This window comes from uncultured Ralstonia sp., assembly GCA_913056305.1.
Taxonomy (GTDB): domain Bacteria; phylum Pseudomonadota; class Gammaproteobacteria; order Burkholderiales; family Burkholderiaceae; genus Ralstonia.
The window spans coordinates 1-50,880 of record CAJXMR010000015.1 but is presented as its reverse complement, the minus strand read 5'-3'; the positions used below and the strand labels follow the sequence as shown (position 1 = coordinate 50,880).

The following is a 50,880-nucleotide window of genomic DNA, read 5'->3' as shown; positions in this document are numbered from 1 at the left end:
ATTCAGGACGCCGTGGTCGCCGGCCACGATCGCGACGAAGTCGGGCTTCTGGTATTTCCCAGCCCGGCCGGCGCCGCCGCGTAGAGCGCAGGGGCACGCAGCCCCTGCCGCAAGGCGCGCACCGCGGCATCGTGGCGCGCCGCCGCTTGCGCACAGGCAGCGCACGTCGCCAGGTGCGATTCGACGCGCAGGCTGTCGGCCGCGCCCAGTTCGCCATCGGCGCGCGCGGCCAGCAGGGCGCGGATGTCGTCACAGTTCATCGTGGTGCTCCTTGTGCGCGGTGTTGCCCGCATTGCCTGCATTGCCCGAGGCGCGGATTGGCGTGACCTTGGTCCGCGCGGGCGCCGCCTCGTCTTCCATCAGCAGGCGCGCGAGCTGCTGCCGCCCCCGCGCCAGCCGCGACATCACGGTGCCGACCGGCACGTCGACGATGGCGGCAATGTCCCGATACGGCAGGTCTTCCAGCTCGCGCAGCACGACCACCTCGCGGTACGCCAGCGGCAGCCGCGCCAGGGCAGCCTGCATGCGGCGCACGTCATCGGCGCGGGCGAGCAGCGCGGCGGGGTCGGCGCCGTAGGCGATGGCCTCGTCGTCCGGGGGCAGTTCGGCCTGCGGGTCGGTGCCGTCGTCCTGCCACGGCTGCGTGCGCGCCTGCTTGCGGCGCGCGCATTCCGAGAACCACGTGTTGCGCACGATCGCCAGCAGCCAGGGCCGGCCATCGCCGCCACGAAAGCCGCCAAACAGCCGGAACGCGCGCAGGCAGGCGTCCTGGACGATGTCGTCGGCGTCCTGCGCGTCGCCCGAGAGCCAGCGCGCCAGGTTGTAGGCGGCATCCACATGCGGCAGCACGGCCTGGGCAAAACGCTGCGCGTCGGCGGGCACGTCGATGGTCGGATCAGACGGGTCGGGCATGGTGGCCGGAAGTTGGGGTTGCTTCGTATACCGCGGCGCAATCCAGTTTATTCCCGCCGTGTAAAAAATTCGCGAACGGGCGGATTTCGTGGAATAACCCGGCCGCTCGCCCGGTATGACAGGCAGGACCACCCCGCACGCTCGGCACACCCCTTGTGCCCGCCCGGGGCCGGATCACGAACCTGACTGCAGGGGATTCCCATGATCAAGCAACCCGGACGACGCCAGTTCATGCAGCTGGCCGCAGTGGGCGGGCTGGTGTACGCCTCCGGCCTGCGCGGCTGGCAGGCCATGGCGGCCACCACCGGCCGCGCACAGGATGACTTCTACTTCGTCCAGCTCTCGGACTGCCACTGGGGCTTCAAGGGCGCGCCCAACCCGGACGCTCGCGGCACGCTGCCCAAGGCCATCGCGGCGGTGAACGCGCTGTCACCCGCGCCGGACTTTGTGGTGTTTACCGGCGACCTGACCCACATCACCGAAAACGTGGACGAGCGCCGCAAGCGCCTGACGGAGTTCCGCGACATCGCCGCGCAACTGAAGGTGCCGGTGGTGCACTACATGCCTGGAGAACACGATGCATCGCTCGACAACGGCGAGGCCTACAGCGCGCTGTTCGGCCGCACGCACTACGCCTTCGACCACAAGGGCGTGCACTTCATCGCCATCGACAACGTGTCGGACCCGCGCGCGCAAGTGGGCGAGGCGCAACTGGCATGGCTGGCGGCGGACCTGCGCTCGGTTCCGGCGCACACGCCCATCGTGGTGTTCACGCACCGGCCGCTGTTCGACCTGTATCCGCAGTGGGACTGGGCCACGCGCGACGGCCAGCAGGTGATCGACCTGCTGATGCCGCACCAGAACGTGACGGTGTTCTATGGGCACATCCACCAGGAACACCACCAGATGACGGGCCATATCGCGCACCACTCGGCGCGCTCGCTGATGTTCCCGCTGCCGGCACCGGGCTCGCAACCGAGGCGCGACCCGCTCCCATGGGATGCCGCGCAGCCATATCGCGGTCTCGGCTGGCGCAGCATCGCCGAGCACGGCAAGCAGGACGCCGCCACCTGGGCGCTGGCCGAACAGCCCATTCAGGTCAACAGCGGCGCCGATGCCCCCGCCAAGACCCCGGAGACCACCTGATCATGAACCTGACCATTGCCCACGACCGCAAGCGGCGCCTGGCGCTGCGGCAGTTCACCGTGCTCGCGGCCGGCGCCGCGCTGGCGTGCGTTGCGCACGGCGAAGGACCGCAGGTGATCCGCGTGCACGCGCGCAAGTTCACCTTCACGCCCGACCAGATCACGCTCAAGCGCGGCGTGCCCGTGGTGTTCGAGCTGACCGGGCAGGACATCCTGATGGGGTTCTCGATTCCGGACTTTCACGTGCGCGCGGACGTGGTGCCAGGGCAAACCGTGCGGCTGGCACTCACGCCCGACCGCACCGGCACGTTCGACTTCCTGTGCGACATCTTCTGCGGCACGGGGCACGAGACGATGAATGGCACGTTGACCGTCACCTGAAGCGAACGTGACTCACACGGCAAAACGCCCTGACTTCTCAGGGCGTTTTCTTTTGGTGTCGGCACAGCCAAGATCGGCCAGTTTCAGCCGATCGCATGTTCACCAGAAACTAGCCGTCAACCGGATGCGCGGGGGTCTCCAGCAGCAACTGATAAAAGGCCAGATCGAGCCAGCGACCGAACTTGAACCCGACTTGCGGCAACGTGCCGACGTGCCTGAATCCGAGCCGCGCATGCAGGGCAATGCTCCCGGCGTTCGTTGCATCGATTCCGCCGATCATTGCGTGGACGTCATTCTTTCGGGCTGCGGCGATGAGTTCTTGCATGACCACCCGGCCAAGGCCGCGGCCACGGTGGTCCTTGTGCACGTACACGGAATGCTCCACCGAGTATTTGTACGCCGGCCAGGCCCGGAACGTGCCATAGCTGCCGAAAGCGAGCAGCGCTCCGTCGTTGCCCTCAACGCCGACCACCGGGAAACCGCCAGCGCGCTTGGCTTCGAACCAAGCCACCATGCTCTGCGGCGCTCGCGGCTTGTAGTCATAGAGGGCGGTGGAATTCAGGATGGCCTCGTTGAAGATCGCAAGGATCGCCTCCGCATGGCCCTCAAAGGTGCACTGCGCGATGGTGTGTTCGCTCACCGTGTTCTCCTTGAAGTGAATGGAACGGTCGTCAGCGCCACCGCATAGCGCGCCGGCTTGCGGCCCGGGTTGCGAAAGACGATTTGCTGCTCAAGCACCATGGCGAGGCAGTCCCCCGCCTGCAGCTGCCATGTCCGGTCTCCCACGGTGATTTCCATTTCGCCTTCGAGCACCCAAACCTGCTGATGCGCCACGACGTTGCGCGTCACGTTTTCGAAGGCGACGCTTTTGCCCGCTGGAAAGCTCACCTCCACCAACTCGATGGGCGATGCGTATCCACTGGGTGAGACGTTGCGGCGAATGTAGCCAGACCCGGGATCCGTCCAGATCTGTTGCTCAGACAGCCGCGCAAGCGGCTGTTCTGCCGCAGCGCCGGGCGCATCCGAGAACAAGGCGGCCAATGTGACGCCCAGCGCGTCAGCCAGCTTGTTGAGCACGACGGCGGTCGGGCTGGTTTCCTCACGTTCGATCAATGAGATCGCCGAGCGGCTCACTCCGCTCAAGTCGGCGAGTTCATCCAGCGTGTAGCCGCGCGCCTTGCGCAGGTCACGCACCCGGGTGGCAATCAGGTGGTCGACATTCATGACTCCAGTATATTGGATTTCAATTCCAACACAATAGAGATGCGCGAGAAAAGCCATCCCCTGGCATGCAGCGAGGGATACGCAACTTCAGGGGATGGTTACGGGCACGCCACCCTTGGGCGCGTGCCATCGCTAGACGGGCGGGCGTGATGTGCAGAGATGGCCTGAACCAGCGGGTACGTGCGCGACACACGCATCCACTTGAGCACGGCGCTCAGCCCAGCCGCGCCGCCTCGATCACCGCGATGTCGATCTTTCCCATCGTCATCATCGCGTCGAATGCGCGCTTGGCCGCCGCGCGATCCGGGTCGCATATCGCCGCAGTGAGGGCGCGCGGGGTGATCTGCCACGATATTCCCCATCGATCCTTGCACCAGCCGCAGGCGCTTTCCTGGCCGCCATTGCCGACGATCGCATTCCACAAACGGTCGGTTTCGGCTTGGTCGTCCGTCGCGATCTGAAAAGAGAAGGCCTCGCTGTGCTTGAAATGCGGGCCGCCGTTCAGCCCGAGGCAGGGAATGCCGGCAACGGTAAACTCGACTGTCAAGACATCGCCCTGCTTGCCATCGGGATAGTCGCCCGGCGCGCGGAGGACGGCACCGACAGCGCTGTTGGGGAAGGTTTCGGCATAGAAGTTTGCGGCGGCAAGGGCGCCGCCGTCGTACCACAGACAGATCGTGTTCTTGCTGTTCATGCGTGTCTCCTGAAGCGCCGAGCATCGGCATCCGTGATGGCCAAGACAACTTCAATCGATCACATTGCAGGATCTTGGCCTGTCAGATTAGGCGCAGTTTCCCCGGTCTTGTTCGCCACCTCGGCCTCGATCTCGGGATTGGGTTCGCCGTCCTTGGTCGCAATCAGCATTTTCGGCGCCAGCGGGATCAAGGCCAGGATCAGTGCGTACACCACGGTTGTCGCGATCACACAGTAGGTGAATCCGTGCGCTGGACTGCTGTTATAGATGCGCGCGCCCAGTAGATCGCCGGCGCGCGCCGAGAGCGCAAGCACGCCATCCACCAGCATCATCAACGTGCCTTGCAAACCCGGCGGACAGGACCGCATGGCAAGGTCGAAGTACGCGGCGGTGGCGACACCGCCCATGAGCCCGATCGGTGCCGCCAACACCAGCGCGAGATTGGCGGAGTGGATGAAGGCCAGCGGAATCATCTGCGGCACGGCGACGATGGTTCCCCACCACAGCAGCTTGCTGAGCGAAACCCGCTTGCACAGCACGCCATACAGCAGAAATGTCGGGATGAACGCAGCAGCAAAAATGCCGTTGTAGTACGAGTAAACAGAATCCGATGCATGCAGTTCGTTGGTCAGGTAGAACTGCAGCGGCGTGGCCGCGCCTGGCGCAAAGTTCCACAGGAAGCAGATGAGCACCGCTGGATAGACGGCGCGATGCCTCACCAGCCGCCGGACATTCCCAACGAAATCGGTGCCCCTGGCTTGCGGCGTCTCGTAGAGGTGGCCGAAGACGGAAACAGGCTTCCAGAGCCCTGACACCGCGATCAACAATGCAAACACCGCCGCCAGGAAGAACGCCTCTTTCGGGCCAAGATGATCGGAGACATAGCCGGAGGCAAACGCTCCCGCCACGACCGGGACGGAGCCGACTATGTTCAACAGCGCGCTCAGCCGCCCGGACATGTGCTGCTCCTGGCCCACCAGCGCGATCAACCCCTGATAGGCGGCGGCAACAAACCGGGATGACAGCATCGCCAGCAGCATCCCGACGACCAGCCCCGAATACGAGACCCCGGAAAGCGCCATCCAGATGAATGCCAGCGCGGTGGCGGGCGCGAAGATCAGGAAGAAGCCGCGATCCCGCAGCCCGAGCGGGTTCCATTGGTCACGCGCGAGGCCAAAAGCGAACGCAAGGTACACGGGGATGCCCGTCACCAGCCGAAACATCGCGATCTGCGTTGCCGTGGCGTGCAGCTGGTTCTTGAGCAGGTACGACGTCTGGATATCCAGCAGATAACCGGCCGGCGTTGCCAGCGAGAGCAACAAGGTCAACCCGCCGAAATACAGCAGGGTCTGGTCGCGGCCCTCGGTGCCATCGCGGCCCAAACCCGCAGACAAGCGCGCAGGTCGCACAGCGTGCCAGCAGTTGGCGACCGCTTTTACCAGGCCGGATGATTTCGCTGCCACGGCACGCACCCCCGGAGGGCGACAACTCGATAGCAGCATGCGCTGTGCCGCCGCCTAGGGTCAACATGACTCATTCGAAGAGACGAGCACGCGCGACCGAGACCGGCTACGAACGGAGCATCGGCCCGAAGGCGCAAACGACCACAGGCTAGTGCTAGGATGACCGCTCCCCCGGCAGCCGCCCCCTCCGCCCATGACGACCATCTACGCGACCCTCGGCGTGCAGCCGGACGCCACCCTGGACGACATCAAGCGCGCCTATCGCCGCGCCGCGATGAAGTGGCACCCCGACCGCAACCCTGGCCGCGAGGCCGAGGCGTACGCGGCATTCCAGGAAATCCGCGAAGCCTACGCCATCCTCTCCGACGCTGAGCAACGCCGGGTCTACGACGCGGTGTTCGCGCAGGAAATGCAGCGCTGGGAGGCCGAGCGCGAAGCGCAGGAAGCAGAAGAACGCGCCGCGCAACGCGAGCGTGAGCGCATTGCGCAGGAGCACTACGAGAAGATGGTCGCCGTCGCGATGCGCTTTGCCGACGACGGCCACATCCGTGATGTCCTGTTCGGCGTGCTGCTCGGCCGGGACTGCGATGCGGAACTCGCGGCGCGTATTGCGAACAGCGTGTGGGCGTTGCAGGAGGCGCGGCGGGTGAGTGTGTCTGCTGCGGATGCGCCTGACGCTGAGGCTGCGCCGATGCCAGACGAGGCGGTGACCGCGAAGGCTGACGAGGCGACGGTGCCCCGGCGTCATCCCAGCGCGTTTGAGGCGTTCTGGCACGGGTTGTTTGGTCTGCGGCCGTAGCGGCCGATATGCCGGCCGGCGCAACTGGGGGACGAATGCGGACGGTCTGCGCACTTGCAGCGGGCAGTACTTCGCCGCGCGGTGATTACATGGGCTGTAATTGGCGCAAGCAACGACTGCTTCTACGCTTTGGCTGTCGCGCCTCCATTCCGGTTGCGCTCACCGCCACGGAGATACCATGTCCAGCTATCCCGCATACACGATCGAATCCGCGCCTGCGCAATCCAAGCCCGTGCTCCAGCAACTGCAGCAGGCGTTTGGCTTGATCCCGAACATCGCGGCCAAGATGGCCGGATCGCCAGTGCTGATCAACGGCTTCATCGGCCTGTTTGAACGTGTGCATGCGAGCAGTCTGACCGAGCCGCAGATTCAGACGGTGTTGCTGACCAACGCGGTCGCAAACGCCAGCGAATGGCCGGTTGCGTTTCACACAGCGCTTGCATTGAAGCAGGGGGGGCGTCCCGCCGATATCGACGCGATCCGGCACGGCGTCTTGCCCGATGACGCCGGACTGGCCGCGCTATCGGCATTGGCGCGCACGCTGATCGAAAAGCGCGGCCGCCTGGCCGAATCGGACCAGAGACGTTTCCTGGAAGCGGGGTTCAGCGTTGAGCAAGTGCTCGAGGTCATTGCGGTGGTTGCCGCATCGACGATCACGAACTACACCAGCAGCGTCAGCCAACCATCACTCGAAGCGCAGTTCGAGGCGTTTGCCTGGCACGCGCCCGCACCCTGAGCCCTCTCCATCCGCTCACCTAGATGAGGGAAATCCGATGAGCGCCACCCGTCCCGATCCGAAAGCGCCGCCGAGTGAGCTTGGTGACTTGCTGCGCTATTGGCGCGACGTGCGTGGCGTGAGTCAGCTCGATCTGTCGTTCGAGGCCGGCGTCTCGCAGCGCCAGATCAGCTTCATTGAAAGCGGGCGCAGCGTGCCGGGCCGGGACACGCTGCTGACGCTTGCACAGACGCTAGATGTGCCGCTGCGCGAGCGCAACGCCCTGCTGCTCGCCGCCGGCTACGCGCCTGTGTATTCCGTGACGCCATGGAACGCACAGGAGATGCAGAGTGTCACCCGCGCGCTCGAACGGGTCGTTCGCCAGCACGAGCCGTTTCCGGCGATCGTGATGGATCGCCACTGGAACGTTCTGATGACCAATGACGCCGCGCCGCGCTTTTTCGGCTGTTTCATCGACATGGCTGCGCGCGAAGGGCCGCGCAACATGCTGCATCTGATGTTCGATCCGCAGGGGATGCGTCCATTCGTGGCCGATTGGGACACGGTCGCGCGCAGCTTGCTACAACGCGTGTATCGAGAATCGGTCGGTCACGTCGTCGACGCCGGCACCCGGCGTCTGCTGGAAGAACTACTTGCCTATCCAGACGTGCCGCACGACTGGAAGACGCATCACGGGCCGTCCGCCGCGCCCACCATGCCTGTCATTCCGATGGGTTTCGTCAGCGAGGGCGTCGTGCTTCACTATTTCTCGATGGTCACGACCGTTGGCGCTCCGCAGAACGTTGCGGCACAGGAACTGCGCCTGGAATGCATGTTCCCCGCCGATGACGAAACCGAGGCACGCCACCGGCAGTTGCTCGCCGACCATTCAAGACATCACTGAGCGCGTTCGGCCAGTTTCCGCCGATCATCGCTCGAGATCGAATGACCAAAGCGCACATGAAGACAGCCACGCGTTGCTGCGCTGGCTCATGACACGGTCCGTCGACAGACGTCCACAAAATCCCCCCAGCGATCGATGCTCGAGCCATCCGTGCTCGCCCCGCCCCCCGACGACTGAAAGCGCGTTTCACATTACGGAATTCGCCCCGAATTTCCCCGGCGCACTCTTCCCGTTTGTTGAAAACGCGTTCCGCATCGCAAAATTTGCAGCCTATCTCCTTGAAAAATAAAGGAAAACTAACTCTTATGTCTTATATAAGACCTTGCTGCGACGCATCAAGATCGCCCTACAATAAGTCCACGCTGCTTGCTTCGAACTCCGTCGCCGCACACGCAACCCTTTCTTCTCAAACACGCTTCATTCCTAGGAAATTGACATGGCCCAGTATCAAGACGACATCAAGGCAGTTGCCGGTTTGAAAGAGAACCACGGCAGCGCGTGGAATGCCATCAACCCTGAGTACGCTGCCCGCATGCGCGCCCAGAACAAGTTCAAGACGGGCCTGGACATCGCCAAGTACACCGCCAAGATCATGCGCGCCGACATGGCCGCCTACGATGCTGATCCGGCCAAGTACACGCAGTCGCTGGGTTGCTGGCACGGCTTCATCGGCCAGCAGAAGATGATCTCCATCAAGAAGCACTTCAACAGCACCGACCGCCGCTACCTGTACCTGTCGGGCTGGATGGTTGCTGCGCTGCGCTCCGAGTTCGGCCCGCTGCCGGACCAGTCGATGCACGAAAAGACCTCCGTCAGCGCGCTGATCCGCGAGCTGTACACCTTCCTGCGCCAGGCCGACGCCCGTGAACTGGGCGGCCTGTTCCGCGAGCTGGACGCTGCCAAGGACGCTGCCGCCAAGGCCGCCATCCAGGCAAAGATCGACAACCACGTCACCCACGTGGTGCCCATCATCGCGGACATCGACGCCGGTTTCGGCAACGCTGAAGCGACCTACCTGCTGGCCAAGCAGTTCATCGAAGCCGGCGCATGCTGCATTCAGATTGAAAACCAGGTGTCGGACGAGAAGCAGTGCGGCCACCAGGATGGCAAAGTCACCGTGCCGCACGAGGACTTCCTGGCCAAGATCCGCGCGATCCGCTACGCCTTCCTGGAACTGGGTGTGGACGACGGCGTGATCGTGGCGCGTACCGACTCGCTGGGCGCCGGCCTGACCAAGCAGATCGCCGTGACCAACACGCCGGGCGACCTGGGCGACCAATACAACGCGTTCCTCGATTGCGAAGAACTGTCGGCCGACGCACTGGGCAACGGCGACGTCGTCATCAAGCGCGACGGCAAGCTGCTGCGTCCGAAGCGCCTGCCGAGCAACCTGTTCCAGTTCCGCGCCGGCACGGGCGAAGCACGCTGCGTGCTGGATTGCATCACCTCGCTGCAAAACGGCGCCGACCTGCTGTGGATCGAAACCGAAAAACCGCATATCGCCCAGATCGGCGGCATGGTCAGCGAGATCCGCAAGGTCATCCCGAACGCCAAGCTGGTGTACAACAACAGCCCGTCGTTCAACTGGACCCTGAACTTCCGTCAGCAGGTGTATGACGCAATGAAGGCCGCAGGCAAGGATGTGTCGGCCTATGAGCGCGGCGCGCTGATGAGCACGGAATACGATCAGACCGAACTGGCGAAGCTCGCCGACGAGAAGATCCGCACCTTCCAAGCCGACGCATCGCGCGAAGCCGGTATCTTCCACCACCTGATCACGCTGCCGACGTACCACACCGCCGCACTGTCGACCGACAACCTGGCCCGCGAATACTTCGGCGACCAGGGCATGCTGGGTTATGTGGCTGGCGTGCAGCGTAAGGAAATCCGTCAGGGCATCGCCTGCGTCAAGCACCAGAACATGTCGGGCTCGGACATCGGCGACGACCACAAGGAATACTTCAGCGGCGAAGCAGCCCTGAAGGCGGCGGGTAAGGACAACACCATGAATCAGTTCCACTGATCCTGGTCGTACCCCAAGCTAAACGCCAACCCATCGCGGGTTGGCGTTTTTTTTTTGTCCGGCGAGATGGCCCGCGAGAATCCCATCGAACGTCTCGCACAACGCCGTCTCATGGAAAGCTGCACCGCTAGAACCCTGTGCACCGTTGCCTGAGTCGCGGTATCAGAAAGTCCAGAAACGCACGCAGCTTGAGTGGCAAGGGTCGCTGACCCGCGTGCATGACGTGCACGGGTAGCGACGGTGGCTCGAAGCGCTGCAGCACGATGCGCAGCGAACCTTGCGCAACGGCATCGGCTACCTGATACGAAAGCACGCGCGTGAGTCCGACGCCCGCGACTGCAGCGGCGATGGCCGCTTCCGCGGTGTTGACCACGAGCCGCGAATGGATCTCGATGTTCATGCCTCTGGTGGACCGCGATGGAAACGTCCACATTTGCGCAGTGTCCAGCGCATCGAACGTCACACATGCATGCGACTTCAGCCGCGCCGGCGTTGCAGGCGCGCCATGCGCGTCCAGGTAAGCCGGGCTTGCGCATACGACCCGACGGACCTCGCCGACGCGCGTGGCCACCATGCTGCTGTCGGGCAGGGCGCCGATCCGCACCGCCGCATCGACGTGCTCATCGAGCAGATGAATGTTGCGATCGACCAGCGAAAGCCGAACGTCGATTTGCGGATGCGTTGCGAGAAATTCGGCGATCAGCGGTGTGACGTGCAACCGGCCGAACACGAGCGGCGCGGTGACCGACAACTCTCCACGGGGTTCGGCGTATTCGCCCGAAGCGGCGCGCTCCGCTTCATCAATCTCCTCGACGATCTTGCGGCATCTCGCGACGTAGGACGCTCCCGCTTCGGTCAATGAAAGCTGCCGCGTGGTGCGGATCAGCAAGCGCGTCGCCAGATGCGATTCCAGTTCGCTGATCTTGCGGCTGACATTCGTCAGCGGCATGCCGAGATGCCTGCCTGCAGCGGAAAAGCTGCCTGCGTCGACTACCGATAACAGCACCTGCATCGCTTCGAGCCGGTCCATAGGTCTCGCTGGAATGGTCGTGTGGAACGTGGCGCCTCTGTGGTTTGGGCACCTAGGATATGCACGGCAACTCTACCATTTCATGGAAGGATCATTCCCATTTCGAACCCATTATCCTGTGACACGGAAGCTCCTACATTACGAGTGTCGCTGTGCAACCCACTCGCAAGGAGATGAAGATGTCCCGTATTCCGACCCCCACCACGATCGCCGACGCGCCCGCTGCTTCCCGCCCGCTGCTCGAAGCCGTCGAACAACAGCTGGGCGTGGTGCCCAACCTGTTCCGCATGGTCGCGAACAGTCCCGCAGCGCTCGAAGGCTATCTGGCCCTCTCGGGCGCACTTGCGAAGGGCAAGCTGTCCGCGCAGACACGCGAGCGGATCGCGCTCGCTGTCGCCGAAGTCAACGGTTGCGAATACTGCCTGTCCGCCCACGCGTACCTCGCGAAAAACGTCGCGAAACTCAATGACGCCGAGATCACCGCAAACCGGCATGGCAAGTCGAACGACCCGAAGGCCGACGCCGCCGTGCGCTTTGCTGTGCTCGTCGCACAGCGGCGCGGACGCGTCGCTGATGCGGAACTGGTGGCCGTCAGGGCGGCCGGCTACACCGACGCCGAAATCATCGAGATCGTGGAGAACGTCGCGCTGAACGTCTGGACCAACTACATCAACGTCGTCGCAGATACGGAAATCGACTTCCCTGTCGTGAGCGCCGAAGCGGCCGCCTGAACAGGCATCACCCGATGCCGGTAAGCGTCGGCATGCAGTCGGCGCTTCCCGCTTTGAATGGAGCAGCGATCATGAATCAGATGGCGTATCCGAGCGACATCGCGTTCACGCCCTCCGTGAAGGCGATGCAAACGCGGTACGGCTCGCGCGAGCTCTACGCGGGCATGGAGCAAGGCAGAGGCTGGCGGACGACGATCACGCCCGACTGCGCCGCTTTCATCGGTGAACAGACGAGCATCTTTGTTGCGACTGCAAACGCGGCTGGGCAGCCGTATATCCAGCATCGCGGAGGCCCGCGAGGCTTTTTGCACGTGCTCGATGCAAAGACGATTGCCTTCGCGGATTTTGCGGGGAACCAGCAGTTCATCACGATCGGCAACCTGGCAGACAACCCGAAGGCGTATTTCTTCATGATCGACTACGCTCGCCGTCGCAGGCTCAAGTTCTGGGGAACAGCGACGGTGTCGGAAGACCCGCAGCTGATCGAACGGCTCGCACAGAAGGATTACAAGGCGCAGCCCCAGCGCGCGATCGTGTTCACGGTCGAGGCGTGGGACATGAATTGCCCGCAACATATCCCGCAGCGATTCGACGCGGACGACATACGCAAGGTCCTCGAAGTGAAGGACGAGCGTATACGTCAGCTGGAAGAGGAAGTGCGTGCACTGCGGGAGACAGCTGCACGCTCCGGTGCGCTGGAATGACACCGCGGAGGCCGGCGCCTGCCTGGAAGGCGCGGTCGGCATCGCGAGCTCGCAGGCCAAATCGAAAACCACGAAGGCGGTCGGCCATTCAATATTTGCGGTCCGGTGTCCGCTTCCGTACGGCAAGCCGGCATTGACGTGTTGCCCATCGTCTGTCGACCGTTCGGGAATTGCGTCCCGCATGCGCTCTGAAGAACACCAAAAAATTTTTGGGGGTGCTACGAGCCGACCGACGAATATCCACCGCTTTGGAGCGAGGTGGGGACATTCGCAGAAGCTCGGTTCCGCCCCCCAAGCGTGACCAACCTCCCCCAGCCATACGCCAATTCTGATTTATAGTTCCGGCCTTGCTTTGACGAAGCAGCGGTCACTACACTCGGTGCCATCGCTTTCAGTGCCATAGAGAAAGCGATCGAGGTGTGGAAACCTCGTGTGTACCGGGCAAGAACTGAGCATAGGTTCTTGTCCTCAACCGCTATGGCTTGGCTTCGTCTCCCTCCTGGGGCGGGCCAGGCTTGAACGGCTTCGGCCGTGCCGACTGGTACACATCGGTTTTCCACCTTGCCTGTGCTCGCCCACCCTCTCCCCCCGGGGTTGGGCGCGCTTCCATTCATCCCAGAAAGGAAAGCCCGATGACCCACTCGATCCCCCAATCCGTCGACACGCAACGCTTCGAGGCACACGCGGAATTGTTCGACAAGCTCTCCAAGCTGCGCACACTGCTGGGCATGCTGCATTCCGGCGGCTTCGACCACTTCCGCCGCCTGGACGAGACGCGGCAGGCCGAATACCTGTGGACGTGCATGGAATACGCAGATGGCGCCTACGCGGCGATGCTGACTTCGGATGGCATCGTGGGGAACTCGCTGCCCAATGGGTGAATCTCCCATGAACGGTCTGAACCGCACCGGACATGAGACAACGCATGGAATGCTGCCGGTGGCCCAGCGTTGACAGCGCACGCACCATCCACCAAGATTGCCGCCATGGCTCGCCACACGTTCTGCATCGCGTCGATTATTCGCACCATTCCTGGAATGGTGGGTTAGCGCGCGTCAGCCTGTAGCGAACAAACCCGCCCCCGAGGCGGGTTTTTCGTGCCCGCCTCCTGAACCCTCTCACTCAGGAGCATGTCATGCCACAGCCACCGCAGACACCCACCGCCACATCCACCCCACCCACACTGCACCTGGTGTGCGGCAAAATCGGCGCCGGCAAATCGACCTTGGCCCAACGCCTGGCCTCTGCGCCGGCGACCGTGCTCCTGAGTGAAGACACCTGGCTCGCGCAGCTCTATCCGGGCGAGATCACGAGCGTGGCGGACTACGCCCGATGTGCGGGCCGGCTGCGTGGCGCATTGACCGACCACCTTTGCGCACTGCTTGGGGCAGGCGTGTCTGTGGTGCTGGATTTCCCCGCCAATACCCCAACCACACGGGCATGGATGCGCGACATGTTCGAGCGCGCGGGTGTCGCACACTGCCTGCACTACTTGAACGTGCCCGATGCCATTTGCAAGGCACGCTTGCACGATCGCAATGCGGCCGGCACGCATCCGTTCACGCCGAGCGATGCCGAGTTCGATGCGATCACGCAATACTTTGTCGCCCCCTCGGCAGAGGAAGGCTTCTGCATGGTGTGCCACACGTGAGGCTGGTTGCCCCCAGAAACGCGCACCTGATCGTGACTTGACCCGCCTGCCTCACCGCGCGCCTAGCAGACGGCATTCAGCCGACAACGCCAGCAGGTTCGGATCACGCTCCCGATTGCGCTGCAGCACCAGCACGATGTGCTGACTGATCGCATAGCGCGCAGCCAGCGGAATCAACTGCACCTTGGGGCTGAAATCGGCCACGCGCCGTGGCAGCAGCGCGTAGCCGATGCCGCCGCTCACCAGGTTCATGAGCGAGAAGATGTCGCCCACGCGCAGTGCGATCTGCGGCGCAAAACCGGCCTTGTCGAACGCAGCCAGGAAGTCGTGGTACGTCGCGAAGTCGTCGCCAAGCGCGACGAACTTCTCGCCGCGCACAGCCTGCAGATCAATCTCGGGGGATGCCGCATACGGCGAGCCGAGCGGCGCGGCAAAGAGGATCTCGTCGTCGAACATCGGCACCGTCAGCAGCTCCGGATTGCGCAGCGGTTCACCCAGCGCGATGACGATAGCGTCGAGCTGGCCGTCTTCCAGCTTGGCCAGCAGGCTGCGGTTCGAGCCCAGCGTGAGTTCGATGTCGAGCGCCGAGCGCCGCGTCTTCAGGCCGGCCAGCACGCGCGGGAGCGTGCCCACCGTCATCGAATACAGCCCGCCGATCTTCAGCGTCGTCGACGAGAAGCCAGCCGCCTCACGCGTGCGTCGCACGCCCGCTTCGCATTCGGCGAGGATGCGCTCGACGTGCTCGGCAAACACATAGGCCGTCGACAGCGGAATCAGCTTGCGCCCGTCGCGCTTGAACAGCGGGCAGCGCAGCCCCTCTTCCAACGAATGCAGCGCGCGGTGCACGCTCACGGTGCTCTGCCCGAGCGCCTCCGATACGCGCGCCATGTTGCCCAGCGTCATGAAGGACTGGAACACCTCCAGCTTCTTCAGGGTGATGTCTTCGTCGATGGCCATGGCCTCGTCTCCAGAAGCGCGCGGTGTCTTGTTGGTTTGCCGCGTCGTCGGGCCATTGTTTCATTAACTTGAAGTTAATGAAACGGCTTCTAGGTTGATTGAAGCGCGTGTGCTTCCGGCATACGGTACAGGGCATCGAATCCATGACGGCTGGAGCTTCCCCACATGCAAGCGATGTCCTCCAACCCGGCCAGTCCGGCCATCCCGCCCCAGTGGCGCCGGCGGCGCGACGAAAAAGAGCGGCGCCTGTCCGCCGCGCGCCGGATCGCCAACGGCAAGGTCATCCCGACCGCAGATATCGTCCCCGCGCTGGAAGCGCTGCTGGCGCCGCACGACCGCGTCGTGCTGGAAGGCAACAACCAGAAGCAGGCGGATTTCCTGTCGCGCTCGCTGGCCAAGGTCAATCCGGACCGGCTGCACGACCTGCACATGATCATGCCCAGCGTGAGCCGCGCCGAACATCTGGACCTGTTCGAAGCCGGCATCGCGCGCAAGCTCGACTTCTCGTTTGCCGGGCCGCAGAGCCTGCGCATCAGCCAGTTGCTGGCCGACGGGCTGCTGGAGGTCGGCGCCATCCATACGTACATCGAGCTGTATGCGCGGCTGGTGGTGGACCTGATCCCGAACGTCGCGCTGGTGGCCGGCTTCAAGGCCGATCGCGACGGCAACATCTACACCGGCCCGAGCACCGAAGACACGCCCGCGCTGGTGGAGCCCGCTGCGTTCTCCGACGGCATCGTGATCGTGCAGGTCAACGAAATCGTCGACGATGCATCGGACCTGCCGCGCGTCGACATCCCCGGCTCGTGGGTCGACTTTGTGGTGGTAGCCGACAAGCCGTTCTACATCGAACCGCTGTTCACGCGCGACCCGCGCCTGGTCAAGCCCGTGCACGTGCTGATGGCGATGATGGCCATCCGCGGCATCTACCAGCGGCACAACGTGCAGTCGCTCAACCACGGCATCGGCTTCAACACCGCAGCCATTGAGCTGATCCTGCCGACCTACGGCGAACGCCTGGGCCTCAAGGGCAAGATCTGCCGCAACTGGACGCTCAACCCGCACCCCACGCTGATCCCCGCCATCGAATCGGGCTGGGTGGAAAGCGTCCATTGCTTCGGCACCGAGCTGGGCATGGAGCGCTACGTGGCTGCGCGCCCCGATGTGTTCTTCACCGGGCACGACGGCTCACTGCGCTCGAATCGCATGCTGTGCCAGTTGGCCGGGCAGTACGCCGTCGATCTCTTCATCGGCGCGACGCTGCAGGTCGATGGCGACGGGCATTCGTCCACCGTCACGCGCGGGCGCCTGGCCGGCTTTGGCGGCGCGCCCAACATGGGCCACGACCCGCGCGGCCGGCGCCACGCCACGCCCGCATGGCTCGACATGACCGAGCCCGTGACGATGCTCGAACGCGGCAAGAAGCTCGTCGTGCAGATGGTCGAAACCTTCCAGGAAGGCGGCAAACCGACCTTCGTCGACACGCTCGATGCGGTGGCCGTCGCCAAGCAGAGCGGCATGCCGCTCGCGCCCATCATGATCTACGGCGACGACGTCACCCACCTGCTGACCGAAGACGGCATCGCGTACCTGTACAAGGCGCGCTCACTGGAAGAGCGGCGCGCAATGATCGCGGCAGTGGCCGGTGTCACGTCGATCGGCCTGCGGCATGACCCGTCCAAGACCGAGCAGATGCGCCGCGACGGCCTGATCGCCCTGCCCGAAGACCTCGACGTGCGCCGCAGCGATGCCAGCCGCGAGTTGCTCGCCGCCAAGAGCATTTCAGACTTGGTGGAATGGTCCGGCGGCCTGTACGACCCGCCTGCACGCTTCCGGAGCTGGTGATGGAGAAGACATTGAATCGTCCGCTGCCGGCCAGCCCCAAGGCGCGCGCAAAGGCACTCGCAGCGCTGGTGGAGTCCGCGCTGATCGACGAAGTCACGCTGTCGCCCAAACCCGGTCTGGTGGACGTGCGCGGCAACGGCGCGCATCACGATCTCGACTGGGCGCTGATGGTGCATTCCGCACAAACCCTGCGCCCAGCATTTGAAGCCATGGCATTGGCCGGCGCGCAGATCGACGCGCCGCTGGCCTTGCGTGAACGCATCGGCCGCCTGGGCCGCGAAGGCGAGGCCGCGATGCTTGCCGCCACTGGCGGCATCAACACGCACCGTGGCGCGATCTGGAGCCTTGGCCTGCTGGTGACGGCCGCCGCGCAGGTGCCGCATGCGCTGGGCGCGGTGCCTGTCGCCCACCGTGCGGCACGCCTCGCCAATATCCCTGACCGCTTCGCACCGGTCGCCACCGGCCACAAGGGCGAGCGTGCCTGCAACGACTACGGCGTGGGCGGCGCCAGGGGCCAGGCCTGCGCGGGCTTCCCGCACGTGGTCAAGGTGGCATTGCCTGCCTTGCGCCAAGCACGCGCGGCAGGCGTGCGCGAAGACCACGCGCGCGTGGAAGCGCTGCTCGCCACCATGGCCACGCTGGACGACACCTGCCTGCTCGCGCGCGGCGGCCCCGATGCGTTGCGCGCCGTGCAGACCGGCGCCGCCACCGTGCGCGCCGAGGGCGGCCTGTCGACTGTGCAGGGCCGGCGCGCATTCCGCCGCCTTGAGAAGGACATGCTGGCGCGCCACGTGTCGCCCGGTGGCGCCGCCGACGTGCTGGCCGCCGCGCTGTTCCTCGATCGCCTGCCCGCACGGGAACACGCAGGCATGGCCGCCGATCTCGAATCCGCTCATCAGGAAACCGATCATGGAGAGTCTTGAGTTTCAGTTCACCGGCGGCGCACCCGCCAGCCGGCGCGCGTATGCAGGCGTGGTCGGCTCGGGCGACCTGGAGGTGCTGCTCACCCCCGGCAGCGACGGCCGCATCGACGTGGCCATCACCACGTCCGTCAACGGCATGGCCGCGACGTGGCAGGCGCAGCTCGCGCGCGTGTTTGCCTCGCATGCGTGGCCAGGCGCGAAGATCGCCATCAACGATTTCGGCGCGACACCGGCGGTAGTGCGCCTGCGGCTTGAGCAGGCGCTCGAAACGCTCACGCAATCCTGAGGAGCAAAGCATGTCGCGCAACCCGATTGAACGAGACAGCTTTATCGAACGCGATGCCCGCCGACGGGCCATCGCCCTGCTCGACCCCGGCACCTTCCGAGAACTCATCGACCCGTTCGAGCGCATGACCTCCCCCTGGCTACCGCGCCAGGGCATCGTCACGCAGGCTGACGACGGCGTGGTGGTGGCGCGCGGCACACTGGGCGGACAGCCGGCCGTCGTGCTCGCCATCGAGGGCGCGTTCCAGGGCGGCAGCATGGGCGAGGTGTCCGGCGCGAAGATTGCCGGGGCGCTGGAGCTGGCGGTGGAAGACAACCGCAACGGCATCCCCACGCGCGCCGTGATCGTCTTCGAGACGGGCGGCGTGCGGCTGCAGGAGGCCAACCTGGGCTTGGCGGCCATCGCCGAGATTCACGCGGGCATCCATGCGCTGCGTGCGTACGGGCCGGTGATCGGCATCACGGCGGGCGTGGTCGGCTGCTTTGGCGGCATGAGCATCGCGGCCGGGCTGTGCAGCTACCTGCTGATGACGCGCGAGGCGCGCCTCGGCCTGAACGGCCCACAGGTGATCGAGCAGGAAGCCGGCATCGAAGAATACGACTCGCGCGACCGCCCCTTCATCTGGAGCCTGACCGGCGGTGAGCAGCGCGTTGCCACCGGCCTGGCCGATGTGTGCGTCGAAGACGATTCCGTCGTGATCCGTGCGCAGGTGCTGGAGTGGCTGCGCGCCGGCGCGCCGACACATCAACGCAGCGAACGGATCGCCCACTACCTCGAGCGGCTCGCCGCTGTCGACACCACGCGCCAGGCGACCGCCCCAGACGTGCGCGCCCTCTACGCAGCAGGGAACCCAGCATGAGCCAGACCGAACTCTCCACGCGCGGCGCGACCTGGATGCGGGCGCTGACCGCCAACTTCTCCGGCAGGAAACCCGTCGCGGGCTATGGCAGTACGCTGCAAGTCGTCGACGCCACCCTCGCAGACCGCCCAACACGCTACATCGCCGTGGTACCGGATGCCGCCAATCGCTTCCCCCGCGCGCGCAGCGGCGAGGTCGGCTTGATCGAAGGCTGGCAGCTTGCACGTGCCGTGCGCGATGCCATGACCGAAGACGCAGGCCGCGATCAGAAGCGCGCCATCGTCGCCGTGATCGATGTCGCCAGCCAAGCCTACGGCCGACGCGAAGAGGCCTACGGTATCCACCTGGCGCTCGCTGCGGCAGCGGATGCGTATGCGGCCGCACGGCTCGCTGGGCATCCGGTGATCGGCCTGATTGTCGGCCGCGCCATGTCGGGCGCGCTGCTGGCACACGGCTATCAGGCCAACCGCTTGATCGCGCTGGACGATGCCGAAGTGATGGTGCATGCGATGGGCAAGGCCGCTGCTGCGCGCGTCACGCTGCGCTCGGTGGCGGACCTCGAACGGCTCGCGCAGGAGATCCCGCCCATGGCCTACGACATCGCCAGCTTTGCGTCGCTTGGGCTGCTGTGGCGTCTGCTGAAGGTCAAGGATGCGCAGACTCCGGACGCAAGCGACATCGACACCGTCCAGACAGCGCTGGCCACCGCGCTGGCTGACATCGCAGCAGACCCATCGCGCGGGCTGGAGAGCCGGCTCGGTGCGCCGCTGCGGCAAGCCTCGTCACAGGTACGCGCGCGCCTGCGCGCGCAATGGAACGCACAAACAGAGGGAGCGTAGCGCATAGAAGAATGTCATCTGGGCGCCCAGCCATGCATCAGACGGTGTGGCCGTACCTGCCCTAGATGACGCCTTGAATTTCTGTTGCAGGGAGGAAAAAGGAAGGGGAACTGTTTGAGCGAAGCGAGTTTTCCCCTTCCCCTCCCTGCGACAGAAATTCAAGGAGTCTTTCGCCATCTCGGGCGCGCCTTTCTTTGCTTACTTTCTTTGGCAAGACAAAGAAAGTGAGTCGGCCCCGCCAGGGGACGAAACCCAGGATGGACCATCAACACAAACAGTTTCTAAAACCAAGATCACCGCAACACCCACTACAGGCGACCCATCGCCGCTTCTTCAGGAGACAAGACGTGATCATTTACGGTACGACCCTGCTGGCGCTGTGTCATCTCGCCGGCCTCTTCCTGGGCGACTTGCTCGGCCAGGCCATCGGCGTGAAGGCCAATGTGGGCGGCGTGGGCATCGCGATGCTGCTGCTGATCTGCGCGCGCCTCTATCTGCACCGGCGCGGGCTGATGCCGGTTGCCACGGAGGCCGGCGTCTCGTTCTGGGGCGCGATGTACATCCCGGTGGTGGTGGCGATGGCAGCCACGCAGAACGTGGTGACGGCGCTGCGCGGCGGCCCGGTTGCGCTGCTGGGTGCCATTGGCGCGGTGGTGGTATGCGGCGCGTGCATCGCGCTCATCAACCGCACCGGCCGTGCGGAAGACCGGCAGCCGCTGCCGCCGCTGTCCGAGTCTGAACAGGTCAGCGCATAAGGAGGCCGCCATGCTATCCATGTTCGAGAAAGTGCTGCAGGGCAACGGGCTGGTCACGGCGTTCGCGCTGGTCGGCATCGTCATGGGCCTGTCGATGTGGCTGTCGAAGAAGCTGACCTTCGGCCGCGTGCACGGCTCGGCCGTCGCCATCATGATCGGGCTGATGCTGGCCTACTGGGGCGGCGTGCAGACCGGCGGCGAGCGCGGTCTGGCAGACCTGAAGCTGTTCGGCGGCATCGGCCTGATGGGCGGTGCCATGCTGCGCGACTTCGCCATCGTGGCGACCGCGTTCGAGGTGCAGGTGACGGAGGCGCGCAAGGCGGGGCTGATCGGCGCGGTCTCGCTGCTGCTGGGGACGGTGCTGCCGTTCATCGTCGGCGCATGCATCGCGCGCGCGTTCGGCTACACCGATGCGGTGAGCATGACCACCATCGGCGCGGGCGCGGTCACGTACATCGTCGGGCCGGTGACGGGTGCGGCGCTGGGCGCCAGCTCCGATGTGATGGCGCTGTCGATTGCCACCGGCCTCATCAAGGCGATCCTGGTGATGGTGTGCACGCCGTTCGCTGCGGGGGTGCTGGGACTGAACAACCCGCGCGCGGCCATGGTGTTCGGCGGGCTGGCGGGGACGGTCAGCGGCGTGTCGGCGGGCCTGGCGGCCACGGACCGGCGCCTGGTGCCCTATGGCGCGCTGGTGGCGACGTTCCACACCGGCCTCGGCTGCCTGCTCGGGCCGTCGCTGCTGTTCCTGGCGACACAGGCGCTGGTGCGATGACACCCGCACCGCTGCGCGCGCACGATCTGCTGTGGGTGTCTGAGATGCCCAGGGCGACGGACGGTGCGCCCCTGCCGGACTGGGCTATCGCGGCCTGCCGGCAAGGCGCACCCGTGGTCGTGCGGCGAGCACCGCGCGGAGCGGATGGCGCCGTGCCGGTTGGCCTGCGCGGCGGTGCACGGCACGAACGCTGCGCCGCCACAATCGATGCCCGCGCCATCACGCGCGTGGCTTCGCCGGAATCCCTCGCAACCGATGTGGCAACCATCGCGCCCGATGCACCGTTTGCCGCGCTGCGCACCCTGCGCACGCTGGCCGCGTCACTCGAAGCGCTCGGCTGGGCATGGGGCCCAACTGGCGGTGCAGGCTTCGCGCTCGCCAGCGGCCTGCCTGTCCTGCACGCGGACAGTGATCTCGATCTGGTCGTGCGCATGCCGCATGCGCCGTCGACCGCGCAACGCGAGCGCCTGGGCGATCTGCTGCAAGCCGCGGAGTGCCGCGTCGACCTGCAGATCGATACCGGCCACGGCGGCTTCGCGCTGCAGGATTGGCTAACTTCGTGGCTGGCCTCGCCGCACCAGACGCTGCTCAAGACCGATCACGGCCCACGCCTGGTCGCCGATCCATGGGACGACGCGGCATGAGCGTGCTGTTCACCTTTCCGGGCCAGGGCAGCCAGCGGGCGGGCATGCTGCATGGGTTGCCGGACGACCCGGCTGCGGCACAAGCGCTGGCCGAAGCCGGTGACGTACTCGGCATCGATCCGCTCACGCTCGACACGGCGCAGGCGTTGCGGTCGACCGTCTCCGTGCAACTCTGCCTGCTGATCGCGGGCGTAGCGGTGGCCCGCACGCTCATCCGCCGCGACGCCGCGCCGGACATGGTGGCTGGCCTGTCGATCGGGGCATGGCCTGCAGCGGTGGTGGCCGGCGTGCTGGAGTTCAGCGATGCGCTGCGGCTGGTGCGCTTGCGCGGGCAGCTCATGGAGGGTGCATACCCGAGCGGCCACGGCATGGTGGCCGTCGTCGGCCTAGCCGAGCCACAGGTGAGTGCCATCGTTGCGCAGGTCCACTCGGCGGCGACGCCCGCCTATGTCGCCAACCTGAATGCGGAGCGACAGATCGTTGTAGCGGGCAACGATGCCGCACTCGCGCAAGTGATGGCACTCGCGCCAGCGCAAGGCGCATCGGCGGCGACGCGGCTGTGCATGGCGGTGCCGTCGCACTGTCCGCTGCTCGCCGCGCAGGCGGCCGAGCTGGCGGCGGCCGCATTGCAAGTGACCGTCCACGCGCCTCAACGCACCTACGTGAGCAGCAGCCGCGCACGCGCGCTCCTGCGTGCCGATCTCATCGTCAATGATCTCGCCTGGAACATGGCGCGGCCCGTGCTGTGGCATGACACGCTGCGGCACGCGCTCGAACGCGGCGCACGCATCGCGGTGGAAGTGCCGGGGGCGGGAAAACTGACGCGTCTGGCGCAAGGCATCTTCTCAGACGATGCGGCGCTCGATACCGGCACCGGGCTCGACGCGGTGCGGGTACGGATACAACGACATGCGCGCGCCGATGGCAGGTGAGGCTGGATCGCCATGGGAAACGGGGCTTCGCGCCCCGTTTCTTTTTGCCTGAGCGCCCTTCTCCCGACTCGCTGCAGCAGTCGATCGGTATCGCCACCTCGCCGGGTATACCCGATGTTGCAAGGCGGTTTGCGCACGCCGATACTTCGCAAACATATTTGCGTATATCTTATATACGCAAATCTGCTTGCCTCGTCAGACGCATCCATTCTCCAAAGGGGTCGCTCATGAAATTCGCTGCAAAACTGGTCGCGGCGGTACTCGTCGCTGCGTCGTTTGTTGGTCAGGCCGCGCGGGCCGAAACGTTGCTGGTCGCGTGCGATACGGCCTTCGTGCCGTTCGAGTTCAAGCAGGGCGACCAGTACGTCGGCTTCGACATCGACCTGTGGAAAGAGGTCGCCAAGGACGCCAAGCTCGACTACAAGCTGCAGCCGATGGATTTCAACGGCATCCTGCCCGCGCTGCAGACGCGCAACGTGGACGTTGCGCTGGCCGGCATCACCATCAAGGACGAGCGCAAGAAGATCGTCGATTTCTCCGACGGCTACTACGACAGCGGCTTCCTGCTGATGGTCCCGGCGGCCAGCACCATCAAGAGCGCCGATGACCTGAAGGGCAAATCGCTCGCCATCAAGACCGGCACCTCCGCCGCCGACTACGCCAAGGCGCACTTTGCCGGCACGGAGCTGCGCCAGTTCCCGAACATCGACAACGCGTATCTGGAGCTGGCCACCGGCCGCGTTGATGCCGCCATGCACGACACGCCCAACGTGCTCTATTACATCAACACGGTCGGCAAGGGCCGCGTGAAGGCGGTGGGCCAGCAGATGATGGCGCACCAGTACGGCATCGCCTTCCCGAAGGGCAGCCCGCTGGTGGCCAAGGTCAACGCGGCCCTGGCGAAGATCAAGGCCGACGGCCGCTACGCGGCGATCTACAAGAAGTGGTTCGGCACCGAGCCGGTCAAGCTCTGATGCCGCACGGGCTGGAGATCGTTCATGGAGTTTGATCTGTCGGTCGTCATCGACGCGCTGCCGGCCCTCTTCCAGGGGGCCCGCCTGACGGTGCTGATCACGGCCATCGGGCTGGCCGGCGGCGTGCTCACAGGGCTGCTGTTCGGCCTGATGCGCGCGTACGGCAACACGCTGTGCCAGAAGATCGCCTTTGCCTACGTCGAGTTCGTGCGCGGCACGCCCATCGTCGTGCAGGTGATGTTCATCTACTTTGCGTTGCCGGTGCTGCTGCACATCCGCGTCGATGCGATGACCGCCGCGGTGGTCTCGATCATCGTCAACTCCGGCGCCTACATCGCCGAGATCGTGCGCGGTGCGTTCATCTCGGTGCCGCGCGGGCTGAAGGAGGCGGGGCTGGCGCTGGGCATGCCCGCGTGGCGCGTGCTGGCGTTCGTGATCGGCCCGGTCGCCCTGCGGCGCATGACGCCGCCGCTGGGCAACCAGTTCATCGTCAGCCTGAAGGACACGTCGCTGTTCATCGTGATCGGCGTGGGTGAACTCACGCGACAGGGGCAGGAGATCATGGCGTCGAACTTCCGTGCGGTGGAAATCTGGTCGGCCGTCGCGGTCATCTACCTGTGCATGATCGGCACGCTGACGTTCGGCCTGCGCACGATGGAAAAGAGGATGCGGATGCTATGACCGCCGTTAGCCACAACAGCCACAACCACATCGTTCAATTCAAGCGGGTCACCAAGCGCTTCGGCCAGACCACCGTGCTCGACGCGGTCGACCTGAACATTGGCACGGGTGAAGTCGTCGTGCTGATCGGCCCATCCGGCTCGGGCAAATCCACGCTGCTCCGCTGCATCAACGCGCTGGAGCAGATCGACGGCGGCGACCTGATCGTGGACGGCATCAGCGTGCTGAGCGGCGCCAAGAAGGTGCGCGAGATCCGGCAGGAAGCCGGCATGGTGTTCCAGCAATTCAACCTGTTCCCGCAGTTGACGGCCCTGGAGAACGTCGCGTTCGGGCCGAGGCAGGTGCGCGGCATGGCCAAGCACGAGGCCGAGGACCTCGCCCGCGAACTGCTCGCCAAAGTCGGGCTGGCCGCCCGTGCGGATCACTACCCCAGCGAGCTCTCCGGCGGCCAGCAGCAGCGCGTGGCCATTGCGCGCGCACTGGCGGTCAAACCCAAGCTCATGTTGTTTGACGAACCGACCTCCGCGCTCGATCCGGAACTGCGGCAGGAGGTGCTGCGCGTGATGCAGTCGCTGGCGGAAGAAGGCATGACCATGGTCGTGGTCACGCACGAGATGGCGTTCGCGCGTAAGGTGGGCACGCGCCTCATCTTCATGGAGCACGGCCACATCGCCGTCGACGGCCCTTCAGCGGCGATGCTGGATGCGTCGCCCAACCAGCGCTTGCGCGATTTTCTTCAACACGTCGAATGATTCCTGGCACATGCCATCACTAGCTTTTGTCGAGATTTCCGGCGCGCCGTTCGAGGCGGGCCAGGCGCTGGGCCGCTTTGGCGCCGGCGCCGTTCACCAGCACCTGTTGCAGACCGATGCCTGGCACAGCGTGATGCGCTGGCGCGGCAACCCAATGGCGGAGGCCATGGCCACGCTCGTGCGCGAACGCTTTCCGCGCATCTGGGCCGAACTGCAGGGCCTGGCAGATGGGCTGCAGGTGCCGTTTGAAGACGTGTTCCTCTGGAACTGCCGCGGCGATGTCTGGGCCGCCACCAACGATGGCTGCACGACGGTGCAGCTACCGGGCACGGGCCGTCGCCAGATCGCCCACAACGAAGACGGCGATCCCGGCTTTGCCGGACACTGCGCGCTCGCGCAATGCCGCATCGACGGCAGCCCGGGCTTTGCTGCGTTCGTCTATCCAGGCTCGCTGCCGGGCCATACCTTCGCCGTGACGGATGCCGGCCTGGCGATGGCCGTGAACAACCTGCGCCTGCGCAAGGTGGTGGCGGGCGTGCCACGCATGGTCCTGACACGTGCGGTGCTGGATGCCACCGATCTCAATGCAGCCGTGGCAGTGCTGCGCGACGCTCCCCGCGCGGGCGGCTTCCATCTCACGCTCGGGCATTGCGCAAACCCCGCGCTGCTGAGCGTCGAATTTGGCGCGCACGGCTGCTCGGTACTGGAAGTGTCCGAACCCTCCCTGCACGCCAATCATGCGATTCATCCGGCGCTGCGCAATGCCCCGCAGATCATCACCGGTTCTTCCCGCCACCGGCAGGTGCGCGGCGATGCGTTGCTGGCACAGCTGCGCGCAAGCGGCCAGGCCATCGACCCGCTCACGATCCTGGCCGACCAGGGGGATGCCGCCCTGCCCATCTATCGCGCCGACGCGCACGACCCGGACAACGAGAACACGCTGGCCACCGCCAACATCGCCATCCTCCCGACTCACATAGAATGGGCGGTTTACGAACATCCCGGGAGCCCGGCCCGGTATCGGATGGTCAATGGACACCCGCAAACAGAGGTCACGCCGTAAGACGGAGCAAGAGCCGGCGAGCACGCCATCGGCCGCCCAACCGCCGCGCAGTGTCGACGGCCTGCGCGAGCTCATCCTGCGCATCGGCCGCGACGAAGCCAACGTCTCGCTCGGCAGCAAGGCGCATACCGTGCTGGCCAAGCTGATCGAGCGCCCGGAAGAAGTCGCGGTGCGCACCATCACGGATCTGTCGGCATCGCTCGGCGTCAATGCATCGACGCTGACGCGCCTGGCCACCAAGCTCGGGTACACCGGGTTCGCCGATTTCCAGAACGTATTCCGCGACAGCTTGGCGCAGCGTCATCGGCATTTCTACAGCCAGCAGGCCGAGCGGCTGGTGACGGGCAAGAAGACGCGGGCGCAAGGGGCGCAGGCCGGCGGCGCCTCACCCGAGGTCGAAACGGTGGCGCAGCTCGCACGCGAGTCCATTGGCAATATCGAGCGGTGCCTATCGCAACTCGCACCAGCCGACCTGCGCGACGCGGCGCGCCTGCTGGCCAATGCGCGGCGCGTGCGCATCCATGGCCTGCGGCAGTTCAGTGCGCTGGCGAGCTTCCTCTGCTATGGCCTCGGCATGATCCGCACCGACGTCGCGCTCCTCGATACGCAGGGGCTGGGTGTGGCCGAGGGATTGGCGCAGTTGCAACCGGGCGACGTGGTGGTGGTCACCAGCGTCGCGCCCTACACGCGCAGCGTGGCTGAAGCCGCCGCCGCCGCTAGGCACGCCGGGCTGTCGGTGATTGCCTTGACCGACACGCTGGCCTCCCCGCTCGTACCGCACGCGGATCACGCCTTCCTGATCCCGCACGAAAGCAGCTTCTTCAGCAACAGCATGGGCGCCTACCTCGTGTTCTGCGAAGGGCTGCTCAATCTGGTGGCGACGCAGCTTGGCAAGCGGTCACTGCAGGCACTGGAGCGGCGGGAGCGGTTGATTACGGCGCTGGGGATCGAGGTGTCGTAACAAAAAACGGGGCGCTCGGCCCCGTTTTTTTTCGTTAAACGACTTCCCGCGTCTCCATGAACTGGATATCCGGAAAGCGCTCCTGCGTCAGCCGCAGATTCACCTGGCTCGGTGCCAGATAGACGTAGTCACCCGCGCCGTCCAGGGCCACGTTGTGGCCGGCCTTGTCGATCAGCTTGTCGATGTCTTCCGGCTTGCCCTTGAGCCAGCGCGCAGTGGCACATTCGTGCGGCTCGAAGATGGCATCAACGCCGTACTCATGCTCCAGGCGGTGCGCGATCGCGAAATCAGATTTTCCCTATATACGCTCCCACGCGGTCTCGGTAAAGAAAGCTCTTTCCCGCCGCTGAAAGAGCACGTCAATCTATGAGCCATCTTGAAAGAGAGATTGCAGCAAATGCATTGTTGCGCAGTAGGTATCAAGATCTGATCAATGATCGCTTTGGTCCTTGTTTCCATAGGCAACCGACACCGCGCGACATTGTCAAGCTGCTTGATCTGGAGGAGGTCGAGCGCCGCATCAACTGGCGACGGGCGCGGCTGCTTTTCGACGGGCGATCTCTGCAGTGGCTCGAAGATGGATCCGTTGCAAAGCACTGGCCGGCCATCTCGGGAAAACTTGGATTCAATGGGAAAGAGCACCAAACGCTAAAGGACGTCGGCCCCATTCCGGAAGGACTCTACATTGCATTGCAATCGGATTTTCAGAAATGGGAAGAAACGTCTTTCTTCAACCGTGCTGCGTGCATACTCAAGTTCTTCAACATCAAGGCCGGGCGCTGGCCCGGATGCACCATCGCATGGGGTACACGCCGCGTTGGATTGCGCCCAAACCCCGGAACCAATGTGTACGGCCGAGACAACTTCACCATTCACGGCGGCTGGTTTCCTGGCTCAATCGGGTGTATTGACCTAACCGACTCAATGGACGCATTTGCAAAGGAGTTCTTGCTTTATGCAAAGGACATGGAATTGGAAGTTCGCTACTAGAGTTGCCGCTGCGCTAATTCCCGGGCTTTTCTTCGTCATCATGCCAATCGAACTCTGGGGAGCCCTGACGGCACCGCAGGAATACCGCTTCGGCGGAGAAGGCCCAGCCGCTGGCATGTGGGCGTACAAATCGCAGGCCAACTATGTAACTTCGTGCACCGCGTCTTGGCTGACGAGCGGCATGGCACTCTGGGGGCTGCTAACCAGGCGGACAAGCCTTCTAGCCAGATGCCTGTGGTGTGTGTCGTTTCTGATTGTTTGGGCGCTAAACGTATTCGATGGAAGTCGACTGGAGTAGCAGCGCACAAAAGAAACGGGGCATCGCGCCCCGTTTCTTTTCGGCTTAAACGACTTCCCGCGTCTCCATGAACTGGATATCCGGAAACCGCTCTTGCGTCAGCCGCAGATTCACCTGGCTCGGTGCCAGATAGACGTAGTCACCCGCGCCGTCCAGGGCCACGTTGTGGCCGGCCTTGTCGATCAGCTTGTCGATGTCTTCCGGCTTGCCCTTGAGCCAGCGCGCAGTGGCACATTCGTGCGGCTCGAAGATGGCATCAACGCCGTACTCATGCTCCAGGCGGTGCGCCACCACATCGAACTGCAGCGTGCCGACGGCGCCCAGCACCAGGTCGTTCGACGACAGCGGACGGAACATCTGCGTCGCGCCTTCTTCGGCCAGCTGCTGCAAACCCTTCTGCAGTTGCTTGAGCCGGAGCGGGTTGTTCAGGCGCGCACGGCGGAAGTATTCCGGCGCAAACGACGGGATGCCAGTGAACTTGAGCAGCTCGCCTTCCGTAAAGGCATCGCCCAGGCGGATCGTGCCGTGGTTGGGCACGCCGATGATGTCGCCGGCGAAGGCCTCTTCGGTGGTGTTGCGGTCCTGCGCCATGAAGGTGATGGCGTTGTTGATGGCGACCGTCTTGCCGGTCGACACTTGCAGCAGCTTCATGCCGCGCTCGAAGCGGCCCGAGCACACGCGCACGAAGGCGATCCGGTCGCGGTGCTTCGGGTCCATGTTGGCCTGGATCTTGAAGACGAAGCCGGTGAACTTGTCTTCCATCGGCGTGACTTCGCGCGTTTCCGTGGGGCGTGCCAGCGGCTCGGGCGACTGGCCCACCAGCGCGTCGAGCAGCGACTGCACACCGAAGTTGTTCACCGCCGAGCCGAAGTACACCGGGCACTGCTTGCCGGACAGGAACGCCTCTTTGTCGAACGTGTGCGAAGCACCGCGCACGAGTTCGATATCGATGCGCAGCTCTTCCGCCTGCGAGCCGAGCACGCGATCCAGTTCAGGATTGTCCAAACCCTGGATCAGCCCGGCGGTGGCGCCCTTCTCGCTGTCGGCGTTGGGGTCGAACAGCTGCACCGTGTCGTTGACGAGGTGGTACACACCCTTGAACGACTTACCCATGCCGATCGGCCACGTCATCGGTGCGCACTGGATCTGCAGCACGCTTTCAATTTCATCGAGCAGCTCGATGGGCGCGCGGCCCTCGCGGTCGAGCTTGTTGATGAACGTGAGGATGGGCGTGTTGCGCAGGCGGCAGACGTTGAGCAGCTTGATGGTCTGCGCTTCCACGCCGTTGACGGAGTCGATCACCATGACGGCGGAGTCGACGGCCGTGAGCGTGCGGTACGTGTCTTCGGAGAAGTCTTCGTGGCCCGGCGTGTCGAGCAGGTTGACGATGTAGTCGCCCCCATCGTTCTGATACGGGAATTGCATCACCGAAGACGTGACCGAGATGCCGCGCTGCTTTTCCATCTCCATCCAGTCGGAGGTGGCGTGGCGGTTGGCCTTGCGCGCGCGCACGGCGCCGGCCATCTGGATGGCGCCGCCGAACCACAGCAGTTTTTCCGTCAACGTGGTTTTACCCGCGTCCGGGTGGGCAATGATGGCGAACGTCCGGCGGCGCCGGATCTCCTGCTGCAGCGTACTCACAGGCAAAAACCGAAAGGGAGAAGTGATGGATGCGCACGTGGCGTGTGCGCTGGCCGGCGGGTCATCCCGGCGGCCGAGGGCGTGCCCGCTGGACGGGCAGCCGAGATTGTACGCGATTGCCGCCCTTGCTTAGGATCAACTGATCTGACTGGCAAGCCGGGGAAACTCCGTAGGAACTGTCCACCGGATGGGCGAGACCAAACTGTTGTCGGAATGCTCCGACAACCCTTTCGGAGACGGTGTTATCGAAGTTGTCATAGTGCTCCCGTATCGTGGAGCCCATCGCGAAAGCCCGATCTTGGGCATTCGTGGCGATACCTGAAGCAGTCAGAAGCAAGGAGTCAAACACGTGCGTAATCCAATCCATGCGCGAACCCCTGTGGATCCCGCGGTGCAACGCATTCTGGACATCACCCGCAAGGCCTGGCAGCTCGATGCCGAGAGCCTGCAGGCGGCACGCCGGCAACGCGCGGCGCAGCGCCGCAAGCGCATCCAGGCAATCCCGCAGGACAGCCTGCGGGCCCTGGCCGGACTCGCCCTGCAAGCCGAGATCTGGGCCGCGCGCAAGACCGTGGTGACGGTCGGCTGAGCGCCATTCCACTTCAATAAGCCAGGCCACCTCGGTGGCCTTTTTCTTTGGGCGCTCGAGATGACGAGCGCGTCGGGCTTGCTGCCCTGCCCGATCAGGTTTCGGTAGCGTGCGTCTTGTGCGAACCTTCCTCGGCATCGGTGCTGCCGTATTCCTCCAACCGGTTGTACAGGGTCTTCAGGCTGATGCCGAGCAGTTCGGCGGCGCGCTTCTTCACGCCGCCGCATTGCTCCAGCGTGGCCAGGATGAGCTTCTTGTCCGCGCTCGCCAGCGAGGTACCGACCGGGATGGTGAGCGTGGAGCCGGACGACGCCTGCGTGGCCGACACCTGCAGCGGCACGGCGTCGGTGCTGATGCCGTTGTCGTCGGACATGATGAACGCGCGCTGCACATAGTTGCGCAGCTCGCGCACGTTGCCGGGCCAGTTATAGGCGCGCAGCGTGCCCATGGCCGGGGGCAGGAAGGTCTTCTTGGTGCCGTTCTGCGCGTTGAGCTGGTCCAGGAAATGCTGCGCCAGCAGCTCGACGTCCTTGCCGCGCTCGCGCAGCGGCGGCAGCTGCATCGGGAACACGTTCAGGCGGTGGTACAGGTCGGCGCGCAGCTTGCCCTCGGCCACGGCCTCTTCGGGGTCGCGGTTGGTGGCGGCGATCACGCGCACATCGGTGTCGATCTCGCGGTTGGTGCCCACGCGCATGAACACGCCGGTCTCCAGCACGCGCAGGAGCTTGACCTGCAGCTCGATCGGCATCTCGGTAATCTCGTCGAGGAGCAGCGTGCCGCCGTCGGCGCGTTCGAAGTAGCCCTTGTGCTGGCGGTCGGCGCCGGTAAAGCTGCCGCGCTCGTGGCCGAACATCTCCGACTCGATCAGGTTGGGCGAGATGGCGCCGCAGTTGACCGGCAGGAAGGGCTGCTTGCGGCGCAGGCTGAGGTCGTGGATGGTCTGCGCGGCCAGTTCCTTGCCGGTGCCGGATTCGCCGATGAGCAGCACCGTCGCCTCGGTGGGCGCCACGCGGCTGACCTGGTCGTATAGCGCTTGCATGACCGGCGAGTTGCCGAGCATCTGGCCGAACAGGCCCAGGCGGCGCAGCTCGCCGCGCAGCGTGCCGATCTCGGCCTTGAGATCGCCCGGGCGCGGAATGCGCGCAAGGATGGATTTGAGCCGCTGGAAGTTGACCGGCTTGACGAGATAGTCCGCCGCGCCCATGCGCAGCGCCTCCACCGCCGTCTCCACGCTGGCGTGGCCGGTCATGACGATGATCTCGGTGCCCGAATGCGCGGGGATGTCTTCCATCAGGTCCATGCCGTTGCCGTCGGGCAGCAGCAGGTCGATCAGCACCGCATCGGGGCTGTGGCGCGACATCTGGATGCGCGCATCGCGCAGCGAGCCGGCCAGTGCGGTGGTGAAGCCTTCGGTGCTCACCAGCTCGCCCAGGGCGGTGCGGGCGCTGGCATCGTCTTCGACAATCAGGATGTGTGGCATTGGGTCTCGATAAGCAGGCCGGCCTGCATGGCCGGCAGCACGGTGCGTCACGCACGATCGGCGGTCGGCGGCGCAAGAAACATTCCACGGTGTGCGGTGCCAGGCACGCGCAAGCGGATGGGCCGGCCCGTGTTATCGATCGGTAATTTTTACACCCGCGTGCAAGAAAAGGCTTCGATACATCACCCCGCGCAGCACCACCGCCCCGCATGCATTGCTTTCAGGATAGATGAGAACCCCGGCCCGGCACCACCCCATGCGGCCCAGGGCCATTGCCCGCCGCGCCGTGCGCGGAAGCCATGCGCGGCGCGGGTTTCGGACGTGCACCTTGTCAGCGTTTGGCCGACAGGATGGCCGAACTGTCAGCGCATGACCGACATACAGCACATGGCGACCGCCACCATAATGGGTTCACTTTTCACCACATTGTGACGGGATGACGACGCGCCAAGTACCCAGGAGACCACGCCACTGAAGGCGTCTCCCACACGCGCCCCCCCCGTTGCGACGAGCACGACACGAGGGAGCCATGTCCTTGAGCGAAGCCTTCGCCGACGATCGCGCAGTCTCCACCGGGCACCTGCCCTACCCCGCCGCCTACGCCAGCCGCGCTGGCGCAGACCTTGTCGACGCCTTTGATGACGTCGACGCCACACCCGACACCGTTAGCACGCCCCCCATCGCCGCGCCGGATTTCGGGCACCTGTATGGCCGCTGCGCCGCGATGCGCGCGCTCTATCGCCAGATCGGCAAGGTCGCAGGCACGCTGGCCACGGTGCTGATCCTGGGCGAGTCGGGCACCGGCAAGGAGCTGATCGCGCGCACCGTGCACGACCTGAGCCCGCGCGCGGACCGCGCCTTCGTCGCCGTCAACTGCGGCGCGATTTCGCCCAACCTGATCGAATCGGAGCTGTTCGGGCACGAAAAGGGCAGCTTCACCGGCGCCAGCGGCCGCCACACCGGCTACTTCGAGCACGCCTGCGGCGGCACGATCTTCCTCGACGAGATCACCGAGATGCCGCTGGAGATGCAGGTCAAGCTGTTGCGCGTGCTGGAGAGCGGCGCTTTCATGCGCGTGGGCGGCACCGAGCCGATCCAGACGCGCGTGCGCATCGTCGCCGCCACCAACCGCAGCCTGCAGGACGCGGTGGCCGACGGCGCCTTGCGCGAAGACCTGATGTACCGCCTGGCCGTGGTGCCGCTGCACGTGCCGCCGCTGCGCGAGCGCGACGGCGACCTCGAAGACCTTGCCCTGCACTTCCTGGCGCAGTTCAACGACGCGCACCAGACCGACAAGACCTTCTCGCACGCGGCGCTGGCGGCACTGCGCCTGCACGCATGGCCGGGCAACGTGCGCGAGCTGCGCAACGCCGTGCAACGCGGCTACATCCTCGGTGAGAAGACGCTCGAGCTGGCCGCGCCGATTGCCGTGGTGCGCGCGCCGACGCGCCTGTCTGTCCGGCAAGGCGTGTTGAGCGTGCCGGTGGGGGTGACGTTGGCCGAAGCGCAGCGCGCGATGATCCTCGCCACGCTCGAGCACTTCCAGGGCGACAAGCGCCAGGCCGCCAAGACCCTCGGCGTGAGCCTGAAGACGCTCTACAACCGGCTCGACCTGTACCAGAGCGCCGACGCCGTCGCGGCGTTGTCTGCCTGAGCCTTCGCGCGCCGCCTGCGGCGCATCGCCCTGCTGCCTGGCGCGCGCCCATGCTGATGCAGCGGCGTGCGCGCACCGCACATCCCCCTGTCATGTGCTGGCAACAAAACGCCTATAAAAACGACATGCGCGTGTAGAAGCGATCTTGCCGATCGCCCGCAAAGCCTGATGGGGAGTGGCTCCGCTTCGGTGGCATAGCCTTTGCATCGATGAGGGCACGCCGGCCGGCATGGCCGGCATCCACCCATCATGGAGGCAAGGCGAATGGTCAAGGCCGCTCTGGAAATGCGTGCGAAGCAGCATCTCGCGCTGACACCACGGTTGCAGCAGTCGGTAAAGCTGCTGCAGTTGTCCGCAACCGAATTTGCGCAGGAAATGCAAGAAGCGCTCGCCAGCAATCCGTTCCTGGAAGAGGTCGAAGAAACGGGTACGCCGCGTGAAGCGGCGCGCGCGGGCGACACCGTGTCGAGCGACGAAACGGATCGCGTGGCCGCGACTGACGACGCAGCGGCCGAGACCACCACCAGCGCCATCGAGACCGACCCGGCCATCGCTGCGTCCGACGAGTTCCCCGCCGACTTCGGCAGCTACACCAGCTACGGCAGCGCCCGCCACGGCGACGGCGAAGACAGCGACATCGGCGAATGGGTGCACGCCATGCCCAGCCTGCGCGACCACCTGCACCAGGAACTGCTGAGCTATCGGCTGACCGAGCGCGATTGCCTGCTGGCGCAGACCGTGATCGAGGCGCTGGACGACGACGGTTACCTGCGCCAGCTGCTGACCGAGTTGATGCCGCTGGCGCCGGTCGAGCCCGCGCCCACCGAGAAGGAAATGCAGATCGCGCTGGCGCTGGTGCAGAGCCTGGACCCGCCCGGCGTGGCCGCGCGCGACCTGGCCGAATGCCTGCGCCTGCAGATCGAGGCCCGCCCGGCCAGCAGTGCGTACGGCAGCGAGGCCGAAGAGCGCATCCAGGAGGTCGCGCAAGACATCGTGCGCAGCCACCTGCCGCACCTGGCCAAGCGCGAGTTCACGCAGATCCGCCGCGCGGTCGGCTGCGACGAAAACGAACTGCGCGAGGCCTGCGCACTGATCCGCACGCTGGACCCGCGCCCCGGGCTGCGCTTTTCGCAGGCGCAGGCGGGCTATGTGGTGCCGGACGTGATCGTCGCCAAGATCCGGGGCAAGTGGGTGGCCATCACCAACCCGGCGGTGGCGCCGTGCGCGCGCATCAACAAGGTCTACGCCGAACTGTTTGCGCAGTCGCGCGGCCACCACCGCACGCCGCTGGCGCACCAGTTGCAGGAGGCGCGCTGGCTGATCCGCAACGCGCAGCAGCGCTTCGCCACCATCGGCCGCGTGGCCGAGGCCATCGTCGCGCACCAGAAGCACTTCCTGGAATACGGCGAGGTGGCGATGCGCCCGCTGGTGCTGCGCGACGTGGCCGACGAACTCGGCCTGCACGAGTCGACCATCTCGCGCGCCACCGGCAACAAGTACATGGCCACGCCGCGCGGCATCTTCGAGTTCAAGTACTTCTTCTCGCGCCAGCTCGCCACCGATACGGGCGGCGCGTGCTCGGCGGCATCGGTGCGGGCGCTGCTCAAGGAGATGATCGAGGCCGAGGATGCGCAGGCACCGCTGTCCGATGTGTCGCTCGCCAAGATGCTGGCCGAGCAGGGCGTGATCGTGGCGCGCCGCACGGTGGCCAAGTATCGCGGCCTGATGCGCATCGCCCCGGCCGAACTCCGGCGCCAGGTCTGACCCAGGAACCCTACGTGCGCACGCTACCGCTCGACCGCGAACTCGCCTACACGCCCACCGCGTTGGCTGCCCCGCTGCACCTGGCCGACGTGACCATGTTCTGGGCGGCGGAGAGCGGCGGCGTCAAACGGTATCTGCGCGCCAAGCACGATTTCCTGCAGACGACGGCCCACTGGCGGCACACGCTGGTGGTGCCCGGCACGGCCGACGATGCGAGCAACACGGTCGCGGTGGTGCCGGGCGTGCCGGTGCCGTTCTCGGCAGGCTACCGTGCGCCACTGCGCTGTGGGCCGGCCGAGCGAGCGCTGCGCGCGCTGTCGCCCGACCTGATCGAGGCGGGCGATCCGTACCGGCTCGCCTGGTCCGCCCTGCATGCGGGCGCGCGCCTGCAGGTGCCGGTGGTGGCGTTCTATCACTCCGATCTGCCGGCCTTCTTCCGGCGCCTGGCCGGGCCGGCGGCAGAACAGGCAGCGGCCGCCTACGTGCGCCACCTGTATCCGCGCTTCGACACGGTGTTCGCGCCCAGCCGCTACATCGCCGACAAGCTGGCCGACCTCGGTGTCGCGCGCGTCGAACTGCAGCCGCTGGGGGTCGATACGCGGCTGTTCCATCCGGCCCGCCGCTCGCTGCGCTGGCGCGCCCAACTCGGCCTGCCGCGCGATGCGCGCGTGCTGCTCTACGTTGGCCGCTATGCGCCCGAGAAGAACCTCGACGTGCTGTGCGATGCCGTCGATCGACTGAACGACGGCACCACGCTGGTCACCATTGGCGCCGGCCCCACACCGCCAAGCGGGCGCCACGTGCGCGCGCTGCCGTATGAAGGCGACGCACACCAGCTGGCCGCCGCCATGGCCAGCGCGGATGCCTTCGTCCATGCCGGCGATCAGGAAACCTTCGGCCTGGTCGCGCTGGAAGCGATGGCCAGCGGCGTGCCCGTGGTTGCATGTGCCGTGGGTGGCCTGGGCGAATTGGTCAACGACGCGGTCGGCCACGCTGTGCCGCACTGTCGTGCCGGCGACTTTGCCGATGCGCTGCAAGCGCTCGCGCAGCGCGACCCGGTGGTGCTGGCCCACGCGGCGCGCCGCCACGCCCTGCGCTATGACTGGCACGCGGTATTGCCGCAACTGGTGGCGCGCTATCAGGCGCTGGCGGGACGCCGGCCGGCCGATCTCGCCGCCAACAGCGTCCTGCCGATGCGCGCGCGCCTGCATGAAGCACTGAGTGCGGCACTCGGACGATGAGCCCCATGTCGCGCTATCTCGTGGTCGCCATGCACGACGTCACGCCTGCCACCTGGCCGGCGTGCAGCGTGCTGCTGTCTGCGCTGGATGAGGTGTGCCCGGTGCCGAAATCGCTGCTGGTGATTCCCAATTTCCACCGCGGCCCGACCGCGCGCAGCAGCGAGCGCTTCTGCCGCGTCATGACCGAGCATGTGGAACAAGGCGACGAGCTGGTCCTGCACGGCTACACCCACCTCGACGACCAGCCGCCGGGCGACTTTGTCGACCAGCTGATCCGCACGCGCTATACCGCGGGCGAGGGCGAGTTCTCCGCCATCCCGCTGCATGCTGCCCGTTCTCGCTTGGAGGCTGGCGCTGCCTGGTTTGCCGCCAACGGCTGGCCGCTACACGGCTTTGTCGCGCCCGCGTGGCTGATGAATGCGGCCACGTGGCAGGTGCTCGATCAGCTGCCGCTGCGCTACACCACCACGCTGCGGCGCTTTCACTTGCTGCACCCGAACCGCCCGCTGGCCGCGCCCTGCCTAACCTACAGCGTGCGCACCACGCCGCGCCGCCTGCTCTCGCGCCACTACCTGCGCTGGCTGGCGCAACAGCACGCGCAGTCGCCGCTGCTGCGGCTCGGCTTACATCCATCCGATGCGGCATATCCGGATGTCATCCGGCATTGGCAAGACCTGCTGGCCGCATGCCTGGAGACGCGCACGCCGGTCACCAAGAACGGCTTTGCACAGGTGTGTGCGCAGGCATTGATGGGCGGCACGGAGGTCGCGCTGGACGGACGGGCGCAGGCCTCGTACTGAGTCCATTGGTCGGACCGCCGCGCAGGCAGCGGCCCGTCAGGCCCCAGCTCTCAGTTGGCCGGTGCAATGATTGTGGCGACCCCGCCCATCGCAATCTTGACCAATCCAACGTTTGGCGCGAACCACAACGTTCCCTGGCCAACCGAGTCGATCGAGAACGGTATCCCGTTGAAGTTCGAGCGCCGCACCGACACATTCAGCTTGCATGCCTGGCTGTAGGAAACGTTGCCTACCGTCACGCTTTCGCGGCCGGCATACGTCAAGGTCAGCTCCTTGATATAGCGCGAACTGAACGACGCACCCATCGGGGCCGTACCCCCCGCACGCTTGTCCAGCATCAGCAGCGTCATCGGGGTATTGAGCTTGAAACTGTCGACGGTTGGCACCACCGGCTGCAGAGCGGGTACCACCAACGGGAATATCGTAGCCTTGCCGCTCGAGATGGCCGAACGCAGTTGCTCCAGCGTCATTGGGGCGTAGGTATAGGCGTAGCGCTGCTGCGGATCGGTATCACCTGCGGAGGGATACGTGATTGCGCCGGCCGGCAGGTAGGGCGCGTTCGGCAGCATGTAGAGCGTGTGATGCTGATCGCTGCCGAGCACCTGATCAATGCGGTTACGCACATCAAGCGCGGTATAGGACTGGCCTTCGAACACTTGTTGCCCCTGGCCGGTGATCGTCGCAATTTCAACCTCGACCGGCACCGTGGTCGTCGCGGTGACATTGGCCGTCTTGCCCGTGGCAGGCACGGCAAAGCAATCCGAGCCCAACGACCCGCTATCGGCCGGCGAGACGATCCCGCCACCGTTGGTCGAACTGGAATCGCCGCCGCCGCAGGCCGTCACCAAACCCACCGCCACACACGCCAACGCAATCGCGCGCAACTTGCCCCGCATACTTCCCCCTAGGATTATTCTGATTGAGAAAAGGCGCGAGAATACGGCAGCGACTCCACAATGCGCTCACAGTCTCGTCCTGATTTTTTCTTAAATCAGACCTAGGCAAAATCGACTCTGCGCAGCCTCGTGCGTCAGCGCTTGGAGGGGCCGCTTGGGGCGTGGCGATTGCGCTCGATGTCGTCGGCGGTGCGGTTGGCGAGTTCGCGATCGCGGTCGACCTGGCCGGCCGCATAGCGCTCGCGCACCACGCATTCGATCCCCGGCGTGTCGTGCAGGTCGGTATCGATCATGCCGGCCTCGATATCGCGCGCGGCTTGCTCAATGTTGGCGCGTGGGCCGGACTGCTGCTCCTGGAGGTGCTGATCGCGCTCGTGCGGCAGGCACGGGCCGTGGATCGACGCGGTGCCTTCACGCTCGGGCCGGCCGAGCGTGGCGCTCACGCGTTCATGGGTGGTCGATGCGGCAGCCCGCTGGGCACCGGCGATCGAGGACGTAGAAGGCGCTGGCCCCTGCGCGGCCGCGTCTTCGCGCGTGACCGGACTGCGGACGGCGCCGCGTGCTGGCTGGTTCATGGCCCCTCCCCAGTAGATGGACTGGTGACACTGTGCTCACTGCAACCGCCGTGCCATGCGGGTTCCGGCCCCGCGTCGATCCCGCAATGCGCGCCGCGCCTGCCGCGCCGCGCACCCTCACGCGCGATTCCACGACCTGGCAAAGTCCCGTCGCGTAAGGGTTACATGGCCCATGTAACGATTGCCGGGGTCGCACCTCCAAGCCCAACCGGCCCCGCCAATCGCACAAAAGACGTCACGCAGAAATGGGTACGCCAGGCCGCCAGCCGCGTACCGTGTGCGGCACTCAGCCGGCACTCGCACGGCGGTTGCCCGGTGCCGGGCGCCGCTAACTGCGGGCCAGCGCGCGCAGGGCCCGTACTAGGTCGCGCGGCGACACCGGCTTGGGCAGGTGCGCCTGAAACCCGTTCGCCAGCGCGCGCGCGCGGTCGTGCGGCTGGGCGAACGCCGTCAGCGCAATCGCGGGGACGCGCGCTGTGCCGGCCGGCAGACGGTGCCGCTCCCACCCGCGGATCCGCTGCAGGATGGCGTACCCATCCTCATCCGGCAGCGCGATGTCGCACACCACCACGTGCGGCCGCTCGTGCTCGCCCCAGGCATCGAGCAACGCGATCGCCTCTGCGCCCGAACCCGCGCAGCCGACCTCGGCATGCACCTGGCCGAGCAGCGTCGCCAAGGCTTCGCGCGCATCGAGCTGGTCGTCGATCAGCAGGATGCGCATGCCTTCCAGCGACGGCAGCGGCCCGGGCCGCGCGGCTTCCTCGCTAAGCGCCCTGCTCACCTCGGCGCCGTCGTGCAGCGGCAGGACCACGGTGAAGACCGCGCCGCGCTGCTCGCCGTCGCTATAGGCATGGACCAGGCCGCCATGCAGCTCGGTCAGGCGCTTGACCAGCGCCAGCCCGAGACCGAGGCCGCCGGTGCGCCGCGTGTGCGTGCCATCGGCCTGCCGGAACGGGTCGAACAGGTGGGGCACGAAGGCCGGCGCAATGCCGCGTCCGTTGTCCCGCACGACAATGCGGGCCACATCGCCCGACACCTCGGCAGTCAACCAGACGTCGCCGCCTTCCTGCGTGAACTTGATGGCGTTGGCGAGCAGGTTCCAGACGATCTGCTGGATGCGGTCGGCGTCGCCGTTGATCTCCTGCGTGCCGAGCAACACGGTCTCATGCAGCGTGATGTGCCGCTCGGTCGCCTGCGCACGCACGCTGCCCAGCGCGCGCTCCAGCGCCATGCGCAGCGCGAAGGGCTGGCGCGTGAGCCGCAGCTTGCCGCTCATCACGCGCGTGGCGTCGAGCAGGTCTTCGATCAGTCGCACCTGTTGCGCGACACCGGTGCGGATGCCCGCCAGGGCGCGCTGCACCGGTTGCGGCCCGTCGGCCAGTTGGTTCTCCAGCACATAGGCCCAGCTCCGGATGCCGTTCAGCGGCGAGCGCAGCTCGTGCGACACCACCGCCAGGAACTGGTCGCGCGCATGCGCCGCGGCCTCGGCCTGCGCACGCGCGGCCTGCTCGCGCAGCAGCAACGCATCGCGCTCGCGTTCGGCCTCGGTGCGCTCGGTCACGTCGTAGATGATCAGCAGCGCCGATTCGATCTCGCCCTGCCGGTCGGCTTCCGGAATCACGCGCGCGCTGTAGTGCGCATGGTCGCGCGTGTCGCTGGGGTCCGCGTCGCCGGGCTCCAGGTGCAGCGCCAATGCCTGCTCCGTGCCGGCGGCGAGCGCGCGCCGGGCCGCCGCCTCCAGCGGTGCGGTCACGCGCGGCGGCAGGGACGACGCCGACAACGGCTCGCCGATCAGCGCAGCGGGTGGCAAACCAAACGCCGGCTCCACCGCGCGGTTGATGTAGACGCAGCGCAAGGCGCGATCGAGCCGGGCAATGATGTCTGGCGCGTTCTCGACCAACGTGACGAATTCGCGCTGGTGGCGAAAGCGCTCGCTGGCCACCTCGATGTCTTGCTCCGACATGGCCTGGCAGGCGACGGGTTCGTTCATGGCATCTCCACGGGACCGAGCGCGGCGTCACATGCAGCGGCATCGCAAGGCAACCCAACCAGATTTAGCAGGTTTTGTTCCCGGCACATGCGATGAACTGGCGCCGCAGCTCGGCTCGCTATACTTGCGCGATGTCATCCCAGCACATCGCCGCGGGGGCGCCCGCGCCCGGCTCGCCGCCCTCCGACACCAGCACACAGGCCGATCTCCAGGCATACGCCCAGGATCGTGAACACGTACAGGCCTGGCTTGACGCGCGTGCCGGCGGCGCGCGCGCGGTGGGGGCATCGACCCTGTCGCAATACCGCGTGGAAGCCGAGCGCTTGTGCTGGTATGCGCGCGCCACGTCCACGCCGATCGCACGCTGGCAGCGCCATGACGCCGTTGCCTATCTGCGCTTCCTGCAAGCCCCGCCCGCCTGGGCGATCAGCGCGCGCGGGCTGGATCGCGATGCGCCCGCGTGGACACCGCTGCGCGGGCCACTGTCGGCACGCTCGGTTCGCCAATGCAGCGTGATCGCGGCCAACCTCTGCGGTTGGCTGCAACGTACCGGCTATCTGCGTGCGAACCCGTTTCTCGATGACGACGCCATCGTCATCACCGTACCCGTTTCTGCGGACGAGGGGCTGCCGCCCTCACCACCACCTCCGCCGGCGCCCGATCTGTCAACGGGACTGTGCGGGCAGGACATGGCGTTGCTGATCGACGCCGTACGCGCACGCGTGGCGCTCGGGCGCGAAGCCCGCCTGCGCCAGGCGCGCGATGGCTTTCTGGCCGAGCTGCTGGTGCTCGCAGGTCTGCGCGTAGCCGAGCTGGTCGGCGCGCGCATGGCCGATGTGGCGCTGCACGCCGTGCCCGCCGCACAGCGGGCGGCCGATCCGGCGCTGCCGGCATCGGTCTGGCTGCTGTGCGTGGGCGCCGGCCGCGCACAGCGCTGGCTGCCATGCGACGCGCTGATGGCCCCCCTGCGCGCCTACCGCACCGCCTTCGGCCTGTCGCCGCTGCCATTGCCCGGCGAGACGACACCACTCTTGCTGTCGGTACGCAAGCGCTCACCACGGCGCGCCGACGGCACCATCATCGACTCGCCCGCGCTGCGGCGCGACTTTGGCGAGCGCCGCGGCATCGGCTCACGCTCGCAGCTCTTGCAGATCATCAAGGCCATGCTGGCCGAAACCGCCGCCCACGCGCGAGCGCTCGGCCACCCCGAGGCCGCCGCGCGACTCGCCTGTGCATCGCTGCGCGGCCTGCGCGGCGCCCACCTGCGCGAGCGCCTGGCAGCGGGGGAGTCGGCCGGCGACGTGGCGCAAGCCCTTGGCTTGGCCGCCCTGCCGCACACTGCCGTCCGCGCCCGCGAGGCCGATCTGGCTGCCAGCATCGCCGATGCGGCGCGCAGGCAGGCCACGCCGCCTGCCTGACATTTCTCCACACATCACGCAGAAATAGGTACGCAGGCGCCGCAGAGCATGCCGCCGCGTACCGAGGCCCGCAGCGCATCCGTTCAAGCGATTGCATGGCAGTGATGGCTTACCTCCACCGCAGAAACGGGTACGCCTCAGTGTTCGCCTCCACGGGGCAGGCACGCAGAAACGGGTACGCTTTGCCGGTGACGGGTGCGCAGAAACGGGTACGTTCCGCCGGCGACAACCCCGCAGAAACGGGTACGCCTCGCTGATGGCAAGCTCGCAGAAACGGGTACACCCTCCTTGCGCCGCCCCAATAAAAACGCGGACCAGCAGGTCCGCGTTGGGTGAGGCGATGGGCGACGGCCGAGGCTGGCGTCAGTGCCCGCCCGACAGATAGAAGAAGCGGAACAGGAAGATCGCCGAGATGATCCAGACGATCGCCCGCACCTCGCGCCAGCGTCCGCCGAACAGCTTGAGGCCCGAATACGTGATGAAGCCGAACGCCACGCCGTTGGCGATCGAATAGGTGAACGGCATCATCAGCGCGGTCAGCACGGCCGGGATGGATTCGGTGGTGTCGTCCCAGTTCAGGTCGACCAGCTCGCGCAACATCAGGCATGACACGTACAGCAGCGCGGGCGCCGTCGCGTAGGCCGGCACCACGCCGGCCAGCGGCGCGATGAACAGGCAGGCCAGGAACAGCACCGCCACCGTCAGCGCGGTCAGGCCGGTGCGGCCACCTGCCTGTACGCCGGCAGCGCTTTCGATATAGGCCGTGGTCGACGACGTGCCCAACAGCGAGCCCGCCACGATGGCGGTGCTATCGGCCAGCAGCGCCTTGTTCAGGCGGTCCATCTTGCCGGCCTTGAGCAGGCCCGCGCGGTTGGCCACGCCCATCAGCGTGCCGGTGGCATCGAACAGCTCAACCAGGAAGAACACCAGCACCACGTTGAGGATGCCGACCGACAGCGCGGCCTCGATGTCCAGGTGCAGCAGCGTCGGGGCAATCGACGGCGGCAGCGACACCACGCCGTGGAAGGTGTTGCCGGCAAAGAAGAAGCTCGCCACCGTCACCGCCAGGATGCCGATCAGGATCGCGCCCTTCACGCGCAGGTGGTCCAACGTCACGATCACGAAAAAGCCCAGCACCGACAGGATGACCGACGGCTGGTGCATGTCGCCCAGCGCCACCAGCGTGGCCGGGTTGCCGACCACCAGCCCCGCCCCGCGCAGCGACACGATGCCGAGGAACAGCCCGATGCCCGCCGTGATCGCAATGCGGATCGAATGCGGGATCCCGTTGACGATCATCTCGCGGATGCGGAACAGGCTCACCAGCATGAACAGGCAGCCCGAGATGAACACCGCGCCCAGTGCCGCCTGCCAGGTGAAGCCCATCCCCTTGACCACTGCATAGGCGAAGTACGCGTTCAGCCCCATGCCCGGCGCCATGGCGATCGGATAGTTGGCGTACATGCCCATGATGATCGTGCCGATCGCCGCCGCGATGCAGGTGGCGACGAACACCGCGTCGTGCGGCATGCCCGCATCGGCCAGGATGTTCGGGTTGACGAAGATGATGTACGCCATGGTGAGGAACGTCGTCAGGCCGGCCAGCACCTCGGTGCGGACGTTGGTCTGGTGTTCCTCGAGCTTGAAGATGCGCGCGAGCCAGGTCATGCGGGTGGTCTCCTCCCGTGATACACGGCGCGGGCAGGCGCGGGGTTGCACGCCGACCGCATGCGGTGCATGCGAATGGAATGATCGAAAACAAAGCGTCCGGCGGCGAGTCTGCCCCCGTTCGGGCTGCGCATGATGCCCGAAACATGCACGCTCTGCACGCCCAAATGCCACGCGACGCCTGGGTCGAAGGCATGGTACGGCAGGCCGGAAAGCGTACCCGTTTCTGCGAGCCTGAATTGGGGCGCAGATTTGCGGCAAATCCGCGTACCCGTTTCTGCATGCAGGTGCGCAGAAATGGGTACGCCCACGCCAAAAGGGATATCGGCGAAGCTTCGGCAGGCGCGTCGTGGAACCCCGTGTTCGCGAGCCCCGTACCTGTTTCTGCGAAGCCGCCGGCAAAACGGCACGCTGGCGTACCCATTTCTGCGGGGCGTGACGCAGAAACGGGTACGCATCGCTCGCGCCACATTCGCAGAACCAGGTACGCCTCCACGTTGCACTCTGCCGAGTTGGCCGCAGAAACGGGTACGCATTCACCGTCAGTCGGCACGCCAAGCCTTTGGCGGATAAGGGTTTTTACCCGCAGAAATAGGTACGCACGAGCGCCGTCATCGGCCACCGGCAGACCAAGCTCACGCATTCGTCCACAGCTTTCATCGCTGAAAGTAGAGATATGTCACTTCCGCTGGCCTGCGAGGCTCGACCTTTAGGGTCTGCGGCTTCGCAGAATCGGGTACGCTCGATTTTGCCGGCGTACTGACAAAGCGGGTGCTCGCTTTCGTTCGAGATAGTGGAGCTTTGCCATGGTCTTCCCTGCCTGGACATGGCGTCTCGCAGATTTGGGTACGCACCGCGACCCATGTCACCACCGCGCTCGGCGCAGAAATGGGTACGGCTGCATCCGTTGGCAATCCGGCGCATAGCCAGATCGCCCAACGCTCACGCAGAAACGGGTACAAGTGCATCCCCACGCGGGGAGTGACCGCTCTTGGAGGCGCCAATCTGTGGATAACCCTGTGGACAAGCCCATGTTGTCCCCGCAGATTCCGGTACGCCCCTTGCGCAGAAGCGGGTACGGTTTCGCGCAGAATCGAGTACGCGGCCCCGCAGAATCTGGTTCGGGTGTCCGCAGAATCGGGTTCGGAATTGACCCACGGACCCAGGCAGGGCAAGGCTTTGCGGGCGCCGTATACGGTTTACCTGTAGTAAACGTAGAAGTATCTATGACTTGTAGTAGGGAAAGACCGTCCGTGGACAACCCTTCAGGTTGCCCACCGCCGCTCTTCCCGCGACAACGAGGAAAAATCGGAAAACGTACCCAATTCTGCGTGACAAGGCGAAGGCGTTTTAGTACAAAGGCTCTGAACAAATCTTGCGCACCATGGTCACCAAACGCCTTACACCCAACGGGAAGCCGGACAACGATGCATCCGGCCGCATCATCATCCCTTCGGGAGGCCAGGTCATTGCCGCTCCAGAGAAGTTCCAGCGCCTGTTCGACGAGGCCCAGGCGATGGAGCGGGAAGATGCTTGGCAAAGCGGCGAGGTCGGTTTCCTCAGCCGCGCCAGCGTGCAAGTCACGCTGCCTTATCGCGCGCCCAAAGGTTCACCGCCCGTCTGGACCCGCTCGAGCGGCAACATCTCGCTGATGATCCAACCCGGCTACTTCACGCAGCAGCGTTCTGAACGCGCGAGCAACGGCCGGCAACGCATCGTTTCCGAAACGGTCTCCTTCGGCTATCCGTATGGTTCGTATCCGCGGTTGATGCTGGCCTGGATCGGCAAGGAAATCATGGCCAAGAAGAAGCGCGGCGAGTTCCAGGGGACGGTCGAGGACCGGCGCATCTCGCTGGGGAATTCGCTGTCGGAGTTCATGTACAACCTGGGCATCCCGATGGCGACCGGCGGCAAGCGTGGCACGATGACGCTTGTTCGCCAGCAGATGATCCGCCTGTTTTCTGCGACCATTGCGATCGTCCAGAACAAATCCGCGCCCAACCAAAACCAGAACCAAGAACCGTTGTCGATCGACCGCATCGGCTACTTGCTTGCGGATCAACTGTCGACTTGGTGGGATCCGATGCAGCCTGGGCAGGGCTCGATGTTTGAGAGCTTCGTGGTGCTGTCAGAACCGTTCTTCAACGAGCTCGTAAACCGGCCCGTGCCGGTGGACATGCGTGCGTTGAAGGCGCTCAAGCAATCGCCGTTCGCGCTCGATGTCTATTCGTGGCTGACCTATCGTTTCTTTACGATTCAGAAACGAACGGAGATTCCGTGGGAGGCGTTGCAAATGCAATTCGGCACGGAAACGGAAAGCGAACGGAAATTCCGCGCGCTGTTCCGCAAGGCATTGAAAGACGTGTTGGTCGTGTACCCGGACGCCAAGGTTGACGCGGATTCGTCCAAGGCGCTGATCCTGCAGCCATCGCGTACAAGCGTGCGGAAGCTCGCCTAGTTGCGATGCGAGTGCACACGAAAAAGGGGAGCCGAAGCTCCCCTTTTTTTGCGTTTCAGGCCTGTCGGCCCGAGACACTTATTCCGGCTTGATCGCCGAGGCTTGCAGACCCTTCGGGCCCTGCTTCACCTCGAAGGAGACCTTCTGGCCGTCCTTCAGGGTCTTGAAACCCGAACCCTGAATTTCGGAGAAGTGCGCGAACAGATCTGCGCCGCCGCCGTCCGGAGTGATAAAGCCGAAGCCTTTGGTTTCGTTAAACCATTTGACAGTACCCGTGGCCATGCAAAAATTCCTTTAAAAATCTAAAAACCAACTTAACGTCACACAGCCGATCCGGACATCGCGACGGAGAACTCCGGCTGATTCCGAATCCCGCGTTGACAAAGTCTTGAGACGACTGTCTAAGCATCATAACCAGTTTGTGAGCCAGTGTCGATGGCCCTCATTTTGGGGAAATGTCGCTTTTCCGCACTCTCGAGTAAACACCTAGGCGCATTTAGTGCGTAGTGCGGGCGGCATAACTTTCCTTCAACTTCTTGGCGAAGCCCGATGTCAGAACGTCACGTTGGCCGTGCTCCCATCGTTTCACGGCATACATATTTTTTGAAAGTTACCGAACTTGTGTTTTCTTCGTAACTTCCCTATCATGGCCGCCAGAGACTTTCAGCGCTGAAAGTGGAGGAACCAGTGAGCGCCAAGATCGTGACGGTATTCAATCAGAAGGGCGGGTGCGGCAAGACAACCGTCAGCATGCACATCGCCGGGACCTTGGGAGTACGGGGTCGCAAAACCTTGCTGGTCGACATGGACGAGCAAGGTACGGCCACCCGCTGGGCTGCACAGGCCCCTGATGACAAGCCCTTCCCCGCATCTGTGATCGGCCTCGCGCCCTCCGGGGGCGCAATGCACCGGGAGGTCCGCAAGTTTGTGGCGGACTACGACTACATCGTTGTGGATTGTCCGCCGGCGGTCCATTCACCGGCATCGTCGAGCGCGCTGCTGATTTCCGACATCGCGATCATTCCGGTCGTCCCGTCTCCGCCCGATCTGTGGGCTGCGGTGGCCGCCAAGGCGCTGGCTCAACAAGCCCAGGTGACCAACGAAACGCTACGCGTACGCGTTCTCGCCAACATGGTTCAGCGGCGCGTGTCGCTTGCAAAGCAGGCGATCGAGATCTTGGGTGATGATGGAGATATTCCGTTGATGGATTCCATGATCGGTTCGCGCTCGGCGTTTCGCGAGTGCCAGGCGATCGGGGCCACCGTGCATGGGGTGCCCGGTGCACGCGAAGCCATTGGTGAGATCGACATCATGGTTGACGAGGTATTGCAGCTGTTGCATGAGGAGCGGGTATGAGCGCCAAGCTGAAATCGCTCAAGGATGGAATGCTGGCGGGAATCGCGGCGGAGAAGACTAAGGCCGCGCCAGTTGACCGGTTTGCGCTCGCTGAGCAGGCCATCACGTCGCATCCTCGTGGTTTGCTTGGACAACCCGTACGCCCGGCTTTCAGCGCTGAAAGTGCGGCGCCGCCGAGCACGGAACGGCGTGTCATCCGGGTTTCTCTTGATCGGTTGCAAGAGAATCCGCTCAATGCCCGTCGGATCTATGACCCACAGATCGTCCAGGAGCGGGCGGCATCCATTGCCACGCACGGCCAACAGACCCCCGGCCTGGCGGCACCCGACCCCACGAGGCCGGGCTGGTACGTCCTGATCGATGGTCACTACCGCAAGCGTGCGCTGGCGGCGGCTGGCAAGACCGAGATGGAGTGCTTCATCGAGGCAGGCCTGTCGGACATTGACTTCTATCGCTTATCGTTCGTGCTGAACGAACAGCGGTCGGGGCAATCGGTGCTGGATAACGCGATCGCCTGGCGCCAACTTCTTGATGAAGGGAAAGTAAAAAAAGAAGAAGATATTTGTGAGATTACCGGCGTATCAGCGGGCACGGTCAACAAGACGCTGGCTTTGCTGAAACTACCGGAGAGCGTGCTCGACGTCATGAAAGAGCGTCCCGCGGGGATTGGGATCGCGACGGGCTATGAGCTGACGCTGTACTTCAAGAGCGCTGGCGAGGAAAAAACGCGTGAGCTTGTCCACCGCGTCTTGGAGGAGGGCCTTTCTAGTCGCGATGTCGAGCAGATCCGTAAAGTTGTGCAGGAAGGGCGGACCCGCAAAGTCAAGGAAGTGAGCCGCCAATACAAAATTCGCAACGATCGAGGCGACCTGCTTGGGACCATCAAGGAATGGGATTCCGGCCGCGTGATGCTCGACGTCAAGCTGGATGACCGCGCGGCGCGTGAGTCCTTGGTGGAAGCACTGAAAAGCCGCTTCGGACTGGATGTTGCGCTGCTGTAGCGTCAGATATGCAATGTTGCAAAAAGCGCCTTTTAAGGCGCTTTTTTGTTGCCCGCGTCTTTTCGGAAAGGTTGTTCGGGTGCCTGCCGTACCCATTTCTGCGTGGTGCTGGAGTCCTCTTCAGCGGCGCGCTGCATCAGGTCCCGCGGCCAGGTGATGTGGGGTCCATGCGCAAAAAGCGCGCACTCCCGCTCTCAAAGTGATGCTCAAACTATATCGACTCTCTATTTGAATAATGAATTATACAAGTGGCTATTGGATGTTTATAACCCTTGTGGTACACTATTCGAACATCAATTTGGGGATGCGATGGCGCGACCTTCCCAGCTGTTCTCCGCTGAGCAGACGCAGCGGATCGCCGAGGTGATCCAGCGGCTCGATGTGGCTTTTCCTCATGACAACGGCATCTTTCTTGACGAGGTCATCGACGGCATCCGTCGTATCACGCGGCAAGTCCATGGCGCGCGCCGCTACGCGCAGTGGTTGGTGGAAGCGGGTGCGCGACGGCGGCCGAGCAACACCACGCTACAGAAGGCTGTGGACCGAGCCCGTGGGCGCGAAGAAGGGACCGGGGGCAATGCGCCGGATGCCGTGGAGCTCTGGCCGATCCCGTGGGCTCCCGCAGAAACGGGTACGGTCACTGACCGCGGCGCCCGTGCGGCGCGCGACCTGGTCGCATCCCATGCCATCGGTGCGCCGGGTGCGGGCGGGGAGTGGATGGAAGCCCGTATCCGGGCCGAGGTGGCTGAACGCGCGTTGGAGCACGAGGCTGCGCGCAACCGGCAACTGCAGGCGGCGATGGCGGACTTGGAGCGTCGGCTTGGCGAGGCGCTGGCCACGGCGGCGCCAGTCTCGCCAGCTTTGACGGACGAAGCGCTACAGCGCCTGCAGCGGACTGTCGAGACGGTCTCCCGGCTGGAAGGCGCCGCAGATGCGTTGGCCGGCACCGAGCGTTTTCTGCGCTTGCAAAACGACGCTGTGCGTCAGCAGACGCAGAATGAGGCGGAACAACTGCGCCAGCGTATTCGCGTGCTGGAAGCCGAGGTGGCGCAGCTTCGCGCCCAGATCGAGGCCTATCGTCGGGCGCCCGAGCGCGCCGCACCTGTCTCGCGCGGCTGGGTCAAACCGTCTTCCTGATGCGCCGTTAGCGTGCACTTACTGGTACGTTGCCTCCCTTAAAGACGTCGAGTGCCTCGCAGAATTGGGTACGCTTTTCGACTTTCGGCGCTGAAAGTCGGGGGTAGCGACGTTGCAAGCGGTTGTAGAAACAACCCCATCTGGGCGATACGAGCTGCGGACGATCACGCTGCCGGGCCCGTCCCCGCAAAGGGCAACCGCCTGGGCACATGACTTGCTCATGACGCTGAGTCGCATTGATGGAGTCGTCATGAACGAGAAGATCACCAAGGCCGTGTTTCCCGTGGCGGGGCTCGGTACAC

The 50,880-nt window shown here is 65.1% G+C and carries 48 protein-coding genes and 3 pseudogenes; 35 read left to right on the top strand and 16 right to left on the bottom strand.

The window, feature by feature from the left end; all coding sequences use genetic code 11:
- Positions 1-59 precede the first annotated feature (59 nt).
- Both QZ609_RS04720 and QZ609_RS04715 read right to left on the bottom strand, forming a co-directional pair.
- A pseudogene (locus tag QZ609_RS04720) lies at positions 60-260 on the bottom strand (zf-HC2 domain-containing protein); the annotation flags it as partial.
- Positions 250-912 (bottom strand): RNA polymerase sigma factor, encoded by a 663-nt coding sequence (locus QZ609_RS04715; protein ID WP_295491745.1) that lies wholly within the window; start codon positions 910-912, stop codon positions 250-252. The pseudogene QZ609_RS04720 and the gene QZ609_RS04715, both read right to left, overlap by 11 nt.
- A 201-nt stretch (positions 913-1,113) precedes the next feature.
- Between QZ609_RS04715 and QZ609_RS04710 the strand changes: the two genes are divergently transcribed.
- Together QZ609_RS04710 and QZ609_RS04705 are read left to right on the top strand one after the other, a co-directional pair.
- Complete coding sequence (locus tag QZ609_RS04710; RefSeq protein ID WP_295491743.1) at positions 1,114-2,058, top strand: metallophosphoesterase; 945 nt, start codon at positions 1,114-1,116, stop codon at positions 2,056-2,058.
- Between the two features lie 2 nt (positions 2,059-2,060).
- Complete coding sequence (locus tag QZ609_RS04705; protein WP_295491741.1) at positions 2,061-2,438, top strand: cupredoxin domain-containing protein; 378 nt, start codon at positions 2,061-2,063, stop codon at positions 2,436-2,438.
- 109 nt (positions 2,439-2,547) lie between these two features.
- On the opposite strand, the gene QZ609_RS04700 is transcribed toward QZ609_RS04705, so the two are convergent.
- The 4 genes from QZ609_RS04700 to QZ609_RS04685 all read right to left on the bottom strand — a co-directional run bounded on the left by QZ609_RS04700 (position 2,548) and on the right by QZ609_RS04685 (position 5,750).
- Positions 2,548-3,078 (bottom strand): GNAT family N-acetyltransferase, encoded by a 531-nt coding sequence (locus QZ609_RS04700; protein WP_295491739.1) that lies wholly within the window; start codon positions 3,076-3,078, stop codon positions 2,548-2,550.
- Complete coding sequence (locus QZ609_RS04695; RefSeq protein ID WP_295491738.1) at positions 3,075-3,662, bottom strand: XRE family transcriptional regulator; 588 nt, start codon at positions 3,660-3,662, stop codon at positions 3,075-3,077. The genes QZ609_RS04700 and QZ609_RS04695 overlap by 4 nt, the downstream gene beginning before the upstream one ends.
- A gap of 214 nt (positions 3,663-3,876) precedes the next feature.
- Positions 3,877-4,356 (bottom strand): VOC family protein, encoded by a 480-nt coding sequence (locus QZ609_RS04690; protein ID WP_295491736.1) that lies wholly within the window; start codon positions 4,354-4,356, stop codon positions 3,877-3,879.
- Between the two features lie 59 nt (positions 4,357-4,415).
- Positions 4,416-5,750, bottom strand: a complete 1,335-nt coding sequence (locus QZ609_RS04685) for an MFS transporter (RefSeq protein ID WP_295491753.1) — start codon at positions 5,748-5,750, stop codon at positions 4,416-4,418.
- Between the two features lie 262 nt (positions 5,751-6,012).
- Here QZ609_RS04685 and QZ609_RS04680 point away from each other — a divergent pair, with 262 nt between their 5' ends.
- The 4 genes from QZ609_RS04680 to QZ609_RS04665 all read left to right on the top strand — a co-directional run bounded on the left by QZ609_RS04680 (position 6,013) and on the right by QZ609_RS04665 (position 10,260).
- Complete coding sequence (locus QZ609_RS04680) at positions 6,013-6,618, top strand: J domain-containing protein (RefSeq protein ID WP_295491734.1); 606 nt, start codon at positions 6,013-6,015, stop codon at positions 6,616-6,618.
- Between the two features lie 178 nt (positions 6,619-6,796).
- On the top strand, positions 6,797-7,354 hold the full coding sequence (locus QZ609_RS04675) for a carboxymuconolactone decarboxylase family protein (protein WP_295491751.1): 558 nt from the start codon (positions 6,797-6,799) through the stop codon (positions 7,352-7,354).
- Between the two features lie 37 nt (positions 7,355-7,391).
- Positions 7,392-8,237: a helix-turn-helix transcriptional regulator gene (locus QZ609_RS04670; RefSeq protein WP_295491721.1), complete on the top strand. Its 846-nt coding sequence runs from the start codon at positions 7,392-7,394 to the stop codon at positions 8,235-8,237.
- 436 nt (positions 8,238-8,673) lie between these two features.
- On the top strand, positions 8,674-10,260 hold the full coding sequence (locus QZ609_RS04665; protein WP_295491719.1) for an isocitrate lyase: 1,587 nt from the start codon (positions 8,674-8,676) through the stop codon (positions 10,258-10,260).
- Between the two features lie 127 nt (positions 10,261-10,387).
- Here the strand turns inward: QZ609_RS04665 and QZ609_RS04660 are convergent, their stop codons facing one another.
- Positions 10,388-11,290, bottom strand: coding sequence for a LysR family transcriptional regulator (locus tag QZ609_RS04660; protein ID WP_295491717.1), 903 nt, complete (start codon positions 11,288-11,290; stop codon positions 10,388-10,390).
- Between the two features lie 179 nt (positions 11,291-11,469).
- On the opposite strand from QZ609_RS04660, the gene QZ609_RS04655 reads away from it, so the two are divergent.
- From QZ609_RS04655 to QZ609_RS04640, 4 genes are all read left to right on the top strand, one after another.
- Positions 11,470-12,021, top strand: coding sequence for a carboxymuconolactone decarboxylase family protein (locus QZ609_RS04655; RefSeq protein ID WP_295491715.1), 552 nt, complete (start codon positions 11,470-11,472; stop codon positions 12,019-12,021).
- 71 nt (positions 12,022-12,092) lie between these two features.
- Positions 12,093-12,725 (top strand): pyridoxamine 5'-phosphate oxidase family protein, encoded by a 633-nt coding sequence (locus tag QZ609_RS04650; RefSeq protein ID WP_295491713.1) that lies wholly within the window; start codon positions 12,093-12,095, stop codon positions 12,723-12,725.
- Positions 12,726-13,357: 632 nt separating this feature from the next.
- Positions 13,358-13,606 (top strand): hypothetical protein, encoded by a 249-nt coding sequence (locus QZ609_RS04645; RefSeq protein WP_295491711.1) that lies wholly within the window; start codon positions 13,358-13,360, stop codon positions 13,604-13,606.
- 254 nt (positions 13,607-13,860) lie between these two features.
- Positions 13,861-14,376 (top strand): ATP-binding protein, encoded by a 516-nt coding sequence (locus QZ609_RS04640; RefSeq protein ID WP_295491709.1) that lies wholly within the window; start codon positions 13,861-13,863, stop codon positions 14,374-14,376.
- A gap of 51 nt (positions 14,377-14,427) precedes the next feature.
- Here the strand turns inward: QZ609_RS04640 and QZ609_RS04635 are convergent, their stop codons facing one another.
- The gene (locus tag QZ609_RS04635) at positions 14,428-15,333 is read right to left on the bottom strand and encodes a LysR substrate-binding domain-containing protein (RefSeq protein ID WP_295491707.1); all 906 of its coding nucleotides are present in this window, start codon (positions 15,331-15,333) and stop codon (positions 14,428-14,430) included.
- A 165-nt stretch (positions 15,334-15,498) separates the two neighbouring features.
- Here QZ609_RS04635 and mdcA point away from each other — a divergent pair, with 165 nt between their 5' ends.
- From mdcA to QZ609_RS04565, 14 genes are all read left to right on the top strand, one after another.
- Entirely contained in the window at positions 15,499-17,178 is a 1,680-nt protein-coding gene (gene mdcA, locus QZ609_RS04630; protein WP_295491705.1) for a malonate decarboxylase subunit alpha, read from the top strand.
- Entirely contained in the window at positions 17,178-18,101 is a 924-nt protein-coding gene (locus tag QZ609_RS04625; RefSeq protein ID WP_295491703.1) for a triphosphoribosyl-dephospho-CoA synthase, read from the top strand. Before mdcA ends, QZ609_RS04625 begins: the two co-directional genes overlap by 1 nt.
- Positions 18,088-18,387: a malonate decarboxylase subunit delta gene (locus QZ609_RS04620; protein ID WP_295491701.1), complete on the top strand. Its 300-nt coding sequence runs from the start codon at positions 18,088-18,090 to the stop codon at positions 18,385-18,387. The genes QZ609_RS04625 and QZ609_RS04620 overlap by 14 nt, the downstream gene beginning before the upstream one ends.
- Positions 18,388-18,397: 10 nt before the next feature.
- On the top strand, positions 18,398-19,246 hold the full coding sequence (locus tag QZ609_RS04615; protein WP_295491699.1) for a biotin-independent malonate decarboxylase subunit beta: 849 nt from the start codon (positions 18,398-18,400) through the stop codon (positions 19,244-19,246).
- Positions 19,243-20,085: a biotin-independent malonate decarboxylase subunit gamma gene (gene mdcE, locus QZ609_RS04610; RefSeq protein WP_295491696.1), complete on the top strand. Its 843-nt coding sequence runs from the start codon at positions 19,243-19,245 to the stop codon at positions 20,083-20,085. The genes QZ609_RS04615 and mdcE overlap by 4 nt, the downstream gene beginning before the upstream one ends.
- 347 nt (positions 20,086-20,432) lie before the next feature.
- On the top strand, positions 20,433-20,840 hold the full coding sequence (gene madL / locus QZ609_RS04605; protein ID WP_295491693.1) for a malonate transporter subunit MadL: 408 nt from the start codon (positions 20,433-20,435) through the stop codon (positions 20,838-20,840).
- Positions 20,841-20,850: 10 nt separating this feature from the next.
- Positions 20,851-21,615, top strand: a complete 765-nt coding sequence (madM, locus tag QZ609_RS04600; protein WP_295491691.1) for a malonate transporter subunit MadM — start codon at positions 20,851-20,853, stop codon at positions 21,613-21,615.
- Positions 21,612-22,259, top strand: coding sequence for a malonate decarboxylase holo-ACP synthase (locus tag QZ609_RS04595; RefSeq protein WP_295491689.1), 648 nt, complete (start codon positions 21,612-21,614; stop codon positions 22,257-22,259). The genes madM and QZ609_RS04595 overlap by 4 nt, the downstream gene beginning before the upstream one ends.
- On the top strand, positions 22,256-23,191 hold the full coding sequence (gene mdcH / locus QZ609_RS04590; RefSeq protein WP_295491687.1) for a malonate decarboxylase subunit epsilon: 936 nt from the start codon (positions 22,256-22,258) through the stop codon (positions 23,189-23,191). Before QZ609_RS04595 ends, mdcH begins: the two co-directional genes overlap by 4 nt.
- A gap of 227 nt (positions 23,192-23,418) precedes the next feature.
- Positions 23,419-24,165 carry a glutamine ABC transporter substrate-binding protein GlnH gene (gene glnH / locus QZ609_RS04585; protein ID WP_295491685.1) on the top strand — a complete coding sequence of 249 codons (747 nt, stop codon included), beginning with the start codon at positions 23,419-23,421 and terminating at the stop codon, positions 24,163-24,165.
- 24 nt (positions 24,166-24,189) lie between these two features.
- Positions 24,190-24,846 carry a glutamine ABC transporter permease GlnP gene (glnP, locus tag QZ609_RS04580; protein ID WP_295491683.1) on the top strand — a complete coding sequence of 219 codons (657 nt, stop codon included), beginning with the start codon at positions 24,190-24,192 and terminating at the stop codon, positions 24,844-24,846.
- On the top strand, positions 24,843-25,598 hold the full coding sequence (gene glnQ / locus QZ609_RS04575) for a glutamine ABC transporter ATP-binding protein GlnQ (protein WP_295491681.1): 756 nt from the start codon (positions 24,843-24,845) through the stop codon (positions 25,596-25,598). The genes glnP and glnQ overlap by 4 nt, the downstream gene beginning before the upstream one ends.
- A gap of 10 nt (positions 25,599-25,608) precedes the next feature.
- Positions 25,609-26,661, top strand: coding sequence for a C45 family peptidase (locus tag QZ609_RS04570; RefSeq protein ID WP_295491679.1), 1,053 nt, complete (start codon positions 25,609-25,611; stop codon positions 26,659-26,661).
- Positions 26,630-27,622, top strand: a complete 993-nt coding sequence (locus QZ609_RS04565; RefSeq protein ID WP_295491676.1) for a MurR/RpiR family transcriptional regulator — start codon at positions 26,630-26,632, stop codon at positions 27,620-27,622. Before QZ609_RS04570 ends, QZ609_RS04565 begins: the two co-directional genes overlap by 32 nt.
- 34 nt (positions 27,623-27,656) lie before the next feature.
- Here QZ609_RS04565 and prfC read toward each other — a convergent pair.
- A pseudogene (gene prfC / locus QZ609_RS04560) lies at positions 27,657-27,902 on the bottom strand (peptide chain release factor 3); the annotation flags it as partial.
- 86 nt (positions 27,903-27,988) lie between these two features.
- Here prfC and QZ609_RS04555 point away from each other — a divergent pair.
- Positions 27,989-28,612 carry a hypothetical protein gene (locus QZ609_RS04555; protein WP_295491673.1) on the top strand — a complete coding sequence of 208 codons (624 nt, stop codon included), beginning with the start codon at positions 27,989-27,991 and terminating at the stop codon, positions 28,610-28,612.
- 343 nt (positions 28,613-28,955) lie between these two features.
- Here QZ609_RS04555 and QZ609_RS04550 read toward each other — a convergent pair whose 3' ends face one another.
- Entirely contained in the window at positions 28,956-30,551 is a 1,596-nt protein-coding gene (locus QZ609_RS04550; RefSeq protein ID WP_295491668.1) for a peptide chain release factor 3, read from the bottom strand.
- 361 nt (positions 30,552-30,912) lie between these two features.
- Between QZ609_RS04550 and QZ609_RS04545 the strand changes: the two genes are divergently transcribed.
- A complete protein-coding gene (locus QZ609_RS04545) occupies positions 30,913-31,140 on the top strand; it encodes a hypothetical protein (protein ID WP_365900937.1) in 228 nt (75 codons plus the stop codon).
- Between the two features lie 94 nt (positions 31,141-31,234).
- Here the strand turns inward: QZ609_RS04545 and QZ609_RS04540 are convergent, their stop codons facing one another.
- Complete coding sequence (locus QZ609_RS04540; protein WP_295491662.1) at positions 31,235-32,620, bottom strand: sigma-54 dependent transcriptional regulator; 1,386 nt, start codon at positions 32,618-32,620, stop codon at positions 31,235-31,237.
- A 529-nt stretch (positions 32,621-33,149) separates the two neighbouring features.
- Between QZ609_RS04540 and QZ609_RS04535 the strand changes: the two genes are divergently transcribed.
- The 4 genes from QZ609_RS04535 (at position 33,150) to QZ609_RS04520 (ending at position 38,079) form a co-directional block, all read left to right on the top strand.
- A complete protein-coding gene (locus QZ609_RS04535) occupies positions 33,150-34,274 on the top strand; it encodes a sigma-54 dependent transcriptional regulator (RefSeq protein WP_295491660.1) in 1,125 nt (374 codons plus the stop codon).
- Between the two features lie 264 nt (positions 34,275-34,538).
- On the top strand, positions 34,539-36,038 hold the full coding sequence (locus QZ609_RS04530; protein WP_295491658.1) for an RNA polymerase factor sigma-54: 1,500 nt from the start codon (positions 34,539-34,541) through the stop codon (positions 36,036-36,038).
- A gap of 14 nt (positions 36,039-36,052) precedes the next feature.
- Complete coding sequence (locus tag QZ609_RS04525) at positions 36,053-37,279, top strand: glycosyltransferase (protein WP_295491654.1); 1,227 nt, start codon at positions 36,053-36,055, stop codon at positions 37,277-37,279.
- Positions 37,280-37,284: 5 nt separating this feature from the next.
- On the top strand, positions 37,285-38,079 hold the full coding sequence (locus QZ609_RS04520) for a DUF2334 domain-containing protein (protein ID WP_295491652.1): 795 nt from the start codon (positions 37,285-37,287) through the stop codon (positions 38,077-38,079).
- A gap of 50 nt (positions 38,080-38,129) precedes the next feature.
- Here the strand turns inward: QZ609_RS04520 and QZ609_RS04515 are convergent, their stop codons facing one another.
- The 3 genes and pseudogenes from QZ609_RS04515 to QZ609_RS04505 form a co-directional block, all read right to left on the bottom strand.
- Positions 38,130-38,975, bottom strand: coding sequence for a hypothetical protein (locus tag QZ609_RS04515; protein ID WP_295491649.1), 846 nt, complete (start codon positions 38,973-38,975; stop codon positions 38,130-38,132).
- 134 nt (positions 38,976-39,109) lie between these two features.
- Complete coding sequence (locus tag QZ609_RS04510; RefSeq protein WP_295491646.1) at positions 39,110-39,550, bottom strand: hypothetical protein; 441 nt, start codon at positions 39,548-39,550, stop codon at positions 39,110-39,112.
- A 328-nt stretch (positions 39,551-39,878) separates the two neighbouring features.
- Positions 39,879-41,519, bottom strand: a pseudogene (locus QZ609_RS04505) (ATP-binding protein); the annotation flags it as partial.
- A gap of 152 nt (positions 41,520-41,671) precedes the next feature.
- Between QZ609_RS04505 and QZ609_RS04500 the strand changes: the two are divergent.
- Entirely contained in the window at positions 41,672-42,958 is a 1,287-nt protein-coding gene (locus tag QZ609_RS04500; protein ID WP_295491749.1) for an integrase, read from the top strand.
- A 363-nt stretch (positions 42,959-43,321) separates the two neighbouring features.
- On the opposite strand, the gene QZ609_RS04495 is transcribed toward QZ609_RS04500, so the two are convergent.
- On the bottom strand, positions 43,322-44,626 hold the full coding sequence (locus QZ609_RS04495; protein ID WP_295491644.1) for an NCS2 family permease: 1,305 nt from the start codon (positions 44,624-44,626) through the stop codon (positions 43,322-43,324).
- Between the two features lie 1,384 nt (positions 44,627-46,010).
- On the opposite strand from QZ609_RS04495, the gene QZ609_RS04490 reads away from it, so the two are divergent.
- Positions 46,011-47,084: a replication protein RepA gene (locus QZ609_RS04490; RefSeq protein WP_295491747.1), complete on the top strand. Its 1,074-nt coding sequence runs from the start codon at positions 46,011-46,013 to the stop codon at positions 47,082-47,084.
- Between the two features lie 78 nt (positions 47,085-47,162).
- On the opposite strand, the gene QZ609_RS04485 is transcribed toward QZ609_RS04490, so the two are convergent.
- On the bottom strand, positions 47,163-47,366 hold the full coding sequence (locus QZ609_RS04485) for a cold-shock protein (protein WP_295491641.1): 204 nt from the start codon (positions 47,364-47,366) through the stop codon (positions 47,163-47,165).
- A 405-nt stretch (positions 47,367-47,771) separates the two neighbouring features.
- Between QZ609_RS04485 and QZ609_RS04480 the strand changes: the two genes are divergently transcribed.
- The 3 genes from QZ609_RS04480 (at position 47,772) to QZ609_RS04470 (ending at position 50,578) form a co-directional block, all read left to right on the top strand.
- Positions 47,772-48,440, top strand: a complete 669-nt coding sequence (locus tag QZ609_RS04480; RefSeq protein ID WP_295491638.1) for a ParA family protein — start codon at positions 47,772-47,774, stop codon at positions 48,438-48,440.
- Positions 48,437-49,441 (top strand): ParB/RepB/Spo0J family partition protein, encoded by a 1,005-nt coding sequence (locus QZ609_RS04475; protein ID WP_295491635.1) that lies wholly within the window; start codon positions 48,437-48,439, stop codon positions 49,439-49,441. Before QZ609_RS04480 ends, QZ609_RS04475 begins: the two co-directional genes overlap by 4 nt.
- A gap of 309 nt (positions 49,442-49,750) precedes the next feature.
- On the top strand, positions 49,751-50,578 hold the full coding sequence (locus tag QZ609_RS04470; RefSeq protein ID WP_295491633.1) for a DNA-binding protein: 828 nt from the start codon (positions 49,751-49,753) through the stop codon (positions 50,576-50,578).
- Positions 50,579-50,880: the final 302 nt, after the last annotated feature.

Excerpts from the sequence above, each read along its gene's own strand:
- QZ609_RS04715 (WP_295491745.1), bottom strand. The coding sequence starts at position 912 with ATGCCCGACCCGTCTGATCCGACCATCGACGTGCCCGCCGACGCGCAG.
- QZ609_RS04710 (WP_295491743.1), top strand. The coding sequence starts at position 1,114 with ATGATCAAGCAACCCGGACGACGCCAGTTCATGCAGCTGGCCGCAGTG.
- QZ609_RS04705 (WP_295491741.1), top strand. The coding sequence starts at position 2,061 with ATGAACCTGACCATTGCCCACGACCGCAAGCGGCGCCTGGCGCTGCGG.
- QZ609_RS04695 (WP_295491738.1), bottom strand. The coding sequence starts at position 3,662 with ATGAATGTCGACCACCTGATTGCCACCCGGGTGCGTGACCTGCGCAAG.
- QZ609_RS04690 (WP_295491736.1), bottom strand. The coding sequence starts at position 4,356 with ATGAACAGCAAGAACACGATCTGTCTGTGGTACGACGGCGGCGCCCTT.
- QZ609_RS04680 (WP_295491734.1), top strand. The coding sequence starts at position 6,013 with ATGACGACCATCTACGCGACCCTCGGCGTGCAGCCGGACGCCACCCTG.
- QZ609_RS04675 (WP_295491751.1), top strand. The coding sequence starts at position 6,797 with ATGTCCAGCTATCCCGCATACACGATCGAATCCGCGCCTGCGCAATCC.
- QZ609_RS04670 (WP_295491721.1), top strand. The coding sequence starts at position 7,392 with ATGAGCGCCACCCGTCCCGATCCGAAAGCGCCGCCGAGTGAGCTTGGT.
- QZ609_RS04665 (WP_295491719.1), top strand. The coding sequence starts at position 8,674 with ATGGCCCAGTATCAAGACGACATCAAGGCAGTTGCCGGTTTGAAAGAG.
- QZ609_RS04660 (WP_295491717.1), bottom strand. The coding sequence starts at position 11,290 with ATGGACCGGCTCGAAGCGATGCAGGTGCTGTTATCGGTAGTCGACGCA.
- QZ609_RS04655 (WP_295491715.1), top strand. The coding sequence starts at position 11,470 with ATGTCCCGTATTCCGACCCCCACCACGATCGCCGACGCGCCCGCTGCT.
- QZ609_RS04650 (WP_295491713.1), top strand. The coding sequence starts at position 12,093 with ATGAATCAGATGGCGTATCCGAGCGACATCGCGTTCACGCCCTCCGTG.
- QZ609_RS04645 (WP_295491711.1), top strand. The coding sequence starts at position 13,358 with ATGACCCACTCGATCCCCCAATCCGTCGACACGCAACGCTTCGAGGCA.
- QZ609_RS04640 (WP_295491709.1), top strand. The coding sequence starts at position 13,861 with ATGCCACAGCCACCGCAGACACCCACCGCCACATCCACCCCACCCACA.
- QZ609_RS04635 (WP_295491707.1), bottom strand. The coding sequence starts at position 15,333 with ATGGCCATCGACGAAGACATCACCCTGAAGAAGCTGGAGGTGTTCCAG.
- mdcA (WP_295491705.1), top strand. The coding sequence starts at position 15,499 with ATGCAAGCGATGTCCTCCAACCCGGCCAGTCCGGCCATCCCGCCCCAG.
- QZ609_RS04625 (WP_295491703.1), top strand. The coding sequence starts at position 17,178 with ATGGAGAAGACATTGAATCGTCCGCTGCCGGCCAGCCCCAAGGCGCGC.
- QZ609_RS04620 (WP_295491701.1), top strand. The coding sequence starts at position 18,088 with ATGGAGAGTCTTGAGTTTCAGTTCACCGGCGGCGCACCCGCCAGCCGG.
- QZ609_RS04615 (WP_295491699.1), top strand. The coding sequence starts at position 18,398 with ATGTCGCGCAACCCGATTGAACGAGACAGCTTTATCGAACGCGATGCC.
- mdcE (WP_295491696.1), top strand. The coding sequence starts at position 19,243 with ATGAGCCAGACCGAACTCTCCACGCGCGGCGCGACCTGGATGCGGGCG.
- madM (WP_295491691.1), top strand. The coding sequence starts at position 20,851 with ATGCTATCCATGTTCGAGAAAGTGCTGCAGGGCAACGGGCTGGTCACG.
- QZ609_RS04595 (WP_295491689.1), top strand. The coding sequence starts at position 21,612 with ATGACACCCGCACCGCTGCGCGCGCACGATCTGCTGTGGGTGTCTGAG.
- mdcH (WP_295491687.1), top strand. The coding sequence starts at position 22,256 with ATGAGCGTGCTGTTCACCTTTCCGGGCCAGGGCAGCCAGCGGGCGGGC.
- glnH (WP_295491685.1), top strand. The coding sequence starts at position 23,419 with ATGAAATTCGCTGCAAAACTGGTCGCGGCGGTACTCGTCGCTGCGTCG.
- glnP (WP_295491683.1), top strand. The coding sequence starts at position 24,190 with ATGGAGTTTGATCTGTCGGTCGTCATCGACGCGCTGCCGGCCCTCTTC.
- glnQ (WP_295491681.1), top strand. The coding sequence starts at position 24,843 with ATGACCGCCGTTAGCCACAACAGCCACAACCACATCGTTCAATTCAAG.
- QZ609_RS04570 (WP_295491679.1), top strand. The coding sequence starts at position 25,609 with ATGCCATCACTAGCTTTTGTCGAGATTTCCGGCGCGCCGTTCGAGGCG.
- QZ609_RS04565 (WP_295491676.1), top strand. The coding sequence starts at position 26,630 with ATGGACACCCGCAAACAGAGGTCACGCCGTAAGACGGAGCAAGAGCCG.
- QZ609_RS04555 (WP_295491673.1), top strand. The coding sequence starts at position 27,989 with ATGAGCCATCTTGAAAGAGAGATTGCAGCAAATGCATTGTTGCGCAGT.
- QZ609_RS04540 (WP_295491662.1), bottom strand. The coding sequence starts at position 32,620 with ATGCCACACATCCTGATTGTCGAAGACGATGCCAGCGCCCGCACCGCC.
- QZ609_RS04535 (WP_295491660.1), top strand. The coding sequence starts at position 33,150 with ATGTCCTTGAGCGAAGCCTTCGCCGACGATCGCGCAGTCTCCACCGGG.
- QZ609_RS04530 (WP_295491658.1), top strand. The coding sequence starts at position 34,539 with ATGGTCAAGGCCGCTCTGGAAATGCGTGCGAAGCAGCATCTCGCGCTG.
- QZ609_RS04520 (WP_295491652.1), top strand. The coding sequence starts at position 37,285 with ATGTCGCGCTATCTCGTGGTCGCCATGCACGACGTCACGCCTGCCACC.
- QZ609_RS04515 (WP_295491649.1), bottom strand. The coding sequence starts at position 38,975 with ATGCGGGGCAAGTTGCGCGCGATTGCGTTGGCGTGTGTGGCGGTGGGT.
- QZ609_RS04510 (WP_295491646.1), bottom strand. The coding sequence starts at position 39,550 with ATGAACCAGCCAGCACGCGGCGCCGTCCGCAGTCCGGTCACGCGCGAA.
- QZ609_RS04500 (WP_295491749.1), top strand. The coding sequence starts at position 41,672 with ATGTCATCCCAGCACATCGCCGCGGGGGCGCCCGCGCCCGGCTCGCCG.
- QZ609_RS04495 (WP_295491644.1), bottom strand. The coding sequence starts at position 44,626 with ATGACCTGGCTCGCGCGCATCTTCAAGCTCGAGGAACACCAGACCAAC.
- QZ609_RS04490 (WP_295491747.1), top strand. The coding sequence starts at position 46,011 with ATGGTCACCAAACGCCTTACACCCAACGGGAAGCCGGACAACGATGCA.
- QZ609_RS04485 (WP_295491641.1), bottom strand. The coding sequence starts at position 47,366 with ATGGCCACGGGTACTGTCAAATGGTTTAACGAAACCAAAGGCTTCGGC.
- QZ609_RS04475 (WP_295491635.1), top strand. The coding sequence starts at position 48,437 with ATGAGCGCCAAGCTGAAATCGCTCAAGGATGGAATGCTGGCGGGAATC.
- QZ609_RS04470 (WP_295491633.1), top strand. The coding sequence starts at position 49,751 with ATGGCGCGACCTTCCCAGCTGTTCTCCGCTGAGCAGACGCAGCGGATC.